At 67.6% G+C, this 56,335-nt stretch carries 54 protein-coding genes and 2 pseudogenes (1 of these 56 cut by a window edge); 28 read left to right on the top strand and 28 right to left on the bottom strand.

The annotated features are described in order from the left end of the window. From TY25_RS42620 to TY25_RS14170, 4 genes and pseudogenes are all read left to right on the top strand, one after another. Nucleotides 1-239, top strand: the 3' portion of a protein-coding gene (locus TY25_RS42620; RefSeq protein ID WP_146153979.1) for a hypothetical protein. Its footprint begins 40 nt before the window's first position; the window shows 239 of its 279 coding nt (coding positions 41-279); its start codon lies beyond the left edge, outside the window; its stop codon occupies nt 237-239. Between the two features lie 6 nt (nt 240-245). Further along, nucleotides 246-587: pseudogene (locus tag TY25_RS44025) on the top strand (ArsR/SmtB family transcription factor); the annotation flags it as partial. Nucleotides 588-590: 3 nt separating this feature from the next. Further along, the gene (locus TY25_RS44020; protein WP_042256507.1) at nt 591-1,073 is read left to right on the top strand and encodes an SRPBCC family protein; all 483 of its coding nucleotides are present in this window, start codon (nt 591-593) and stop codon (nt 1,071-1,073) included. 448 nt (nt 1,074-1,521) lie between these two features. Next, on the top strand, nt 1,522-2,130 hold the full coding sequence (locus TY25_RS14170) for an amidohydrolase family protein (protein WP_226887348.1): 609 nt from the start codon (nt 1,522-1,524) through the stop codon (nt 2,128-2,130). 501 nt (nt 2,131-2,631) lie between these two features. On the opposite strand, the gene TY25_RS44865 is transcribed toward TY25_RS14170, so the two are convergent. Further along, nucleotides 2,632-2,928, bottom strand: coding sequence for a DUF4158 domain-containing protein (locus tag TY25_RS44865; RefSeq protein ID WP_081868860.1), 297 nt, complete (start codon nt 2,926-2,928; stop codon nt 2,632-2,634). A 117-nt stretch (nt 2,929-3,045) separates the two neighbouring features. Here TY25_RS44865 and TY25_RS14155 point away from each other — a divergent pair, with 117 nt between their 5' ends. Next, a complete protein-coding gene (locus tag TY25_RS14155) occupies nt 3,046-3,381 on the top strand; it encodes a hypothetical protein (RefSeq protein WP_081868859.1) in 336 nt (111 codons plus the stop codon). 97 nt (nt 3,382-3,478) lie between these two features. Here TY25_RS14155 and TY25_RS14150 read toward each other — a convergent pair whose 3' ends face one another. Both TY25_RS14150 and ligD read right to left on the bottom strand, forming a co-directional pair. Further along, complete coding sequence (locus TY25_RS14150; protein WP_042256463.1) at nt 3,479-3,793, bottom strand: hypothetical protein; 315 nt, start codon at nt 3,791-3,793, stop codon at nt 3,479-3,481. Nucleotides 3,794-3,976: 183 nt separating this feature from the next. Then, entirely contained in the window at nt 3,977-4,921 is a 945-nt protein-coding gene (gene ligD, locus TY25_RS14145) for a non-homologous end-joining DNA ligase (RefSeq protein WP_042256506.1), read from the bottom strand. 188 nt (nt 4,922-5,109) lie between these two features. On the opposite strand from ligD, the gene TY25_RS14140 reads away from it, so the two are divergent. From TY25_RS14140 to infA, 3 genes are all read left to right on the top strand, one after another. Then, entirely contained in the window at nt 5,110-5,529 is a 420-nt protein-coding gene (locus tag TY25_RS14140; protein WP_042256462.1) for a VOC family protein, read from the top strand. Between the two features lie 208 nt (nt 5,530-5,737). After that, a complete protein-coding gene (locus TY25_RS14135; RefSeq protein WP_042256461.1) occupies nt 5,738-6,499 on the top strand; it encodes a GNAT family N-acetyltransferase in 762 nt (253 codons plus the stop codon). After that, the gene (gene infA, locus TY25_RS14130; RefSeq protein ID WP_042256459.1) at nt 6,496-6,729 is read left to right on the top strand and encodes a translation initiation factor IF-1; all 234 of its coding nucleotides are present in this window, start codon (nt 6,496-6,498) and stop codon (nt 6,727-6,729) included. Before TY25_RS14135 ends, infA begins: the two co-directional genes overlap by 4 nt. 183 nt (nt 6,730-6,912) lie before the next feature. Here the strand turns inward: infA and TY25_RS14125 are convergent, their stop codons facing one another. Next, on the bottom strand, nt 6,913-8,121 hold the full coding sequence (locus TY25_RS14125; protein ID WP_042256458.1) for a site-specific integrase: 1,209 nt from the start codon (nt 8,119-8,121) through the stop codon (nt 6,913-6,915). Between the two features lie 317 nt (nt 8,122-8,438). Between TY25_RS14125 and TY25_RS14120 the strand changes: the two genes are divergently transcribed. After that, a complete protein-coding gene (locus tag TY25_RS14120) occupies nt 8,439-9,485 on the top strand; it encodes a hypothetical protein (RefSeq protein WP_146153977.1) in 1,047 nt (348 codons plus the stop codon). A gap of 644 nt (nt 9,486-10,129) precedes the next feature. Here the strand turns inward: TY25_RS14120 and TY25_RS14115 are convergent. Continuing rightward, the gene (locus tag TY25_RS14115; protein WP_042256456.1) at nt 10,130-10,954 is read right to left on the bottom strand and encodes an aminoglycoside adenylyltransferase domain-containing protein; all 825 of its coding nucleotides are present in this window, start codon (nt 10,952-10,954) and stop codon (nt 10,130-10,132) included. Nucleotides 10,955-11,019: 65 nt separating this feature from the next. Between TY25_RS14115 and TY25_RS40525 the strand changes: the two genes are divergently transcribed. Next, the gene (locus tag TY25_RS40525) at nt 11,020-11,514 is read left to right on the top strand and encodes a GNAT family N-acetyltransferase (protein ID WP_029900208.1); all 495 of its coding nucleotides are present in this window, start codon (nt 11,020-11,022) and stop codon (nt 11,512-11,514) included. Here the strand turns inward: TY25_RS40525 and TY25_RS14105 are convergent. Beyond that, nucleotides 11,481-12,701, bottom strand: coding sequence for a citrate synthase (locus TY25_RS14105; protein WP_088607212.1), 1,221 nt, complete (start codon nt 12,699-12,701; stop codon nt 11,481-11,483). The genes TY25_RS40525 and TY25_RS14105 overlap by 34 nt on opposite strands. Nucleotides 12,702-12,789: 88 nt before the next feature. Between TY25_RS14105 and TY25_RS14100 the strand changes: the two genes are divergently transcribed. From TY25_RS14100 to TY25_RS40520, 3 genes are all read left to right on the top strand, one after another. After that, nucleotides 12,790-13,986, top strand: a complete 1,197-nt coding sequence (locus TY25_RS14100) for a citrate/2-methylcitrate synthase (protein WP_042256451.1) — start codon at nt 12,790-12,792, stop codon at nt 13,984-13,986. A 189-nt stretch (nt 13,987-14,175) separates the two neighbouring features. Further along, nucleotides 14,176-14,505, top strand: coding sequence for a hypothetical protein (locus tag TY25_RS14095; protein WP_042256450.1), 330 nt, complete (start codon nt 14,176-14,178; stop codon nt 14,503-14,505). Further along, entirely contained in the window at nt 14,487-15,986 is a 1,500-nt protein-coding gene (locus TY25_RS40520; RefSeq protein ID WP_052382963.1) for a hypothetical protein, read from the top strand. Before TY25_RS14095 ends, TY25_RS40520 begins: the two co-directional genes overlap by 19 nt. Nucleotides 15,987-15,994: 8 nt before the next feature. Here TY25_RS40520 and TY25_RS14085 read toward each other — a convergent pair whose 3' ends face one another. Both TY25_RS14085 and TY25_RS14080 read right to left on the bottom strand, forming a co-directional pair. Continuing rightward, complete coding sequence (locus TY25_RS14085; protein ID WP_042256449.1) at nt 15,995-17,467, bottom strand: carboxylesterase/lipase family protein; 1,473 nt, start codon at nt 17,465-17,467, stop codon at nt 15,995-15,997. Nucleotides 17,468-17,625: 158 nt separating this feature from the next. Then, nucleotides 17,626-18,066 carry a MarR family winged helix-turn-helix transcriptional regulator gene (locus TY25_RS14080; RefSeq protein WP_042256448.1) on the bottom strand — a complete coding sequence of 147 codons (441 nt, stop codon included), beginning with the start codon at nt 18,064-18,066 and terminating at the stop codon, nt 17,626-17,628. A 94-nt stretch (nt 18,067-18,160) separates the two neighbouring features. Here TY25_RS14080 and TY25_RS14075 point away from each other — a divergent pair, with 94 nt between their 5' ends. The 3 genes from TY25_RS14075 to TY25_RS14065 all read left to right on the top strand — a co-directional run bounded on the left by TY25_RS14075 (nt 18,161) and on the right by TY25_RS14065 (nt 21,211). Further along, nucleotides 18,161-19,417, top strand: a complete 1,257-nt coding sequence (locus TY25_RS14075) for an alpha/beta hydrolase (protein WP_042256445.1) — start codon at nt 18,161-18,163, stop codon at nt 19,415-19,417. Between the two features lie 306 nt (nt 19,418-19,723). Continuing rightward, nucleotides 19,724-20,233, top strand: a complete 510-nt coding sequence (locus TY25_RS14070; protein ID WP_042256444.1) for a DinB family protein — start codon at nt 19,724-19,726, stop codon at nt 20,231-20,233. Nucleotides 20,234-20,290: 57 nt separating this feature from the next. Beyond that, nucleotides 20,291-21,211 (top strand): LysR family transcriptional regulator, encoded by a 921-nt coding sequence (locus tag TY25_RS14065; RefSeq protein WP_042256504.1) that lies wholly within the window; start codon nt 20,291-20,293, stop codon nt 21,209-21,211. Here TY25_RS14065 and TY25_RS14060 read toward each other — a convergent pair. Further along, nucleotides 21,198-21,935: an SDR family oxidoreductase gene (locus tag TY25_RS14060; RefSeq protein ID WP_042256443.1), complete on the bottom strand. Its 738-nt coding sequence runs from the start codon at nt 21,933-21,935 to the stop codon at nt 21,198-21,200. The genes TY25_RS14065 and TY25_RS14060 overlap by 14 nt on opposite strands. Before the next feature lie 280 nt (nt 21,936-22,215). Here TY25_RS14060 and TY25_RS14055 point away from each other — a divergent pair, with 280 nt between their 5' ends. Then, a complete protein-coding gene (locus tag TY25_RS14055; protein ID WP_042256442.1) occupies nt 22,216-23,061 on the top strand; it encodes an LLM class flavin-dependent oxidoreductase in 846 nt (281 codons plus the stop codon). A gap of 38 nt (nt 23,062-23,099) precedes the next feature. Here TY25_RS14055 and TY25_RS14050 read toward each other — a convergent pair whose 3' ends face one another. From TY25_RS14050 to TY25_RS14040, 3 genes are all read right to left on the bottom strand, one after another. Then, nucleotides 23,100-23,993 (bottom strand): helix-turn-helix transcriptional regulator, encoded by an 894-nt coding sequence (locus tag TY25_RS14050; RefSeq protein WP_042256440.1) that lies wholly within the window; start codon nt 23,991-23,993, stop codon nt 23,100-23,102. 396 nt (nt 23,994-24,389) lie between these two features. Beyond that, complete coding sequence (locus TY25_RS14045; protein ID WP_042256438.1) at nt 24,390-25,193, bottom strand: SDR family oxidoreductase; 804 nt, start codon at nt 25,191-25,193, stop codon at nt 24,390-24,392. Nucleotides 25,194-25,455: 262 nt separating this feature from the next. Then, nucleotides 25,456-26,061, bottom strand: a complete 606-nt coding sequence (locus TY25_RS14040) for a TetR/AcrR family transcriptional regulator (protein WP_042256437.1) — start codon at nt 26,059-26,061, stop codon at nt 25,456-25,458. A gap of 155 nt (nt 26,062-26,216) precedes the next feature. On the opposite strand from TY25_RS14040, the gene TY25_RS14035 reads away from it, so the two are divergent. Continuing rightward, on the top strand, nt 26,217-27,413 hold the full coding sequence (locus TY25_RS14035; protein WP_042256436.1) for an FAD-dependent oxidoreductase: 1,197 nt from the start codon (nt 26,217-26,219) through the stop codon (nt 27,411-27,413). Nucleotides 27,414-27,451: 38 nt separating this feature from the next. Here TY25_RS14035 and TY25_RS14030 read toward each other — a convergent pair whose 3' ends face one another. Continuing rightward, a complete protein-coding gene (locus TY25_RS14030) occupies nt 27,452-28,315 on the bottom strand; it encodes a hypothetical protein (protein ID WP_042256435.1) in 864 nt (287 codons plus the stop codon). 94 nt (nt 28,316-28,409) lie between these two features. Next, entirely contained in the window at nt 28,410-28,907 is a 498-nt protein-coding gene (locus tag TY25_RS14025; RefSeq protein WP_042256434.1) for a GNAT family N-acetyltransferase, read from the bottom strand. Between the two features lie 515 nt (nt 28,908-29,422). Here TY25_RS14025 and TY25_RS14020 point away from each other — a divergent pair. Then, a complete protein-coding gene (locus TY25_RS14020) occupies nt 29,423-30,373 on the top strand; it encodes a coiled-coil domain-containing protein (RefSeq protein WP_042256432.1) in 951 nt (316 codons plus the stop codon). Nucleotides 30,374-30,390: 17 nt separating this feature from the next. Here TY25_RS14020 and TY25_RS14015 read toward each other — a convergent pair whose 3' ends face one another. Together TY25_RS14015 and TY25_RS14010 are read right to left on the bottom strand one after the other, a co-directional pair. After that, the gene (locus tag TY25_RS14015) at nt 30,391-31,281 is read right to left on the bottom strand and encodes an LLM class flavin-dependent oxidoreductase (RefSeq protein ID WP_042256430.1); all 891 of its coding nucleotides are present in this window, start codon (nt 31,279-31,281) and stop codon (nt 30,391-30,393) included. Nucleotides 31,282-31,365: 84 nt separating this feature from the next. Beyond that, nucleotides 31,366-32,811: an amidase gene (locus TY25_RS14010; RefSeq protein WP_042256429.1), complete on the bottom strand. Its 1,446-nt coding sequence runs from the start codon at nt 32,809-32,811 to the stop codon at nt 31,366-31,368. A 140-nt stretch (nt 32,812-32,951) separates the two neighbouring features. Here TY25_RS14010 and TY25_RS14005 point away from each other — a divergent pair, with 140 nt between their 5' ends. After that, nucleotides 32,952-33,386, top strand: a complete 435-nt coding sequence (locus TY25_RS14005; RefSeq protein WP_042256502.1) for a VOC family protein — start codon at nt 32,952-32,954, stop codon at nt 33,384-33,386. A gap of 9 nt (nt 33,387-33,395) precedes the next feature. Here the strand turns inward: TY25_RS14005 and TY25_RS14000 are convergent, their stop codons facing one another. Then, nucleotides 33,396-34,877, bottom strand: a complete 1,482-nt coding sequence (locus TY25_RS14000) for a dolichyl-phosphate-mannose--protein mannosyltransferase (RefSeq protein ID WP_042256500.1) — start codon at nt 34,875-34,877, stop codon at nt 33,396-33,398. A gap of 169 nt (nt 34,878-35,046) precedes the next feature. On the opposite strand from TY25_RS14000, the gene TY25_RS13995 reads away from it, so the two are divergent. From TY25_RS13995 to TY25_RS13975, 5 genes are all read left to right on the top strand, one after another. After that, on the top strand, nt 35,047-35,649 hold the full coding sequence (locus TY25_RS13995; RefSeq protein ID WP_042256428.1) for a maltokinase N-terminal cap-like domain-containing protein: 603 nt from the start codon (nt 35,047-35,049) through the stop codon (nt 35,647-35,649). 90 nt (nt 35,650-35,739) lie between these two features. After that, nucleotides 35,740-36,342: a DUF308 domain-containing protein gene (locus tag TY25_RS13990; RefSeq protein WP_042256427.1), complete on the top strand. Its 603-nt coding sequence runs from the start codon at nt 35,740-35,742 to the stop codon at nt 36,340-36,342. Nucleotides 36,343-36,513: 171 nt separating this feature from the next. Beyond that, nucleotides 36,514-37,257 carry a hypothetical protein gene (locus TY25_RS40515; RefSeq protein ID WP_088606834.1) on the top strand — a complete coding sequence of 248 codons (744 nt, stop codon included), beginning with the start codon at nt 36,514-36,516 and terminating at the stop codon, nt 37,255-37,257. Between the two features lie 116 nt (nt 37,258-37,373). Beyond that, a complete protein-coding gene (locus TY25_RS13980; RefSeq protein WP_042256497.1) occupies nt 37,374-38,627 on the top strand; it encodes a DUF418 domain-containing protein in 1,254 nt (417 codons plus the stop codon). 64 nt (nt 38,628-38,691) lie between these two features. Beyond that, nucleotides 38,692-38,994, top strand: a complete 303-nt coding sequence (locus TY25_RS13975) for a hypothetical protein (protein ID WP_042256426.1) — start codon at nt 38,692-38,694, stop codon at nt 38,992-38,994. Nucleotides 38,995-39,003: 9 nt separating this feature from the next. On the opposite strand, the gene TY25_RS13970 is transcribed toward TY25_RS13975, so the two are convergent. Continuing rightward, nucleotides 39,004-39,231, bottom strand: coding sequence for a hypothetical protein (locus tag TY25_RS13970; RefSeq protein ID WP_146153976.1), 228 nt, complete (start codon nt 39,229-39,231; stop codon nt 39,004-39,006). Between TY25_RS13970 and TY25_RS13965 the strand changes: the two genes are divergently transcribed. Continuing rightward, entirely contained in the window at nt 39,226-39,546 is a 321-nt protein-coding gene (locus TY25_RS13965) for an LmrA/YxaF family transcription factor (protein WP_052382961.1), read from the top strand. The genes TY25_RS13970 and TY25_RS13965 overlap by 6 nt on opposite strands. Nucleotides 39,547-40,073: 527 nt before the next feature. Here TY25_RS13965 and TY25_RS13960 read toward each other — a convergent pair. The 4 genes from TY25_RS13960 to TY25_RS13945 all read right to left on the bottom strand — a co-directional run bounded on the left by TY25_RS13960 (nt 40,074) and on the right by TY25_RS13945 (nt 43,870). After that, entirely contained in the window at nt 40,074-40,718 is a 645-nt protein-coding gene (locus tag TY25_RS13960) for a class I SAM-dependent DNA methyltransferase (RefSeq protein ID WP_042256424.1), read from the bottom strand. A 584-nt stretch (nt 40,719-41,302) separates the two neighbouring features. Beyond that, complete coding sequence (locus TY25_RS13955) at nt 41,303-42,295, bottom strand: aldo/keto reductase (RefSeq protein ID WP_042256422.1); 993 nt, start codon at nt 42,293-42,295, stop codon at nt 41,303-41,305. 139 nt (nt 42,296-42,434) lie between these two features. Further along, nucleotides 42,435-43,286: an alpha/beta fold hydrolase gene (locus tag TY25_RS13950; protein ID WP_042256420.1), complete on the bottom strand. Its 852-nt coding sequence runs from the start codon at nt 43,284-43,286 to the stop codon at nt 42,435-42,437. After that, nucleotides 43,283-43,870, bottom strand: coding sequence for a TetR/AcrR family transcriptional regulator (locus TY25_RS13945; RefSeq protein ID WP_042256419.1), 588 nt, complete (start codon nt 43,868-43,870; stop codon nt 43,283-43,285). The genes TY25_RS13950 and TY25_RS13945 overlap by 4 nt, the downstream gene beginning before the upstream one ends. 266 nt (nt 43,871-44,136) lie before the next feature. Between TY25_RS13945 and TY25_RS13940 the strand changes: the two genes are divergently transcribed. Beyond that, entirely contained in the window at nt 44,137-44,949 is an 813-nt protein-coding gene (locus tag TY25_RS13940) for an alpha/beta fold hydrolase (protein WP_042256417.1), read from the top strand. 119 nt (nt 44,950-45,068) lie between these two features. Here the strand turns inward: TY25_RS13940 and TY25_RS13935 are convergent, their stop codons facing one another. Beyond that, on the bottom strand, nt 45,069-46,883 hold the full coding sequence (locus TY25_RS13935) for a hypothetical protein (protein WP_226887347.1): 1,815 nt from the start codon (nt 46,881-46,883) through the stop codon (nt 45,069-45,071). Nucleotides 46,884-47,096: 213 nt separating this feature from the next. Between TY25_RS13935 and TY25_RS13930 the strand changes: the two genes are divergently transcribed. Beyond that, nucleotides 47,097-48,791: an SMI1/KNR4 family protein gene (locus tag TY25_RS13930; protein WP_042256414.1), complete on the top strand. Its 1,695-nt coding sequence runs from the start codon at nt 47,097-47,099 to the stop codon at nt 48,789-48,791. 220 nt (nt 48,792-49,011) lie between these two features. Here the strand turns inward: TY25_RS13930 and TY25_RS13925 are convergent, their stop codons facing one another. The 5 genes and pseudogenes from TY25_RS13925 to TY25_RS43205 form a co-directional block, all read right to left on the bottom strand. Next, entirely contained in the window at nt 49,012-49,554 is a 543-nt protein-coding gene (locus TY25_RS13925; protein ID WP_042256413.1) for a hypothetical protein, read from the bottom strand. 21 nt (nt 49,555-49,575) lie between these two features. Continuing rightward, on the bottom strand, nt 49,576-51,681 hold the full coding sequence (locus TY25_RS40510) for a hypothetical protein (RefSeq protein ID WP_052382960.1): 2,106 nt from the start codon (nt 51,679-51,681) through the stop codon (nt 49,576-49,578). 776 nt (nt 51,682-52,457) lie between these two features. Then, nucleotides 52,458-54,089: an NADH-quinone oxidoreductase subunit NuoN gene (nuoN, locus tag TY25_RS13915; protein WP_042256412.1), complete on the bottom strand. Its 1,632-nt coding sequence runs from the start codon at nt 54,087-54,089 to the stop codon at nt 52,458-52,460. After that, nucleotides 54,086-55,702 (bottom strand): NADH-quinone oxidoreductase subunit M, encoded by a 1,617-nt coding sequence (locus TY25_RS13910; RefSeq protein ID WP_172595852.1) that lies wholly within the window; start codon nt 55,700-55,702, stop codon nt 54,086-54,088. Before TY25_RS13910 ends, nuoN begins: the two co-directional genes overlap by 4 nt. After that, nucleotides 55,699-56,335, bottom strand: a pseudogene (locus tag TY25_RS43205) (NADH-quinone oxidoreductase subunit L); the annotation flags it as partial. The pseudogene TY25_RS43205 and the gene TY25_RS13910, both read right to left, overlap by 4 nt.

Raw genomic sequence — 56,335 nt, 5'->3', positions numbered from 1 at the left:
TCAGGGGAGGTGGCCGCACCGAGGCCGACGATCGCGGTCACGATCGGCACGAAGGCGGCGACGATCGCGCCGAAGAGTACGACGGCGGCGCGCTCCATGGTTGTCGGAGTGAGGCCCAGCCGCATGACCCGTCGGCGCACTCAGTCGAGCCGGCCGACCAGGTTGACGCTATGCCAGCCGTTGAGCGCAGTTGCTGGTCTGCGGGTGCTGGTCTCGATTTCGGCGAAGTACGGCATTGACACCACCTGTCGGTAAGTGGAAACTTACGGTTCGTAGATACTTACCGAGCAGGAGATGAGTGGGGTGCGCTGGCCGACCGGATGCGGCGCACGATTGTAGAGCGCCTGGCGGAGAAACCGCAGGCGGTCGGTGAACTCGCGCAAGCGTTGCCGATCAGCCGACCGGCAGTGTCGCAACACCTGAAGGTGCTCAAGGAGGCGGGGCTGGTGCTGGACCGCGCCGTCGGGACACGCCGGATCTACCAGTTGAATCCGGACGGGATGGGTGCGCTGCGCGCCCAGCTCGACCGGTTCTGGGGACGCGCCCTCGCCACGTATCAGGAGCTGGTCGAACAAGATTCAGGAGAAGTCATGACCCAGACCCGAACCGAACCCGTGCGGTTGCAGATCGTGGTCGACGCGCCGCTCGAGCGCGCGTTCACGCTGTTCACCACACGATTCGATGTGATCAAACCGCGCGAACACAACCTGCTGGCGGTGCCGATCGCCGAGACCGTCTTCGAACCGCGGGTCGGCGGGCACATCTACGACCGTGGCGAAGACGGCAGCGAATGCCGGTGGGCGCGGGTGCTCGCGTACGAACCGCCGAATCGGGTGGTGTTCAGCTGGGATATCAACGGCCGCTGGGAAATCGAGAACGACCCGGACAAGACCTCCGAAGTGGAGGTCCGCTTCACCGCCGAAACCCCCGACCGCACCCGCGTCGATCTCGAACACCGGAATCTCGACCGCCACGGCGACACCGGTGACGCGGTACGCGCGGGCGTCGGCAACGATGCGGGCTGGCCGCTGTACCTGCAGCGCTATGTCGATGTCGTCGGACGTGAGGCTTGACCACGTCGCCTCGAGCCGTCGCGGGTCAGACCGAATCCCGCGCCCGGCCGAGAAGGGGATAGTGGTGTAACCGGTCAGGATCCGGCGCTAACGGCGTTCCGGACTGGCAGAGGCCGGTATTCGGGTAGGCCGGTATTCAGGTCGACCGAGCGGGTAGCGGTCAACGGGCCCGCGCCCCAGGCGTCGCCCATCGTCCCTGGCCGAGCGGGTGGCGATCCGGTCGGGGAACATTTCCTGGTCCCCGAGATCGCGAAGGCGAGTGCGCCGGAAGCCCACCGGCTCAGTCCTCATTTCGGCGCGGCCTACGATCCCCGCGCCGGGCTGTCCTATTCACCCGCGTTCGAAGTTCTGACCGACCTGGGTGAGAACCGTCTCGCCGATATGGACCAGCACGGCATTTCCATGCAGGTGCTGTCGTGTCTGTCGACCCAGCAACTCCCGCCCACCGATGCGCAGGAGCTCGTCCGCGCAGCAAACGACACCTTGGCCCGCGCACCCCGACCGATTCGCGGGTTTCGACCCGGTGCTGCATCGCGCCCACGACCTCGACGTGCCGATCTACCTGCATCCCGGTGTTCCTCCGACCGAGGTCACCGAAGCCAATTACGCGGGACTGGACCCGCTGGTCGTCGCGCGGTTTCAGACCAGCGCGTGGGGATGGCACCAGGAAACGGCGGTGCACTTCCTGCACATGGTGCTGGCGGGAGTCTTCGATCGATACCCCCGCCTGCAGATCATCCTCGGCCACTGGGGCGAGATGATCCCGTTCTACCTCGACCGTTTGGACGAGGCGCTGCAGCGCGAGGTCACCGAACTCGATCGCACGATCGGAGAGTACGTTCGCCAGAACACCTACATCACTCCGAGCGGAATGTTCAGCCACGCCCAGTTGAAGTTCTGCCTGGAAACCGTCGGCGTGGACCGGATACTCTTCTCGGTGGACTACCCGTTCGCCGGAAACGACGGCGCGGCTGCGTTTCTCGCGGACGCGGAGCTGCCGGACGAAGACAAGGACAAGATCGCGCACGGCAACACCGAGAGGCTGCTGCGGCTTTGACCCGTGGTCCCACCCGCGGGTGGGAAAGGGGCACCGGCCCCGGACACAGGCGTCCTGCGGTCCGGCTCCTCATTCGCCCTTGACGGGCTCGAATACCACACGTCGCCGCGACGCCGACCGGCCCGAGCCCGGTCGGCAGTGGGACCGGATCCACCGATCGGGCAAAACTCACGTGCCAGAGACGACCAGCAGAATTGGCGTCGGGTGAACATCCGCGCGGGATCCGGCGCTGACAAGTTACCGCATATAGCCACGCACTATGTGCGGTAGCGTAGGTGCCGCCCTGGCTCGATGCACTGCGCAGGGATCGGGTCGCCGAGATCCTGGGATCGGATGCGCCGCAGGCGTTCCAGGTCGATCACCTTGCGCCGGCCCTCCTCGCGCGCAATCAGCCTCCCCAGCAGAGAGCGGGCAGTAAGCGGGTCCAGTTGGTTCGCCAGTTGCGCCCACAATCGCTCGTCAGCGGCCTGACGGTCTTGCGCGACAAGACGTTCCAGGTCGTCACACCCTGCGGCAACAGCGCGCGGCGGTTCCGCAGCCAAGCCACCGCACCGTCGAAATCGCTTTCGGGCCATCGCCGGTCATCCATGCCTGGTCCGAGATCCACGCCGCGAGTTCACCTTCGACCTCGCCGAAGGCGACCAGCCCGCACTCACGCTGAATCTCCCAGGCATGCTCGAGGCGGGTCTTGTCCCGGTCGGTGTAGGACTTCACGCACGCCGGATCGGCGATATCGAGCTGCTCAGCCAGATACGCCACCAACTCGGCGGGCACCCCCAGCGGATTCGGCAGAAACATGCCGAGAGACGGACCGTGACCAGCTGCAGGGCGAACCCCCAACGGTCCGAATCGCGCCGACGGGCCGCGAGCAGCCGCCGATCCTCATCGTCAAGATGGATAAAACCGCTCCAATTCGTGGAAGCGCAGAGCTGGCAGCTGATCGTGCAACTCCCCAGAACGGGAGCCGTGGACGACATCGACGTCTTGCAGGAGTTGGAAGTCGCGCTCGAAACAGCCTTTCCGCGTGCGGATATCGGCGTGATCGACGGCAACGATTTCGGGTACGAGACGATGAATGTGTTCGGTCTCGTCCGGCCGAGTCAGTGGGTCATGGTCGTCGAAGAAGCCGAAAAGCTTCTCCGAGAACGCAATCTGCTGGAGAAAGCGGTGATCGCGCGCCGCGACATGGATGCCGAGGGCGGGCCGCACGTCGTCCGGCCCGATGACTACACCGGTGAATTCCGTTACTGAGTCGACCGCCGGTGTCCGGAATTCGCCGACGGGGCAGGCGTCCACGAAGCGGGCGACGGCCGCAGAGCGGAACTGTTTCCCGCTCTGCGGCGACCGGTCAGCTCGCGCAGACGGCGTTGAACGCGTCGGTGGCAGCGTCCATGTCGGCGCCGTCGTCGAGCAGGGCGGCCGCGTACGCCTCGATCGCCGCCTTCTCCTCGCCCACGGCCGGAAGCCCGGACAGCCGCGCGGACAGCGACTGCAGGGTGGCCGCATCGAGATTGCCGTCCGGGGACATGTCGATTGCCGCGTTGATCCAGGCGATGGCGGTGTCGCAGACCGGCGACTTGGCGTGTGCGGTCGCGGCGGGCACGAGAACCAGCGAGCCGACGGCCGCGGCGGTCAGCAGAGCGGCAGAAAAGATCTTGTACAACGTTCCCTCACGGTGTCAGCAGGAAGATCCGCGACCACGCTGGTCGCGACCCCTAAGCGGACACCTTATGCAGAACGGACGAAAGCCACCAAAACCGGCGGCACCCGCAAACGCCCACCTCGCTGCGGGGCCTTCAGCTGGGACGGCAATCTTCAACCGAGTGCCCACCCCAGCCGGTACGGGTCAGTCCGGCGCAGGCACCTTGGCTTCGCGTGGGTTCCGGTCGGGGCGCAGTCCACGCCAGCTCGGATGGCGCAACCCATCGGAGCTGACCTCCCGGAACTCGATGTCGGCGACGAGTTCCGGCTCGACCCAGTGCGCCGCGTTCGCCACCTGTCGCGGTGGCGGGACGTCGAAAGGCGTGTCCGGGCGCGCGATTTCGGTCAGCCGGGCCTGCAGGGCACGGCGGTCGCGCATGGTCCAGCCCGTGCCGACGTTGCCGACGTGGACGAGGCGGTTCGCGTCGTCGTAGGCGCCCATCACGATCGAACCGAAGATTCCGGTGAAGCGTCCGCTGCCGGGCAGCCACCCCGCCACGACGATCTCGGTGGTGCGTCGCAGCGGGGTTTTGATCCACACCGGCGCCCGTCGGCCGGGCTGGTAGGTGGAGTCGAGGCGTTTGGCGACGATGCCTTCGAGGCCGTGTTCGCGCGCGATACCGAGCATGGTGTCGGCGTCGACATCGGTGTAATAGGGCGGCGTGCGGATCAATTTCGCGTCGAGTGCCAAATCGTCGAGGCGCGCGCGACGCTCGGTATACGGCAGCGACGTGATCGCGGTCCCGTCGTCGAGCAGATCGAATATCAGATACTGCACCGGAACCTCGCGTAGCAATTCGGCCCCGGGGTTGAGCACGTGCATGCGTCGCTGCAACCGACGGAACGAGGGTGCCCCGGTACTCGGTTCCGGCGCGACGATCTCGCCGTCGAGGACGAGTTCGCGGTCGCCGAGCAGTTCAATGAACGCGGCGGTCAGTTCCGGGAAAGACGCGCTGATATCGCGATTGTTGCGACTGTAGAAACGGCATTGGCGGTCCCGCGTGACGGTGACCGCGCGGATCCCGTCCCATTTCATTTCGATCGCCCAGCGGCCGATATCCACCGGTGGCCGTCCGGAGACGGCCAGCATCGGCGCCGGCGCAGACTGCACAAGATCAGCATATCCGCAGCATCGGGATCGAAACGGATCTGACGTGCATCAATTGCAAAATATTCCGCTGGTACGTGGTGATTGCGGCCAGAGTAGTGATCTGTCAGTTATCGATGGTGGCTCGAATGTCCGGCGGCTTGTCGTACCCCGTGGCTAGGGTCCTGGGCATGGGATACGAATTTCAGGTCGTCGTCGACAGTGCCGACCCGCATACGCTCGCGGACTGGTGGGCCGAGGCGTTGCGGTGGGAGGTCGAGCCGCAGGACGAGGACTTCATCCGCAGCATGATCGCCCAGGGCCACGCCACCGACGAGGACACCACGACCCATCACGGCAAACTGAAATGGAAGATCGGCGCCGCCATCCGCCACGCCGACCGCCCGCGCGTGCTGTTCCAGTTGGTGCCCGAGGCCAAAACGGTGAAGAACCGGATGCACCTCGATATCCGCGTCGATTCCGCGCAACGCGCCGCCGAGGTCGAACGGCTGACCGGAATGGGTGCAAAGGTCCTGTACGAAGGCAAGGAAGGTCCCTCCCAGTGGGTGACCATGGCCGACCCCGAAGGCAACGAATTCTGTGTCGCTTGAAGGTTGCGCGATGTGATCACGAAAAAGGGTTGGGCGCGAGCAGGTTCGAACTGTTAGTCTCGCGCAGACCGTGACACAAGCCGAGGAGGTGAGACCCGTGAACACTGTATCGACGTGGGGCCTCCCTATCGCCGTCATGGTTTGGCGAACACTGTAGCCGTCGCCGGGAGTGCCTGTGTCACAAGGCAATTCCGAAAGGCGACGTACAATGAGTGCAATACATCCGGGTGACCCCGAGATCACGCGGCTTTCCCCCATCCGATGGCAGGCGGTCGCGGACGGCCGAGTGCTCGGCCGCGCCGACGCCGCACAGCGCCCCGACGGCCGGACCTTCGTGAGCATCGACTCCTGGGACGACACGGTCTTCGACCGCCTCGCCACGGCCATGGTGAACGAGCTCGCGGCACCACTGCACACCGTGGTCGACGAGCTCGAGACGGACCTGCGGTCGCGCTGGGCACATGCTGGTTTCATCACTCGCCGCCGCAAGTGGGAATATTTGATACCCGCGAATCCACAGCACGCCGGGTCGGCACCGGTCCCCGCAGACGTGACATTGCTGCCGATCGGTGCGGCACAACAGGTTCCGTTGCTGGCAGCCTATGCCGCTATGCGCGCAGAGATCGAGGCCACCGCCGGGTGGGACACCATGCCCGCCGAGATCATCGCCCGCCCGCTCGACTGCGGGCACTTCGCCGTCGCCGTCTCCGACCAGGAATATGTGGGTTTGCTGCGAACGGCAACGCGCCGCAGCCACGCACGCATCGAACTGCTCGCCGTGCGCGCCGAGCACCGCAGGCGCGGGATCGCCCGTGCACTGCTCGCCCAGGTGCTCGACGCGCTGCACCGGTCCGGAGTCGACTCGGTCTCCGCGTGCGTCGACGAAACCGCCACTGCGGCAGTCACATTGTTCGACAGTCTCGGCGGGGCGCGTCGCGCGGGCAGCACCCTGGAGTTGGTGCTGCGATGACCAACACCCGAAAGCTCGGCAAGGGCATCGAGATCGAGGGCACGGTGGTGGAATGCTTGCGCAACGCCACCTTCAAGGTGGAGCTTCCGAACGGGCACACCGTCCTCGCGCACATCAGCGGGAAGATCCGCAAGAACTACATCAAGATCCTGCCGCAGGACCGAGTGCTGGTCGAGCTCAGTCCATATGACCTCACCCGCGGTCGAATCCTGTTCCGGTACAGAACCTAACCTTCGATGCCGCGGCGGATCGGCACCACCCGGCCGATCCGCCGCGCCCCGACTGAGGGTTCCGTGCCACCCCGGCGGTGGTCGCGCCTCGACCATAGGCACCGCATCATCGCGAAGGCATCGCGAGCAACGGGCTCTCGAGAAGGCACGCGTCGGCGATGGGCACGCTCGGGACAGTTGCGTTCAGAGCCCGAGTTTGGTTACGGCGTTGTCCTCCAACGGGTTCGCGGTGCGGATGTAGCCGTGCACGGTGCGCGGGTTGGACCAGCGGCCCTGGCGCATGATCTCGCGGTCGCTGGCGCCGCCGAGGGCGGCCTGGGTGGCGAAGCCGGCGCGTAAGGAGTGTCCGGAGAAGAGGTCGGGGTCCAGTCCCGCGCGGGCCGCGTACCGTTTGACGAGTTCGGCGACGGCCCGGCCGGACATCGGGTCGGTGCCGACCGTGCCGTGCCGATTGATGGTGGGGCACAACGGAAGATCCGGGTCAGCGGCGAGTGCGGTACCGGTGAAACCGTGACAGCGGTGGATGGCCGGATCGGTGTCGCCGCCGTCGGCGAGCCACGCCCGCAAGCCCGAGGTGCCTTCGGCGGCGAGTATTTCGAGCAGTCGCACCCAGTCGGCGAACGCGCACACCGGGCAGGTATGCGGGCGTTGACCCCGCGGCAGCGCGACGCGCTGTTCGGCGACGCCGGTGGGGTCGGTCTTCGTCGACGGCAACCGCACCAGCAGCACCGGTTCGCCCGTGGCGTGATCGACGCGCACCTCCACATCGGCGATCCGCAAGCCCGCCAACTCGCTACGCCGCAACGCTCCCGCGAAACCGACCAACAGCATGAGCGCGTCACGGCGGCGCGCAGGTTCGTTCGGCCAACCGGGTTCGGGCAACCCGGCCAGCAACTGGTCGAGGGTGTGCAGCAGGACCGGACGTTTGCGGGTCGGCTGAGTGCGCCGGGTGCGCCGGATACCGCGCAGGGTCAGGCGGACGACATCGGAACGGGTCGGCGAAGGCAGTCCATTGGCCGCGTGCACCGCGGCGATCGCGGCCGACTTCCGTTCGAGGGTGGCCGCGCTGAACGCCCATCCGCCCGTGTCGCGACGGGCGTCGGCCGCGGCCGCGAGATACACGGCGACATCCAGCGGATCGGCGGGCATCGCCTGCCTGCTCTCGGCCACGCACCACGCCGACCACGCGATCCAGTCGGTTCGATAGGCGCGCAACGTATTAGCCGACTGCGAGGCCTCCAGATACCGGCGCAGCGACCCCGCCTGCACCTCATCGAACCGTTCCCGCACCAACCGCAACGCCGCCGCGTCCACCAGGACACTGCGCACGCCACGACGCAATTCGTTGCGCACCGACTCCGGCACGGCGACCACGGCAGACCGCTCTTCCATCGATCAACTCCCTGTTCGTCGACCACTCCCATTCTGCCGCCGCCCCAGTCGAATTCGCGGCAGCCGAGCCCCGCGCGTCGGGCAGTGCCGCACGGCCGTAATACCCGGGTGCAACCCGCAGCTTCGAGGCGCACAGAAACGGCGGAGGAACGGGCCGTGTCGGTGAGGACCGTCGTGCGCGGTCCCGCATCGTCACCGGGCTGTCCGGGTACTGCGATCGCCGGGCGGACAAGGGCTTTTGCCGGCGGGACCGCGGCGGGTTCATCGGCCGGATACGGTGTCGGGGTTCGCGGCGATCGGGATCGCGAGGAGCAGAGGTGGGTATGGACAACGCGGGTGTGGTCGCGGCGGTGCTGGGTTATCCGAGTGCGGCGGTACTGGGTGAGCAGGAAGCGGCGGCTCGGGCGTATCGGTTGGCGTATGTGCTGGACATCCCGATCCAGGGTGCCGAGGGACTGATGATCCTCGACCGCGTGCTGGAACTGTTTCTCGCCCAGACGCAGGTGCCCGACAGTGGTGACGCGCGGGCATTGCAGGACCAGACCCATGAGATCGCCGCACGCTGCGTACCGATCGAGGACGAGCTGTGCCAGGCGATCGCCGAAACCTTCGGCCGCGGCGACGATCCCGACCCGGCGCAGGCGGTGTATCAGGTCAGCTCCCGCGCGGCTCGATTCCTGGCGAAGTCGGTGATGATCGCGCGCGGCGACACCGACCGGCTCTTCGAGGAGCCCGCCGACGCACCGGATTCCCTCATCGGCGTGAGCGATATGCAGCGGCTGGTCGAGCGGGAGGTCGCGAAGGGTGTTCCGGTCGAGGCGGTGCTGTCCACCATCAACGACATGCACCACTACGAATTCACCTTTCCCGGCGACACCTACGTCGAGGATGTCGCGCAGGCGTGCGCGGAACTGACCGGGCAAGGTCATGTGCTGATCGCCGTCGGGGTGGCGGACCTGCACGAGGACCCGTCCGGTGCGGGACTGAACGTTTGCTGGTCGGTCCCCGAGGGCGGGCGCGGTCTGGAGGTCCGCTTCCGCGTGCGTGACGACGGCGGACGCGCTGCCCGCCAGTTGTCCGAGGGCTGGGTTCCGGCGCCCGCGCCGGCTCCCGGCACCGAACTGTACGTCGACTCCCACCTGTTCGTCCTGCGCGGACACGCCAACCTGCGCGGCGGCCGCACCACGGTCCGCGCCGCGCAAACCCACCCGGCCTTCGGTAACGCGGTCCTGCTCGAGGTGGCCGACCACCCCGGCTACTTGCACAACTGGCATGCCCTGGAGCCCGAACAAGCACGGCTCGCAACACAATTCGGCACTCAGGCCGCCCGCCCGGACCCGGAGGAAGCGCCGATCGCCCCCTGAGATCCGCTCGTTTCTGGCACGAGCGTCCGCCCGCGCAAGTCGCCAGCCGCACCGGCGACCCGCACCCGAAACCCCGCGCAGGGTGCGCCATGGGCCACCTCCACCAGCAGTTCCCGCCCAACGAGCCCGCCCCCGACGGCCTGAGCGCTGCTGGTCGATTGGTCACCAGGTAATGGTGGCGGGGGGCTCTCGGGCGATGCCGCCACCATTACCTGGTGATCAAATGGCCAGTTCCCACCGCGGCCCCCCCACGTCGTGCGATGCGGGGGTCACCGGCGGTGGGCGCGTCAGCGATCATCGTGCGCCGAGGGCAAAGGCGTCGCAGCGGCGGCCGAGTGGACTCCAGCAGCACGGTGCACGAGAGTCCGAGAGTCGTTGCGGCGCAAGTACAGCGGCCGTCCAGGTGGAGGAGCGGTCCGGTCCCGTGATCATCCGCTCAGGCCCACCGCCGCCCATACGTGGCGTGCGCGCTGGCGATCGTCCCCCGCCGATACGTGGCCTGCGCGCTGGCGATCGTCGCGCGCTCGACGTCGAGGACGTCACGGCGGCAGGCGAACGAAATTCGATCGGGTGACACATGAGAGTTGTTGCGGCGCACGTACAGTGCGTCGTCTACGAGAGTGGGAGCAGCCCGGTCCCCTTGATCATCCGCCCAGGCCCCACCGCCGCCTGTATACATCATGCGCGTCGGCGATCATCGTGTGCCCGAAGTCGAGGATGTCGCGGCGGCGGGCGAACGGGCTCCGGTAGATCGACGTTCGAGAGTCGTTGCGGCGCAAGCGTAGTGCTTCGTCGATGAGGCGGTGCCAACGGTCCGGGAAGTACTGGCGGGCATGTCGGCCCGCGCCGTCCTTGGAGGTGATGTCGCCGGTGACGATCGTGTAGTGCAGGCGGGCGATACCGGTGACGGTCCAGACGGTGCCGTAATCGGTCAGCAGGCCGAGGCCGTGCTTGCTCGCCAGACGGGCACCCGCGGCCAATCCGCGTGCCCAGTAGTCGTCGAGGTTGGTGTTCTGCCAGGCGGCCAGCGCCGCGGCGTCGGTCCAGATGTCGAGTTCGGTGATGTCCGGCCCGCGCAGGGTGACGCCGTGCCCGGCGAGCGTGTGCCAGGTGACCGGGGTCTGGTGCGCGCCGCGTGGCTGGAATTTTCCTTGGAGGCTGATCGGTCGCCCGGCCGCGGCGTCCGGACCTGCGGCGAGGTCTGCCCAGGTGAGATAGCTGCCGTCGAAGAACGGACGACGTTGCTGGTACCCGAGCCGGGCGTGGACCCGTTCGAGCGCGGCCACCGTGGCGCGGTCGGGCGGCGCGGCGGTGACGGCGACGAAATCGATATCGCTCGCGCCGGGACGGTAATCGTCCAGTGCGACAGAGCCTTCCAAGTACAGGCCCTCGATCAGCCCCGGCGCTTCGGCATCCGCTAACGCCAGGTACGAGTCGATGGTGTGCGCGACGAGTGGGGGAACCGGCATGGGTCGAGTCTGCCGGAAAACGAAAACGCGTCGAATACGCCGCAGGTTTGCGAGACGATCGTCGAATGAGTGATGGATGGTCCGATCACCTCGTGGTGCGTCCCTTGACCGTCGACGATGCCCGCCAGGTGGTCGGGTGGCAGTACGGCGGTCCGTGGCAGATCTACAACCTGACCGCAGACGAGGAGCTACCCAGCGCCGCCGACGGATATATGGCGGTGGCCGATGCGGGCAGCGGTCGCCTCGTCGGCTTCTTCTGCACCGGTCCCGAAGCGCGGGTGCCCGGTATCGCCGCGGATCCGGGCATCCTCGACCTCGGTGTCGGCATGGACCCGCACTGGGTCGGCAAGGGGCACGGCAAGCAGTTCGGCAGCGCGGTGCTGACCGAACTCCGCCGCGACCACCCGTCGACGCCCGTACGCGCGGTTATTCAGGCGTGGAATGCCCGCAGTCGACAGCTGGTCCGCCAGTTGGGGTTCGCCGAGTGTGCCGAACACTCCTGCATCCAGGACGGCCGCCCCGTCGCCTACGTGGTGGCGATGCTGCCGGTCTCGTCGTAGTTCCGGGCCGACGGCGGGGGAGTTCGGGTGGGGCGGAAGCGCATCGGGGGTTCGGTGTATTCCTCCAGCGTGTGCGCGATCCAGCCGATGGTGCGGGCGAGGGCGAACAGGGCCTCGCCCGCGTCGGGACGCATCCGGTAGGCGTGCATGAGGACGGCCAGCGCCAGGTCGATGTTCGCGACGGTGGTGTGCGGTGTGCCGAGCTGCTCGGTGATGGTGTCGACGGCGGCCAGGGCCGGGGCCGCCGCCGGTATCGCGCGGAGCCGGTCCAGCAAGATTTCGGCGCGCGGATCGGTGGCGCGGTAGACGAGGTGCCCGAAACCGGGCAGCCCGGCACCGAGGCGGAGCCGTTCGGACGCCGCGCCCAGCGGGTCGGTGATCGCTTCGGCCAGGAACCGATAGGCGAGAGTGCTTGCGGTGCCGTGGTATTGGCTGTCGAGGGCGCCGAGGCCCGCTGAGACCACGGCGTACGGGTGCACGCGCGCGCTCGCCGCGACCCGCGCCGCCACCGTGGAGACCGCGAGCCCGTGATCGGCCAGCAAGGTCAGCGTCGCGTCGAGCAACTCGGGCGGCACGGCGGCGTCGGTCAGGCTCGGCGCGAGCCGTTCGACGAGCGTTGCCGAATCATGCTGGGCCGCACCGAGCCCCGCTGCCTCGACGGCGAGAAGTATGCGCGCCGTGCGCAGTACGCCGGGTGTGGACAGATCGAAGCGCAGCGGGTCGCTCGCGCCGGCCACCGTCACCGCGACCCGCAGGCGATCGGTCAGCCGCACCGTGGGGTCGAGCGCGGCCACTGCGGCGCGCGTGGTCGCGAGAAGCGTTGCGGGCGCGTGGAACTCCTGCGCTACCGCCTCGCCAGTCCACAACAGCCCGGCGACGGATTCGACCGGATGCGCGGCCACCAGCTCGGCGACATCGCGGCCCCGATAGTGGAGCCGGTCCTCGTCGATGGCCGAGATCGCGGTGGTGACATCGTCGATGGTGCTGCGGTGACCGGTGCCGCGGCGGCGGCCGCGGGCGAGGCGGGCTACCTCGTCCTCGCGGAACAGGCTGCCGCGCCGGTCCGCCGCCGCGACCTTGGTCAGCAGGCCGCGGCTCACGTAGGCGTAGACCGTCGCTGGCTTGATCTCGAGCCGGTCCGCCACCTCGGCGGTGCTCAGGTAACGTGCGTCACTTTTCCCGGTCACGACCTGCCCCTCCGTGCTCATGTTGACTTGATCAATATTGACTCTAGTCGAGCGTGCTCGCACAGTTCAGTCAAGAGGAGGTCTGCAGATGACGAGCAACGCTGCTGAACTGAACGACATCGACGAGCTGATCGAGGTACCTGCCGGTTTGCGGCACGTGGTCGCGGCCGAGACCCGGCTCGGCGACGTGCGCGGACGCGAGGGCTTCTACCACTATCGCCAGTACTCCGCGATCGACCTGGCGACCACGTGCACCTTCGAAGAGGTGTGGTTTCTGCTGTTCGAGGGCCGGCTACCCGATGCGGCGGAGCTCGCCGCGTTCACCGCCGAGACCGCGCGGCTGCGCACCCTGCCCCCGGACCTGTTGCCGCTGTTGGCGCCGATCGCGGCGGCCGGGGAACGGTTGCGGCCCATGGCCGGGTTGCGTACGGCGTTGTCCTTGCTGGCCGGTCTCCGCGATCTGCCGCCGCTGTGGGACAGCATGCCCGCCCAGCGTAAAAACGACGCGCTGCTGATCTGCGCGGTGACGCCGACCATTCTGGCGGCCCTGCACCGGCTGCACCGCGGGCTCGCGCCGCTCAAACCGCGCACGGACCTGTCCACGGCCGCGAATTGGCTGTATCTGCTGACCGGCGAGGTGCCGGAGGCGCGAGCGGCGCGGGCGATCGAACAGTATTTGATCGCCACCATCGACCACGGCTTCAACGCCTCGACCTTCGCGGGACGGGTCGTGGCCGCGACCGGGGCCGACCTCTCCTCGGCCGTCCTCGCCGCCATCGGGGCGTTCTGCGGACCGCTGCACGGCGGGGCGCCCGATCGAGCCCTCGACGGATTGGACGAGATCGGCAGTGTCGAGCGCATCGACAGTTGGGTGCGCGGCAAGATCGCCACGGGTGATCGCATCATGGGCTTCGGGCACGCCGTCTATCGCACCGAAGATCCACGCTCGGTGCTCCTTCGGTCGATCGCCACCGAAATGGGCGGGGAACTCGTCGAATTCGCGACCGCCGTGGAACGGCGGGTGACCGAACTGCTCGCCGAACTCAAACCCGGCCGGCACCTGTACGCCAACGTCGAGTTCTATGCCGGAGTAGTGATGGAACTGTGCGGTATTCCGCGCACCATGTTCACGCCCACTTTCGCGACGAGCCGAGTGATCGGCTGGACGGCGAACATGCTCGAACAAGCCGAAACCGGGAAGATCATCCGGCCGTCCGCACGGTATGTGGGACCGGCTGCGCCGCAACCTGTCCCGTCGAGACCACGACCCACTCCTGCACAGTGAAACAAGACCGCAGAATTCGGGGGTCCGAGCGCCGAATTTGACATATCCGCACAACATTTCGGCAAAATGTCCTGCAGGTGGCTAGCATTGCGGCCAAGCTGAACGCCGTCGTGAATACTGTTCGGCTCGTTCACTATTCAGCTGGGGGCAGCTGAGCGTCACGTCCCCGAGGGCGAAACGGGGTTGTCGATGACGTTACAGGCCGATCTGGAAAAGCTGGGCGTCAAGTCCAATCAGATGTACGGGTTGGGGGACGAGGCCGCGCGACTGGAAGTAGCAGACGGAATGCTTCCGCTGCTTTCCTGGGGCGAGAAATTGCGCGCGGTCGACGAGGCGAAGGGTCTGGCCGGCGACGTCGAAGACCGTTTGATCACCGCGGTGACAGGGCGCTTACGGGAGATCGGCGGACTCATGCATCAGGCCACGATCAAATTCCGGGAAGCCGAGGCGGACAACGCGGCGGAAATCTTGGCGGCGACCTATACCAAGGACTCCGGCGAATGGGGGGCGCCGAGGTGACCGGAACACCGTCCAGGCGCCAGCTCGACGACTACGACCCGCAGCCCCTGCTCACCATCGCGGGCGGGCTGCGGGATTGCGGCACGAAAATAGAGGGCCTGTTCGAACGCTACGTCACCGTCGTCACCGATAACGAGTGGCGGGGTAAGGCCGCCGAAGCGGCGCACGATCGCGCCGTGAGCGACCGTAAGAAAGCCTTCGCGCTGGTGGATGCCCTGGAAGGGGCGGCAGGGCGACTCGAGCAGGGCTACTGGGACATTCATGCGCCGTTGAACTCCGCGCGCAGCCTCATCGCGTCCGCCGAGCGCGACGGTTTCGTGGTGCCGGGCGGTTTCACCGGTATGTTCGTCGCCGAACCCGTCTCCGTGACCCATCCGCCGGGTACCGTTCCGACGCTCGAACGCGAGGGCGCCCGCGGCGTGTGGGAGCGCCGGATCGTCGAAGCCGCCGATGCCGTCGCGGCCGCGGATACGCGGATCCAGCAAGAACTCTCGGGTATCCGCGCCGCGCTGAATACCGAGTTCGCCGGCGTCGCCCCGATACAGAGCACAGCCGATCAGAAACGTGCCAACCAGATCGCCGCGTTTCGCGCCGTGTATCACCGTGATCCGGTGTCCGAGAACGACTGGCGGATGGCCGAAGCGCTCGACCCGCACACCTACGACCCCAAATATCAAGGCGTCAACGCCAATATCGTGGCGGTACGGTTCGACCCGGTCACCGGCGCGGGGCTGTACCGGCAGAACATGTACATTCCGGTGGACCAGGTCAACAACATCGCGCTCAATATCAACGACTGGCTCGAGGGCCGGCTCGTGTATCCGATGCGCGGAGACAATCGTGGTCCGTCCGCCGACGCTTCGGCGGAAGCCTCACGGGTTTCGCTCTACGTCGACATGGAGAACGGCATCCTGATCGCCCGGCAGAATCCCACGGTGTCGGTCGACGGCAGGCAAGCCGGTGCCGGCGTTCCCGACGTCCGGGTGGCGCAGGGCTCCGACGGCTCACTGAAGGTGCACTATTCCGCGGTGGACCCCTTCGCCCCGGAAATCGCCAAACCCGTTGCGACAGTGAACGGTGACATGACGATCACGCGTCACGGCGGCGATGTCGTCGCCGGTGGACAGGTCACCCAGTACCCCAGCACCGAGGCGTACCAGTACCGGTCCGACGGGTCGACGACCCAGCTGGTCGACCGGCGCGCGTCCACCGACGAATGGGCGGCGGCCACGGATCTGCCCGCGCCGACGGTCAAGGTCGGCACCGTAGAACCCACCCCGATGTCGTCGTATCCGGCCCAGCCGACCGACAGCAGCCCGAAACATCTGCCACCGTACTATCCGACGGTCGCCGGCCCGGTCGACAACCCGCCGAAAGTCGTAGTGGTGGAACCCTATTCGCCACCGCCCGAGCCGGAGGAGAAGGAGCCCGTCCCGGCGCCGCCGGGCCGCACCCCGGAACCGCCGCCACCACCTCGTTAGCGGATCGGCTACTCGCCCAACAGGTTCAGCGGCACGAATCGGTGCGTAGACCAGAGGTGCCAGGAAGTCTCTTCGGGATAGCACTGCGTGCCGGGCCTCGTCGCGTAGACGCGGGTCGGCCGGGTGCGCGGATCGTAAGGGGGCCAACCGGGGTCGCCGGTGGTGGCGAAGCGCAGCCAGTCGGTGCGCATGGCGTGACCGACGCCGGACACTTCTGCGGCGGCGTTCGGGCGCGCGGCGGGGTGCTCGCGCACCTCGTTCGCGCCGAGGGTGCCGAAGACGAGCAGGACGTCGAGACTGTGCGAGGCGCCCTCGTCCCGGTGGAAACTCCAAGCAAGTTCGTAGAGCCAGGCGCGGCCGCGACCGGCGCGCTGGGCGGCGGCGAGATGCAGGCTCGGCATACGGAAAAGCCAGTCCGCGTTGACTGTTTCGTACAGCTCGGCGTTCGTGGCGTCGGGATAGGCGGTGCGGTAGTCGATTCCGGGTGCGAGGCGGTGCAGCGTCGCCGTCAGTTCCGCATCGGTCACCGTGCCGCCACGGTGCGGATTGAACAGCCGGAACTCGTCTCGGGTATGGCCGACCAGCACGTCGACACCGCTGGCCGCCCCGTCGGCGAGGGCCTGCCACGGCGCACAAGGCAGCACGTCACCGTCGACGACCGGAGAGAACGGGGTCGGGGTGAGCGCCATCGGGCCCCACGATTCCACCGCGTCCGGCATTTTCGCGATCACCGTGCCCGTCGCGTCGATCAACGCGCGCGGGCTGATGGTGGACAGCTCGTCGATGTCGGCGCCCGCTCCGACTTCCGCCGCGATGGACGCGGAGATCGCCGCGGCCAGCCGCGGTGCGAAATAGGTGCCGGGAACGCTCTGGGCGATGGCGCGCTGAAACAGTCCGGCCGCGCTCGGCATAACCAGAAGTGCCGCAACCGAACCCGCGCCCGCGGACTGCCCGAACACCGTCACCCTGTCCGGGTCGCCGCCGAACGCGGCCACACTGTCCTGCACCCACCGCAGCGCGGCCGTCTGGTCGAGCAGTCCGCGGTTGTCCGGTGCGCCGGTGATGTGCGCGAAACCCTCCACTCCCGTGCGGTAGTTCATGCTCACCACCACCGCGCCCGCCGCCGCGGGCAGTGCGCCGTCGTGGTGCGGGTTGCTGGATTCGCCCTCCAGATACGCGCCCCCGTGAATCCACACCAGCACCGGTAGCCGTGCGGCACCGAGGTCCGGTGACCACACGTTCAACGTCAGACAGTCACCGGAATCCGCACCCGCCCAACCCCTTTGCGGCACTGGCGGACCGAACTCCGACGCGTCGCGGACCCCGTCCCACGGCAGCACCGGCACCGGCGCGGCGAAACGTCGCGCCCCGACCGGCGGTCGGGCATATGGAATGCCCCGGAACACCGCAACGCCGCGCACCCACTCGCCCCGCACCACTCCCGAAGCCGTGCGAACCTTTACCCGCTCACCCACAGTCATTCGGCGAAGTTGTCGTATGCGCTCGCGCGAGCGGGAGTTGCACGATCGTGCGGAACCGAAGCCATAGGCCCCATCCTGGCATGTGCGACTGGGAATCCCGTGCGATGCTTCGGTGCTGTCGGCCGCTTCGGGGCGATGGCCAATGGCCGTAAGTAGGGTCAGAGCCGGTCGTAGATCGCGACCAATCGGTGCAGTATTTCGGTCGCGGAAAGTAGGGCGGCGGTGTCTTGATCGGCCAGTTCCTCCTGCAGGGCCGCGTGCATGGTGGCCATGCGTTCGCGGCAGCGGGTCCGGCCCGCGTCGGTGAGAGTGACCAGTACCGAGCGTTTGTCTCGGGGTGAGCGCTGTTTGGTGACGTAGCCCGCGGCGACGAGGCCGTCGACGAGCTGGGTCGTTGCGGCGCCGGTGGTTTCGGTGCCGGCCGCCAGTTGGCCGATGGTGAGCGGGCCTTGATCGGCGAGTACGCGCAGCGCGCGAGCGTGGGTGAGGGAGAGGGCGTCCGGGCTGCGGGTGGCGCGGCCACGTAGCCGGGAGTCCGCGGCGCTGAGGCGATAAGCGGCGCGAGCGAGCTGGTCGAGGGCTGTATCGCGGGTCGGCAAGGTCGTCTCCTTCGCTGGGCTCGAGGGCTTGACGCCAGCTTAACCTAAGTACTTAAATGATAAGTACTTAGCTAAATGAGAGGATGGCAAGGACATGAGCGCACGTTCGATCGGACAGAGTTGGGCACTCGACCTCGCCCTGGCCCAGGGCGGCTTCGACGCGCTGCACCCGGCGGCCAAGGGCACCATGGAACAACTCGGCCACGACCACACCGATTTCGACAAGGTCTTCGACCTGGTGCAGAGCGCGGCGATGCTGCCGAAAGCGTGGGCGACCGTCGCCGCACAGGCCGAGGAGCGCGCCGCCCACCACGAGCGGCACGGTTTCGCGCGCACCGCCGCCGACCTCTACAACCGTGCGGCGGTGATGTGGGGCCGGGCGCAGTACTCGATCTTCGAGGCCGCCGATCCGCGCAAATGTGCCTTCCGCACGCGTGCCGATCACTGTGTCGAGCGGCTCGGCGCCCTGCGCGGCGGGTTGGTGCGGCGGGTGGTCCTCGACTTCGAGGGCAAGCAGATCTATGCGCTGCTGCACCTGCCCGAAGGGGTGGTGCGCGCGGCGCCCGCGGTGATCCTCGGACCCGGCATGGACATGATCAAAGAGGATTACATCTACGCGGCCGAGCGCTACTACACCGCACGCGGAATCGTCGCGCTGTCCATCGAGGGGCCTGGGCAGGGGGAGTCCCGGGCCAACGGCCTGACCGTCGACCTCACCAATTACGAACGCGCCGTTGGCCGTTACCTCGACTACCTGACCGAGCTGCCCGAGGTGGATCCGCAGCGGATCGGCATGTTCGGGATCAGCATGAGCGGCTACTGGGGTTCGCGTTCGGCCGCGGCGGACCGGCGGCTGGCCGCGCTCGCCGCATTCGAGGCGCCCACCGGCGATTTCCGCACCATCTTCGAGCGCGCCCAGCCGACCTTCAAGAACAACTTCATGTACATGGCCGGCTACCAGGACGAGGAGGCGTTCGACCGTGAACTGGCCTCCCGCATGCCGCTCGGCGAATTGGTCGGCGACATCACCTGCCCGGTGCTGTTCGGCATCGGCGAATTCGACGAGCTGACCCCGCTGGAGCAGGCGCTGGCCAACTACGAACTGGTCAAGGCGCCCAAGGAGATTCGCGTCTACGAGGGCGAATTCCACCCCCTCGGCGGCGTCGCGGCCGAGGTGTTCCGTTTCGGCGCCGAGTGGCTCGAACGCGCCCTCTCCGGCGAACTCGCCGAAACCGGCCGCGACGTCCGCCACTACGTCCACCGCGACGGCCGCACCGCCGACAGCACCGCCGACCCCCAATGGTGGTCCGGTGCAGTCCCTTCCACGCTCGAACACCTGCGTACCAGCTGAGTAGTGGTCGTCGGCGAAACACTACTCAATGGTTTTCGCGGGGCACAGCGCGACGGTCGATCCGCCGGAACCGCACATTGTCGAGACGGACCGCTCGGCATCGAGTACTGTTATCGGCAGCAGGTCTTTGATGAATCTGCGGTGCGGTAGGCCCGCACCACGCTCGGTCCGCATTCTTCGCGGCGAGAGCTTCTCTTTTCCCGGTTCGTCTCCCGACACCGGACGTTTCGCGTACCCCCAACTCGCGGCCGTGCGCCGCGCCCATCCCACGTGCCTCGAGCACACCCAGCGAAGGAGTGAAAACCTATGAGTATCAACCGGATAACCGATGGTGGCGAGCGCGCGATCATCGAGAACATGCTCGACCGCAACCGCGAGGCACTGATCGATACCGTGCGCGGTCTGTCGGAGGCAGACGCGCGCCGCAAACTCGTCCCGTCGTTGACGACACCGATCTCGTTGCTCAAGCACGCCGCCGGCGCGGAACGGATCTGGTTCCAACGGTTCTGGGCGGGCCTCGACGAAGCCGACTGCGACGGTTACTCGCGCCGCGACGAAGGCACCTTCGCCGTCGCCGACGACGAGTCACTGGCCGACGTCATCGCCGAATTCGAGCGGGCCAGCCGGCGCTCCCGCGAGATCGCCGCCCGTTTCGACCTCGACGACACCAAGGACAATCCCCGCGAAGGCAAGGTGAGCATGCGCTGGACCCTGCTCGCGATGATCGAGGAATTCGCCAGGCACGCAGGTCACGGTGACATCCTGCGCGAACAGATCGACCAGGCGCGCGAACCGGCCCGCGGCGCACGAGCCTAGGATCGACACGAGCACCGCGATGTGGACCGCGGTCCACGGCAGGAAGGACGGGCGTCGATGACGTTACGGCAATACGAGTACGCCCTGGCCGTCGCCGAGGTGGGCTCGGTGACCGCGGCGGCGGAACTGCTGCACGTGGCGCAGCCCTCGATGTCCCAGCAGATTCGTGCCCTGGAACGCGAACTCGGCGTCACGCTGTTCGCCCGCACACCGACCGGGCTGGTACCCACCGTCGTCGGTCGCGCATTCCTGCGGGACGCCCAGGTGGCGGTGAACGCGTCGCGCCGGGCGCGGGCGACCGCCCGGGCCGGGGCCGAGGAACTCGAGGGCGAACTGCTGGTGGCGGCGCAGCTGGGTCTGGGCACGCGGCAGTTGCCGAGTGCCCTGGCCGCACTGCGCCGCCGCTACCCGCGGCTCGAGGTCACCGTCTTCGAAGAGCCGAATCCGGCCGAGCTGGAACGGATGGGCCGGCGCGGCGTGCTGGACCTCGTCCTGGTGACCGCGCCGTGCGAGGAGACCTCGGCCGACGCCCATCACCTCGGCGACGAGGAATTCGTCGTGGTGCTGGCCGCCGGACACCGGCTGCTCGGGGCGGACCGGGTCGAGTTGCCCGAACTGGCGGACGAGCCGTGGGTGCGTTTCGACCGGGACAGCGCCCTGGACGCGGTGCTCCGAGATGTGCTGCGGGACAACGGACTCACCCCCAGCACGGCCGCGCGGGTAACCCAGGCGGCGACGGCGGTGCGCTGGGCTTCGCATGGACTCGGGGTGACGCTCGTCCCGGCCTCCGCGGTGCCGCAGGGCTACGAGCACCTGGCCCGGCCGGTATTCCCCGTCGTGTCGCAGCCTATTCTCGCCGCTGTCCGGCACAACGCCGGCCCGGCCGAAACGGCCCTGCTCGAGCTGCTGCGTCGGGAAACGTGGCACAAGTCCGCATCGTTCGCGCCGGTGCGAACGGACGAACTCAGAGCTGGGTAGCACCGCCGTCCACGACCAGCTCGGCGCCCGTGGTGTAGGTGGCTTCGAAAGCCAGAAACACTGCGGCCCTGGCGATCTCGTCCGGAGTGCCGAAACGGCGCATCGGATTCTCGGCGATCCGCGCTGCCTTGAATTCGGCGGCGGCCTCGGCGGTCATCGCGCTGCCCAGGATTCCGGTATCGATCGGGCCGGGGCTGACCGCGTTCACCCGGATCCCGCGGGGAAGCAGCTCACCGGCCAAGCTGCGGGCCATCGAACGTACTGCCGCTTTGCCCGCCGAGTAGACGCCGGCCGTGGGCATGCCCATGACGTTCGCGTTCGAGGTGGTGAGCACGACGCCCGCCGTCGGGCTCAGCAGCGGAGACAGCTTCTGCACGGTGAAGAAGACACCTTTGACGTTGATCGCGAACAACTCGTCGTAGAACTCCTCGGTCGTCGACTCGAACGGCATGGCTTTCGCGATGCCCGCGTTGACGAAAAGCGCGTCGAGCGTCCCGAATTCGCTTCGCACGCGATCGGCGAGCGCGTCCAGATCGGTCAGTGCGGCGACATCGCCGCGCACGGCGATCGCATTCTCGCCGAGCTGCTGCTGCGCGGTGTCGAGGCTCGCCTGCGAACGTCCCGTGATCACCACTCGCGCACCGCCGTCCACCAGCAGCTTCGCCATCGCGAACCCCATACCGGTGCTGCCGCCGGTGATCACCGCAGTCTTACCTTGGTACATATCGGTTCTCCTTCAAATCGTCATCGGACCGGCGTCGAAAACTTCGGCTCCGTGGCAGGAGTCATCTCGCCACTTGCCCTTTCGGCCACAGGGGTATTCACTCGGCGAACAAGAATCGGAGCGCATTCACGAAGGCTTTCGGAGCGCACCGCGTCGAGCTGTTTCACCGTATGTCGCCGAAACAGCCACCGGCAAAGACGAATAAGCAGCAGAAGCCATAGGTAGTTCCTATACAGCCCTAAGATCACTGGCGCGACGATCGACCAGTCAGGGGAATTCGTTGAACCACAACCACGTTCGCACCGGTGTGTACTTACCGCCCTTCGGCCCCTTCGGCGACCCGGCAGTGCTGGTCGACTTGGCGATTCGGGCCGAGCAGGCCGGATGGGACGGCGTCTTTCTCTGGGACCACGTGGTCCGCGAGACCATGCCGATCGCCGACCCGTGGACGACCCTCGGCGCCGTCGCCCACGCCACCGACCGAATCCTGTTCGGCACGACAGTGACGCCGCTTGCGCGCCGACGCCCCTGGATCGTCGCCCGCCACGCCGCCACACTGAGCGAGCTGTCGAACGGACGCTTCGTGCTCGGCACCGGCCTGGGTTCCGACGAGTCCGGCGACTTCAGCCGCTTCGGCGAAGGCGACGACCTGCGCGCGCGGTCCGCCAGGTACGACGAAGGACTCGAGATCGTCCGGGCGGTGTGGGCCGGGCGGGCGTACCGGCACAGGGGGACGCATTACACGGTGGACCTCCCGGAAGCAGTCCCGCAGCCGCACCGCATCCCGATCTGGGTGGGCTGTTCGACCAACAGCCCCAAAGTTATTCGCCGAGCCGCCGGCTGCGACGGAATCTTCCCGCTCGCCGACGGCCGTACGCCCACCCCGAAGCAACTGAGGACTGTGGTCACCGCGGTGGAGAGCACGAGGCGTGGTCCCGATCGCCGGTTCGCGATCGTCGTCGCGGGCAATGCGAGTCCTGCGTGGAACGAACCGGCATCGGTGGATCTCGACGGGCTCGTCGATGCGGGCATGACCTGGTGGATGGAATCACTCATGCACTTCGACCCGTTGGAGCTGTCACTCGAAATCGTTGATGCGGGGCCGCCATCGATAGGGCTCGGGTAGCCGGGGCGCGAGACCCGATGACCAGTACTGATGAGGGGCTAGCCGTTGTGTTCTTCGAGTTCAGTGGCCGGGGTCTGCTGGGTGGCCGCCCACGATGCCAGGAGCGCCAGATTGTCGGCGGTGGGCGTGCCCGAGGGGGCGGTGTAGATGGTGAGGTGCAGGCCGGGTTCGGCGGGGAGTTCCAGGGATTCGACGTCCAAGTCGAGGCGGCCCACGATCGGATGGTGCAGCCGTTTGCGTCCGGATCGGCGCAGCCGCACGTCCCGCGAAGCCCACCGTTGCCGGAACAGCTCACTGCACGTCGACAATTCACCGACCAGGGCGATCAGGTCCTCGTCGTGCGGGTCGCGGCCGGCTTCCATCCGTAGCTTCGCGGCGACGTCAGCGGCGATTCGGTCGTAGTCGACAAAGAAGTCCCTGGCCGCCCCGGGAGCCAGATAGACGAATCGCGCGGTGTTCGCGGGCCGTCGCGGATCGGCCAGCACCGGTGAAAACAGCGCTCGGGCAAGATGATTCGTGGCGAGCACGTCATAGCGGCCGTTACAGATCCAGGCCGGGGCAGCGGAGACGGCGTCGAGCACCTGCTGCAACGCCGAGCGCACCGGCACGGCAGGCTTGCGCCGGCGGGGACCGTTGGACGTCCCGGATCGGCGCGCGAGGTGGAACAGATGGTCGCGTTCGGCTTCGTCGAGTTGCAAAGCAGCGGCCACCGCACCGAGCACGCCGTCGGAGGCGCCGGCGAGACTCCCGCGTTCCATGCGCACGTAGTAGTCGATCGAAACTCCCGCCAGCAGCGCCACCTCCTCGCGACGCAGACCTTTGACCCGACGATTGCCGCCGTAAGCGGGCAGGCCCGCCTGCTCGGGTGTGATGCGGGCGCGACGCGAGCGGAGAAACTCCCGGATGTCGGTGCGTAGATCCGTGGTGGCCATGCTCCCACCGTAGGCCCGTCCCGCAGTCCGAGGGAGGCACTGCGGGGACCCCCGACGGCTGGCGTCGAGGCCGGGATTCGGGCAGCCACGGCTACGCTACGACATCCTGCGACACGTGCCGGCCCGGCTCGACCTCGGGGAATCGATTGCCGGTTCGACTCGGAGGGGACGTCGGCGAGTCGTCCGCGCCGCGGGCAGAGCCGTCCCAGTGCCGGGGCGTCATCCGCTGGACTGCCGCATTCCACCTCCGTCGCCGAGCCGGCCCCTGTGCAACACCGCCACGCCACCTGCCCCACCGCGACCCGAGATCCCGAAGTCGGCACCTGCCGCACCGCCCTGGATAGAACGTCGGCGGCATTCGCAACGCGGATTGAACGGAAGGCCCCGCGTCAACGCCTACGTACCCGTTGCGGTCGTCGCGATGCCGCCGTCCACCGGGATGATGGCACCCGTGAGGTAGGCCCCGGCCCGGCTGGCGAGGAACACGGCGACGCCCGCCATGTCGTCGTCGCGGCCGAGCCGGCGCAGCGGGGCCTTCGCCGCGATCGTGTCGCCGACGGCATCGAGCGTGGACGCCATCATCTGCGACGGGAACGGACCCGGCGCGACCGCGTTCACCGTGACGTGCTCGGGGCCCAGCTCTCTGGCAAGCACCCTCGTGAGCTGATGCAGTGCCGCTTTGCTGCTGGCGTAGGAGTAGTTGGGCGATTCGGCGACGTGGATGGCGGCGATACTGCCGATGTTGATGACCCGCGCGGGATCGTCGGCGACGCCCGCCTTGCGAAGCGCGGGGAGCAGCGCCTGCACCAGCCAGAACGGCGTCTTGAGGTTGAGGTCGAGCACGGTGTCCCAGGCCTCGTCCGGGAACGTCGCCAGCGGCTCGCGCCACATCGCGCCCGCGTTGTTGACGAGGATGTCCAGGCGTGGGGAGTCGGCCTCGACCAGATCGGCGAGGCGACGGCATTCGTCGTGCCTGGACAGATCGGCGGGGATGGCCCGAACGTCGCCGAATTCGGACAGTAGACGCTGTGCCTGTGCGCACGTCTCTGGCTTGCGCGAGCTGACTACGACGCGTGCGCCTGCCTGGAGCAGACCGCGCGCTATCATCAGCCCGATGCCGCCGGTGCCGCCAGTGACCAGAGCGTACTTCCCGCTCAGATCGAAAAGTTCTGCGTGCGTGGCGAATTGGTTGCCCGTCATGGGTCTCCGTCCTTGCTGCCGTGGCAGAATGCGCGGACACGATCGCGCATCGGGGCAGCTGCAATGTGTGTCCAGGGAATGTCGTCGGCGGCTTGTCGATGGAGCCGGAGCCGACTGGACAAGGCTGACAGGCATTTCGGATCTCCGGGAGACCCTGGCGATACAGGTACTGGGCGTGCCCCCTTGCCCTGCACTGTCACAACGGTTCCTGCACAGTCACTTTCGTGATTGCCGCGACCTTCAGCGCAGCTCTGCCGTGCGGTCAGTCGCTGTCGCGCCTTGCGGACTTTTGCGCCGTGGCTGTCCATCCGTCGTCGAGGAGAGTGAAGATCCGGTCGAGCGCTCGCTCGGAGTCGTCTCGTCCGTGGACGAGACTGACGGCTTCGAGAGCGAAGTGGGCCAGCGCCTGCGCGGCGGGGTCGCCGTCGGGTAGCCCGGAGTCGGCCACAATCGCTGCGGCCAAGGCGTTCTCGTGACGCAACCACATGCGCCGCGCATGCTCGCGCAGTGCCGGCGTGGTGTCGATCAGGTGCAGGAAATCGGGGAAGCGCGGGTCGGTGCGGACCTGTCGGGAGCGCTCGTCGCGTAGCAGTGTGCGCAGCGCCTGGGGGATGGACTGGCCGGACGGGCGCTCGCGGACGGCGGCGACGAGCGCTGCCTCGCGGTCGGCGTCCTGGTCGAAGACCAGTGCTTCCTTGCCGCCGGGGAAGTGCTTGAACAGCGTGGCCACCGAGACGTCGGCGGCGTCGGCGATCTCCCGCACGCCGACCGCGTCGTAGCCGCGCTCCAGGAACAGCCTCAGCGCCGCGTCCGCTAAGGCTTGGCGGTTGGCGGCCTTCTTGCGCTCGCGGCGTCCCGGTTCGGTCATGTGCCCACCCTAGCGCATAGGTAGAACCAATCGATAAGTAGAACGGATATACTTTTCGAACGATATCAGTTATGTTGGTTCGGGCCAGACCGTCCGGCCTGCGTCCAGCGGCGACAACCACACCGCCGCAACACGTTCGGAAAGGATCCACCCGCATGACCACACCCCGTATCGCCATCGTCGGCGGCGGCCCCGCAGGCTTGATGTGCGCCCGTGTGCTGCAGAGCTACGACATCCAGCCCACGGTGTACGACGCGGACGCCGCCGTGGACGCCCGCGACCCGGGCGGGACGCTCGACCTGCACGCCGACAGCGGCCAGATCGCGTTGGAGGACGCCGGGCTGATGGACGCCTTCCGGGCGTTGGCCCGGGTCGAAGGCCAGGCCAAAAGCCGCCGAGACCAGCACGGCACCGTCCTGGCCGAGTTCACTCCCGCCGCGGGCGACGACGCGGCGCCCGAGATCGACCGCGGCCAACTGCGGACCATGCTCTATGCGCACCTGCGTCCCGGCACGGTCGCCTGGGGACACAAGCTCCTGCGCGCGACCCCGCTCGAAAGTGGCACGCACCGACTGGAATTCGCCAACGGCGTCAGCGCCGAAGCCGACCTCGTCATCGGCGCCGACGGCGCATGGTCGCCGGTGCGCCGACTGCTCACCGACGCGGTCCCGCAGTACCTCGGAGTCAGTTTTCTCGACGCCCGATTCGACGACGTGGACACCAGACATCCCGAGATCGCCGCGATCGTCGGGGACGGCCACATGTTCTCCACCGACGGCGACGGCCGCGCGGTGATCGTCCAGCGCAACAGCAACGGTGTGGTCCGCGGTTACGTCGCCTTCCGCGCCGAACTCGACTGGCACGTCACCGCCGGCGTGGACGTCACCGACCGCGCGGCCGTCCGAGCCTTCCTGCTACGGGAATTCAGCCAATGGTCCGCGCTCATGCGACCACTGATCACCGACAACGACGGCGACTACATTCCACGCAGCTTCTGGGCCCTGCCCGCTCCGCTGACCTGGAACCACGTTCCCGGCGTCACCCTGATCGGCGACGCGGCGCACCTGATGGCACCCTTCGGCGGCCACGGCACGAACCTCGCGTTACTCGATGGCGCGGAACTCGCGCACGCCATCGCAAAACAGAACGATCTCGACGACGCGATCGCACACTACGAGACGACGATGTTCCCCCGATCCGGGGAACTCGCCGTGAGCTCGAACACCGCGCTCACCCGGTTCTTCGCCACGACATCGCCCGATACGCCGCACCTGCCCCCGGACCACGCCCAGGAACACAAGAACTACCAGGCCCGGGCGGCCGAATATCGACGCAGGCAACCGAATTCATAGTCTCCCCGCAGCGAGAGACCAGGCTTTGGTGCTCCAGTTCAGATCTGGCCGCGCGGCGTGCTCGAGTTGCTCGCCCTCAGCAGATCTCGTGACGATCCAGCAATCGCTGCTGGTTCACGCTGCGGGTCCGGGTCGGCGAGGTGCAGCGGCTGATGGTCTCGCCGAGCGGGCCGGCGCCGGGGGGAGGCGAAGTAGAAAGTCCAGGTCTGGGTGGTCCACCGCACCTGGTCCGCGGGAAATGCGCGACTCAGCTCGAGCCAGCGTGCCGCGTGCTCGGGCGCATCACCGAAACCCTTGTGACCGGATTTGAAGGAGCTGTCGCTGTCCGGCCGGCGAACTTCTATGTCCACCTCCCACTCGCGGAAGTCCGGCCCCTCGGCCACCTGCTCGCGGAATGAGCGGACCACCTGCGCGACCTGCTCGGCCGAAGCATCCGCGGTCAGCACGACGACCGCGGAGAACGTGTTACCGGAGTGGGTGGTGACCTGGTGGACGCCCGGCAGCCGGTCGAGCATCGTTCGTGTTTCGGCCGCCTCCCGGACCAAGGATGCCCGCTCGCCGGGAACGGCGAAATTCACTACGCCATAACCGGTGCAGGACGAGGCGAGGACCCCGACCACGGCGATCACCACCCCAGCCAACCGATTACTGTTCCGCCGGTCCGAGCGGAGCACCCATCCCGCCACCAGCACAGTGACGGCGACGCCGACGAAGATCACGGGCACAGCGAACGATCGCGTCTCCTCGCTGCACTCCAGGTAGAAGCAAACATCGGTGAACAACAGCACGAGCGGAACGAGTACACCGAAGCAGGCTGCGCCACAGTAGGCGAACCAGTACCAATCGAACGTGGCACGACGCTTGCGATCGTTCGATTCTTCGGCGAGCACGACGATCCCCACTCGATTCTCGGTGTCACTGTGACGGACGGTCAGCGACAACGGATAATGCCGCGGTAGGTAACGTCGTGAACCTTTGCACGGGCGATCGCGGCGTTCAACACCCCGGTTTCAGGGGCGGGGTGGGCAGCGGATGTTGTTCGGCCAGTGACAGTTTGAAACCCACGTGGCTGGCTTCGAAACCGAGCTTGCCGTAGAAGCGGTGTGCGGCCGTGCGGCTACCGTGCGAGGTCAATTGCACCAGGGCGCAACCCTGCGCCCGCGCGCGCCGCACACACTCCTCGATGAGCTGAGCGCCCAGGCCGTTGCCACGCAGCGGTCGATCCACGCGCACCGCTTCGATCTGCGCCCGTACTGCCCCCTTGTGGCCAAGACCCGGCAGGAAGCTGAGTTGCGCGGTGCCGACTACGGCACCGCGGTGTTCGGCTACCAGCAGTTCCTGGCGCGGATCGGCATCGATGACAGCGAAGGCCGCGCGATACGGGCCCAGATCGTCCACCGACTCGCGGGTACTACCCAACGTGTCATCAGCGAGCATCCGCACCAGCGCCGGAAGGTCCTCGATCGTGGCGGACCGAAAGTTGATCTCGTCCATGCACCGATTCCATCATGCGCCGGGGGAGGACTACCGCCCGCTTCCCACACAGGCAGGGCTCGTCGCGTCGCTCGGACACTTCGGAAGGGGACACCGAATTGGTACCGGCGTACAGGGGTGCACAGTTTTCGATGGGTTTAGTAGCAGTTTCGTTTCGTGTGCGCAAACCAAACGGAAACGTAATAGCGACACGGGAGTTGAGCGACCGACCAAAGTTCTGACCCCCGATAATGTTCACTTATCGGAGGTCAGAACCGATGGCTGGCCCATGAGTCTTCCTGCGACACGACAGATTTCGTTTCGTGTTAATACGTCACTATTGACGAAACCAACGCTACGATTTTCGAGTGTCCAACGTCTGCAACTACCCGGGCTGTGCTCGACCCATCACGCGCGGCGGGGGGCCCGGCCGCCCTTCGGAATACTGTGATCACCCGGATCACACGAGATGGCGCGCGTGGCGGGAACGCCAACGGCTACAACAGGAGTCGGAGGTAACCGAGGCTTCCGTCACAGTGACGCAGCAGGGTCCGGTGACCGTGGCTCGGTTACGGGCGGATGAGCTGCTCACTCAATTCCGGGGTCTCGCAGATCAACTGGGTAATACGCTGAACGCCGCCGTCGCGGAACTGTCCACGCTCGGCGATCCCTCGGTGGCCGAGGCGCAGGTCCAGGCGGTGCAGGCCGATGCGGCGCGCCGGATCGCGGAGGCCGAAATGGCCACTGTCGCGGCCGAACAGGCGCGCCGCGAAGCCGAGGAAGCGCGAGCGCTGGCCGAGGCGGCAGCCGATGACGCCGCCGGTGCGGCCGAACGGGCGGAAGCCGCGATCGCCGACGCGCACAGCACCCGCGACGACGCGCTGCGCGAGGTCGAACGCGCCACCCGTCAGGCTGCCGACGACGTGTTCGCCGCGCGCAGCGAGGCCGAGGCCGAGGTCCGCACCGCGCGCCGCGAAGCCGCCGAAGAGATCGCGCGCGTCCGGCAGGAAGCGGCCGAACAGATCGAGCGTGCCGAGCGGCGGGCCGCCACCGATATCGCGCACGCGGAACGCGAAGCGGCGGCCAAGGTCGCCGCCGCGCACTCCGAACGCGACCTCGCCGTGCAGCGGGCCGCCGACGCCGAACGAGCGACCGAACGCGCCGAGCAGGCGGCGATGGAACGGATCGAAGCCGCCAACGAGGCGCGCGAAGAATGGCGCCGGGTTCGTGTCGAACTCGACAGCACCCGCACCGAACTCGCCGAAACCCGCCGGACCGCTGCCGCTGATATCGCGGCGGCCCGCGCCGAAGTCATTGCCGCAGTGGAGAAGGCGCGCGCTGAAGCCGCCCAGCGGATCGACGCACTCGACGAGGCGCGGGCGCAAACACTCGCTCGCGCCGAACGCGCCGAGGCGCAACTGGACGAACTACTCGCCGAAGCCCGTCGCCCGGCCACCGACCGCCCAGCGCGAGCGGGCGCCTCGTAGCCGCGGTGCCGGTCCACCTACTCGCCACACAAGGCCCGGACAGCAGGGACGACGTCACCGATCCAGCGACGGAGTTGGGTTTCGTCCTCGGACTCCGGCCAGTACACGAAGGTGTCGAAGCCGGTTTCGGTGGCGAGATCGGCCAGGATGCGGGCCCAGCCGGCGGCGTCGGTGCGGATCTTTTCCTCACCGCGCAGGGTGACCGGGCCGGGTGCATCGGTGATGGTGCCGACGAGTTGCGCCATCCGGGTGATGTCGGTCGGCGCGCGTCCCGCGTCGACGGCGGCGGCCGAGATGATGTCTTGCGTCGCTTGCCATTTCTCGTAGGGCAGATAGTGCGGAATGGGTGCGGCCCAACCGTCGGCGATGCGCCCGGTGAGCGCGTTCGCCTTCGGGCCGACGCTGCCGAACCAGATCCCGACCGGATGGGCGGGCGCGGGGCCGGATTGCACACAGTGCACGGTATAGTGCGTGCCGTCGACTTTCGCTTTCGTCCCGGGCTGCCACATGGCGCGGATGACGGCGGTCGCTTCTTCGAGCGCTTGCAACGCTTCGGGATTCGATCGTGTCGGGCCGCCCATGGCGCGGATGGCGGGCCAGAACGCGCCGGCACCCAACGCGAGCTCGAAGCGTCCGCCGCTGAGCAGGTCCAGGGTCGCCGCCTGCTTGCCGAGCATGGCGGGCCCGCGTAGCGGCAGGCTCGCCACGTCCGGAAACACCCGCAGCCGTTCGGTTTCCGCCAGCACGGTGGCGATCACGGCGAAGGTGTCGGCCAACCCGCCGGAGTACGGGTGGTCCTGGATGCCGAGCAGATCGAGACCCTCCCGATCTGCCACCTTCGCCAGCGCACGCAGCCGCGGCAGTTCGGCCGCCGTCGGCGCCCACTGAATACCGAATCGTAAACTCACCTCGCGATCATGCCATTCACCGGCACAACGGATGATCTTGATGCGGCCGACGTCCGCCCCGGCGGCGAAACCCGCGCTCGCCCGTCACGGTGCCTGGAAACCGCCGATCTCCCGCTCGAGCAACTCGGCCAGGCGCAGCGGGGTGCGGTCTTCGAACATCGGGCCGATGAGCTGCACGCCGACCGGCAGTCCGTCGGCGGTGCGGTCCGCGGGGATGGCGGTGGCGGGCAGACCCGGCATAGTGGCCAGGCCCGCCCAGACGAACTGGTCGTTGAACGGATAGTCGACGCCGTCGATAGCGATGCGCCGCGCACCGAGACTCGTATGGTCGTGCGGGAACGCGGGTGTCGGCGTGATCGGGCACACGACCGCGTCGAACTCGGCGAACAATTGCCGCCACCCTTGGCGATGTAGTTCACGGCGGTTGTTCGCTTCGATCCACTCGCGGTGGCTGAACACCGCACTGCGCTGCCACACGGCTTGATAGCTGTCGTCCTGCGGATCCAGTCCGGCCGCGGCGGCGCGCAGCAATTCGTATCTGTCCGCGGGGAAACGCGCGGCGAGATCGGACACCAGCAGCTGGGTGTAGAGCGTCGCAGCCTCGGCGAGGTCGGGCAGTAAAGGACTTTGCCGCGCCACGTGCACACCGGCGGCGACCAACGCGTCGGCGACCCGGTGCAGCCCGGCGCGCACCGCGGACCCGGTCGGAATGTTCGGATGTTCGTCGAGGATCAGCACCCGGAAGTCGGCGAGCCGCTCGTGGCGGGCGGGCGGCAGCGCCAGCCGATAGGCGATGCCGTGCGTGAGCGGATCGGGCCCGGCCATCACGTCCAGCAGCAGGGCCAGGTCGCGGGCGGTGCGGGCCATCGGGCCGACCACCGGGAGATCACGCTCGGCGGGCAGCGCGGGCCCTGGTGGCGCGACCATGCCGCGACTGGCCACCAGCCCGAGGGTCGGCTTGTGGGCGTAGACACCACAGAAATGCGCGGGAGTGCGCAGCGATCCGGCGATATCGGAACCGAGCGAGAGCGCACCGAAGCCGGCGGCCAAGGCGGCGGCCGACCCGCCGGAGGATCCGCCCGGTGTGCGACCGTGATCCCACGGATTGCTGGTGGTGCCGTAGATGTCGTTGTAGCTCTGGATGTCCTGCAACATGAACGGCACGTTGGTCTTTCCGAGGATCACCGCACCGGCCGCTTCGATCCGCGACACCTGCACCGCGTTCTCGGCGGGCACGTAGTCGCGGTACGCGGGCACACCCCAGGTCGTGGGCAGGCCCGCGATGTCGTAGGACTCCTTGACCGTCACCGGGACACCGAGCAGCGGGAGGTCCTCGCCGCGTTTCCGCGCCTCGTCGGCTCGGATCGCGGCCGCCCGCGCCCGGTCGAAGTCCGGCACACAGATGGCATTGATCGCTTTGTCGTCCCGCTCGATCCGGGCGATCGCTTCCTCGGTCAGCTCGACCGAGGTCACCTCACCCCCACGCAGGGCAGCCAGAAGTTGTTCCGCCGAATGAAAACTCCGCTCCATGCTCGTGACCCTACCGACGCCGCCGGGGTACTCGATCCCGCGAGCGGGTCCCGTCCCTGCGCCCCGAATGCCCAGACATACGTCCAGTTCTCACCGAAAACGACGTGCGCGACGACCGGCCGCGCCTCTATGGTGAGCCGATGGCATCGGTGCGAACGGTTCAAGTCACCTTCGACTGCGCGGATCCCGAGCGCGTCGCCCGGTTCTGGTGCGAGGTGCTGGGGTACGTCTTGCCGCCGGCGCCGGAGGGCTTCGCCGACTGGGACGAGTACAACAGCACGTTGCCGCCGGAACGCCGGAACGCGGGGGCCGCGGCCATGGATCCCAAGGGTGTGGGACCGCGTCTGTACTTCCAGCGCGTGCCCGAGGGCAAGGTCGTGAAGAACCGCGTGCACCTCGATGTGCGGGTCGGCACGGGACTGGCGGGCGAGGAACGGGTGGCCGCGCTCGAAGCCGAATGCGCCCGGCTGCTCCCGCTCGGCGCGACCCGGCTGGAACTGCTGCTCGCCGACGACGAGAACGAATCCTGTCTGGTGATGCAGGACATCGAGGGCAACGAATTCTGCCTCGACTGAACTACTCGCTCACCGCCAACTCGGCAGCCAGAGATGGTGCTGCCAGCTCGCCGGTGTGATCGGCAGGCCGGTCAGAATCGGATAGAGCCAGATGAAGTTGGCCACCACCAAGCCGAGATACAGGCATACCGCGAGCAGTCCGGTGCCGCGCCGTTCCCTGGATTCCGCTGCGCGCCCGAGGATCTGGCCGAGCGCCAGCGCCAGCAGCATGACCAGGAACGGCGCCATGACGGTCGCGTAGAAGAAGTACATCTGCCGGTCCAGCGCACCGAACCACGGCAGCCACGCGGCGCCGTACGCGGTGAGCACGGCGATGTAGCGCCAGTCGCGCCGCGTCGCGGTCTGCCACAGCGCCCAGCCCAGCACCGGGAACGCCAACCACCAGACGGCCGGGGTGCCGATCAGCATGATCGCCCGCACGCACTCGGATTCCCCGCAGCCGTGGGCGTTTTCGGGGTAGTAGTACAGCATCGGACGCAAGCCCATCGGCCACGTCCACGGCTTGGATTCCCAGGCGTGGTGGTTGCCCGCCGAGTTGGTGAGGTGGGTGTGGAAGTCCAGCACTCGGGAATGGTTGAACCACAACGCGCGCAACGCATCCGGCACGAACGAGAAGTAGCCGCCCGGCCCCACCTGGATGCCGACCGCGTGCCGGTTCACCCCGGACTCGCTGGCGAACCAACCCGCGTACGACCCCAGATAGACCCCGAGCGCCACGAACGGCAGCGCGAACGCGGCCGGTAACGCGTCCCGGACCAGCGTGCCGACGAACGGCCGGGGCACGCCGTACGCGCGGCGCGCGGTGACATCGAAACCGAGCGACAGAATCGCGAAGGCCACCACGAAATACAACCCGGACCACTTCGTGGCGCAGGCCAGTCCGAGCAGGACGCCCGCCCCGAACCGCCACCACCGCACGCCCAGCCGCGGGCCCCACGGCGTGCCGGTCGCCGCGGCGCGCGCCAGCCGGGCCCGTACCTCGTCACGGTCGACGATCAAACAGCCGAACGCGCCGGTGACCAGCACGGTCAGGAAGATGTCGAGCATGCCGATCCGGGACGAGACGAAGGTGACGCCGTCGGCGATCAGCAGGATCCCGGCGATCGCGCCGATCAGCGTCGAGCGTGCCAGCCTGCGCACGATCCGCACGACCAGCAACACCAGTACGGTGCCCGCCAGCGCCGCGGCGAACCGCCACCCGAGCGGGGTGAAGCCGAACAGCGCCTCACCCATCGCGATCAGCATCTTGCCGAACGGCGGATGCACGATCACGGGGAAGCCGGGATTGTCCTCGATGCCCATCCCGTTGTTCAGCAGCTCCCACGCCTGCACGGCGTAGTACTTCTCGTCGAAGACGGGTGTGCCGCCCTCGGTCGCCGTGCCGAGACCGGCGAACCGCAGCACCGCGGCCACCAGCGTGAGAAAGATCGTGACCCACCAGCCGCGCGCGGTGTCGCGCGGCCCCTCGTCGACACTTCGCTGCGCGGTCATCCCGGCGACCACCGGCCGTGACAACACTCCACTCCCCGAACCCAGCACGTCACGACCTTACGGGAGAAGCGGAAAGGCAATGGGCGCACGATAGTTCATCGAGTGTGCTCGCTTATGCTCGAGCGGAGCGTCCGGCGGTTCGAGCGGGGCGGCGAAGGAGGGCGCACGGATGGCTGTCATCCACGAGACGACGATGGTGCCGACGAAACTGGAATTGCTGACCGCCTGGTTGCCCACCCGCGCGTGGTATCGAGGCACGGGGCGGCCGGTGCTGCGGCGCGCGGGCGGGTTCCGCCTGGACGACCCGGCCGGTGCGGTCGGGATCGAGTTCATGGTGCTCGTGGACAGTTCCGCCGAGCCCATCGCTTATCTGGTGCCGTTCGCCTACCGCGGGGCACCGCTCGACGGCGCCGAAGAGGCGCTCGTCGGTACGTCGATGCACGGCGTCCTCGGTGAGCGCTGGCTCTACGACGGCACCCGCGACCCGGTGGTCGTAGCGCAACTCGTGGCGTTGCTGGCCGGTACCGCCGAGCCCCAGGCGCAGCACGCAAGCGGCACACCCGATCCGTCGATCCAGGTCACGCCCGCCGAACTCGCACTGCCCGCGGCGGCGACGGCGACGGACGCGAACACGCACACCGAGATCGGGGGAGTGCTGCGGGTGCATCGCGTGCTGGAGCCGGCGGGCACGCCGAGCGCCGGACAGGTCAGCGCACCATGGCAATCCGCGGACGGGACGTCGGATCGTAGCGTGGTGCTGTCCGCGGTGTAGACGGCAACTGCCGTTCGGCCATGCCTGCTCGCCGCACCGAGTGAAAGCAAACACGCGGCTAACCGCGGTGTGCGCTCATATCATGGAGCTATGCCCGAAGACGAGCTCGAAGGGCGTGCGGACCCACTGGCCGGGACAGCCCGGCAGGCGATCCTGGTGTCCGGTGCCTGCTCGATGATCTTGGGTGTGGTCATAGCGGTATGGCCACACAAGACGCTGCCGACCGCGGAACTGCTGCTCGGCGCGTATTTGCTGGTCAATGCCGGGTTGCAGGTGATCATCGCGTTCAGCGCGCGGATGGCGCCCGCCCTGCGGGTGCTCGTTTTCGTCAGCGGTCTGATCTCGACATTGCTCGCGGTGCTGTGTTTCAGCGGCGGCAATTCGGCACTGCTGCTGTCGTTCTGGGTCGGCCTGGCCTGGTCGGTACGCGGCATCTGTCACGCGACCGTCGCGGTGTGGACACCCGAGTTGCGTGGCAGCGGTCGGCAGGAGGTGTTCGGCCTGGTCACCCTGCTGCTCGGCCTCGTGGTGGGCGTGCTGCCGTTCGACTCGCTGGATGTGCTCGGCCTGGTGCTCGGCCTGCTGCTGATCGTGATCGCGACAATGGAGGTGCTCAGCGTCGCCGCCGTCCGGCAGGGTGTGCTCGACCTGTCCGGGCTGGCGCGGCCGCGCGCGGTACGCCTCGACCCCTGAGCCACGCCGAGAAAGATCGAGTAGCCGGTCCGGCGGGATTCGAGTAGCCGGGCACTCGTGGCATCGGGCGCCGTGCTGGTCACTGTAGGCAGTGGCGAGAAAGGAGCCCGAGATGTTCGAGCGAACCTACGACACGGCCGAGACCGGACCGCGCACGCGTGAGGTGGCGTCGTGAAGATCGCACACCTGCGTGCGCCGGGACCACACCATCGGCCCGAATTGGCAGGCGGCGCAGGCATGCACGGCATGGTGGTTTTCGGCACCGGACTCGACTGCTACCTCTCCTACCGGCCCACGTTCGATGCCCCCTACAACTTCCAGGTGCTGCTCGCGATCGAATTCGACGAGCGGGGCCGCCGCGCGCTCGGAGCGGACCGGCGGGTCGGGTACACCGACATCCACACCTTCGACCCGGAGGATTTTGAGATCGCCGAGCTCGATCCGGACCGCGCCGACCCGCGCAGGTCCTTCCGCGGCACGCTGATCCGGGGACGCGGTGAACGCGGCGGCATCGCGATCGCCGACGACGTGCGGGTCACCGTCGGCCGGGTCCTGCACTTCGCGGCGCTCGAACGGGACGACTGCGGTACCTTGACGCACCTGTGCTTCGGGCGGCCGGACCGGATGTATCTGGCGCACCGCATCATCCGGCGCCCCAGCTTCGATCAGATCGTCGCGGCCGAACTGATGCCCGGCACCGTGACGGACATGCTCGGCGTCCCGCTCTCCGACGACGTCGCACGCCGCGGCTTCGAGCACGCTCAGCCGATCCTGCTCGGCCGGCGCGAGTTCACCGGCGCGCGGCTGCGGGCGGGCGAACTGGCCGTCGCGGCGTTCCCCGGTGGCGCACAAGGCTTCCTGGCCGAGATCACGGTCCGTCGCCAGATCTATCTGGAGGTCGGCGACCTGGTGTGACCGACCAATGGCGGATGTCAATACGCCAGAAGTCGCGGAGGCGGTATGTCCGGTTCAGCACCCCGGTCGATCCGGCGGCGGACGCGCGGACCGGTACGGACGTCTACTTTCACAGTATGTCCGAATCCGTTGCCCCTGCCGGGACCTCGAATCGACGGATCGCCGAGGTCGATATCCTGCGCGGCTTCGCGCTGTTCGGCATCCTCATCACCAACGTGATCGTCGCGACCACGCTGTGGTCGTTCACCGGGCCCGCCGACGATCCGCAGGCGGGCTGGGACGGGCCGATCGACCACGTTGTGAGCGGTCTGGTCGACGCTTTCTTCACCGGCCGGTTCTATCTGCTGTTCGCGTTCCTGTTCGGCTACTCGTTCACCTTGCAGATCGCGGCGGCACAGCGCGCCGGGGTGTCGGCCAACGCGCGACTGCTGCGGCGCTGCGCGGCACTGCTGATCGTCGGGCTCGCGCACGTGTTCCTGCTGTGGATCGGCGACATCCTCACCCTGTACGCGTTCCTGTGCCTGATCCTGATCACGTTGAAGAAGCTGAAGCCACGCACGGCGGTGATCACCGGCGCGGTGCTCTACATCCTGTGGTGCGGGTGGATGTTCATCCCGGGCAGCGAGGGCGACGACCTGTCCGCGCTCGACATCTTCTTCGACCTGCAGCGGATGCACGACGGATACACCGGATCGTTCGGCGACACCTTCGCCAACCAGATGTGGATCGCGCCGATCTTCATCGGCCTGATCTGGTTCACCCAGGGCGCGACCAGTCTCGGCATGTTCCTGATCGGCATGGCGGCGGGCAAACGGCAACTGTTCGACGATCCGGATACCTTGCGGCGCTGGGCGCCTCGCGTGCTGATCGGCGGATTCGCGGTCGGCCTGCCGGTCTCGGCGGTGACCTTCGCCGCGGCGCAGAACTGGTTCGTGCCGCCTTTCTACTGGGCCGGGATCCAGGAACTGGTCAATCCGTTGATGACCTTCGCCTACGTCGCGGGCATCATCTGCCTGACCCGTTGGGCGCGCAGCGCGCCGTGGATCGGGTGGCTCGCGCCGGCCGGGCGCATGGCGGCCTCGAACTACATCTTCCAGTCGATCGTGCTCATGGTCGTCTACACCGGCTACGGGTTCGCGCTCGTCGACAAGGTGCCGCCCGCCGGTGTCATCGGCATCGCGCTGCTCACCTACGTCGTGCAGTTGCTACTGAGTCATTGGTGGTTGCGGGGTCACCGCTACGGCCCGGTGGAATGGTTGCTCCGAGCCGCCACCTACCTGTCGATCCCGGCGTGGCGGCGGGCCCCGGAATCCTTTCCGGCACACCAGGAAAGACTCGCACGACAGCCGGACGATACCGGGCGGCGCTAGCGTTCACGATCAGCCACCGGATAGCGTGGCCGCGGTACCGGTCCATCGGAAGGACGAGCGAAGCATGTCTGTAGCAGGGATCTGGGACCTGACCATCGCCACCCGCCTCGGTGACATCAAAGTCGTCTTGGAACTCCAGCAGGACAACGGTGTGCTCACCGGTACCGCGCGCGCCTCCGGAAAGAAACGGCCGCTCGACGACCTCGAGTTCGACGGTGAACTGCTGAGCTGGCGGCAAACCCTCACCCGCCGCCTGATGCGCCTCGACCTCGCCTTCGCCATGACCACCGTGGGGGACAGCATGAGTGGAACGTGCGTCACCGGGCGGTTCCCGGCCGTCCACGTCACCGGCGCGCGGCGCGCTTGAAGTTCGGTCTCAGCGCACCGCCGCCGTGGCGGGCCGGGTGCGCAGTTGCGTGCCGAACGCGATGAGCGCGGCGATCGTCAGCGCCAAGCCGCCCTCGACCGCGTGCACGTAGTTGCCGAAAGTGTCGACGGCCATGAAGCGCAGGACGTTGTCCCCGCCGAAGAACCCGAAACCGGCGAGGTGACGCAGCAGGGCGCCGCGGTCTGCGCCGAACAGCAACCCGTACCGGCCATGCACGCGATCCTGGCCGGGGCCAAGATGGTGATGGCGGGCGGCGATCAACCGCCCGGCTGTGCGGTCGCCGCCGTCACCCTGGGTGCCGGACCCGACGACCACACCCTGCACGAAGCCACCCGCGCCATCTTTCGGCGCTGGCAGCAGCCATTCCAGGAATGCTTGCAGCGCAACGGTTTCGACGAAGGCGATGCGAAGAATCTCGCGACCCTCTTGATCGCGGGCATGGAAGGCGCACTGGTGCTCTGCCGTGCCGAGGGGACTACCGAGCCGATCGACCGTGTGGCCGCTGCGCTCGAATACGCGTTGGCGCGCTGAGATTTCGCACCGGTCCTGCGGTGGCAACTGCCAACGGGTCGGTCTGGTTGACCACGATCGCTCGGGCCCAGGAGTCGAGCGTCCTCGATGCCCGGCACGACGCTCGACCGGCTTGGTTCTGTCTCGGAGTGGTGAGGTGGGCCTGCGGCCTGGTACCGGAAGTGCCGGTTTCAACCCCGCCCATTTGCAGCTGTACCGCTTCTCGGGATTTACACCTTTTCTGGGCGGCCAGAAGGGGTGTGAATCCCGAGAAGTGTTGCAGGTGCGCGGGGCTGGGGGTTCCGGCGTGGTCGTCTGGCTGTGGTGTTGTTTGGGATCGCCGTAGTATCGGCCGAATTTCGGGCGGATATGGCGTAACCCGCTGGTAGTGGTGAGGTTTGGGGTTGTCGTGCTGCGGGTTTGGGTTGTTGGTGCTTTGCTGGCTGGCGTCGTGGTCACGACGGTCGCGCCGAGGGGATAGCGCAGTGTCGGCGTCCATCTCGGGCATCGGCTCCGGATCCGACTGGCGAGCCCGACATATGCAGAAGTCAGGACTTACTGCGTGCGAAAAGAATCGCTTGCTGAGCTTTCGCGTCCGGGTCGAGCAGCATCTGAGCCTCGACCACGAATCCGGCATCGCGCAGCCAGGATGCCACCCGGTCAGGCTGACGGCGGTGGACATGGACCTTCATCGGGTGACCGCCATAGCCGTCGGTCTTCAACCGCGACTCGTCGCCGACGTGAAACAGCAGCTGCAGCGGTCCGCCGGGACGCAATGCTCGGTGGAAGTGCCCGAACACGGTCGGCACCTCGTCGTCAGGGATATGGATCAACGACTGCCAGGCGAGCAGGCCGGCCATCGAAGCGACGGGCAGGTCCAGGTCCGTCATCGAGCCCACCTCGAACCGCAGGCCGGGGTGGTCGCGCCGGGCCACGTCGATCATCGCCGGGGAGAGGTCGACACCGAAGGCGTCGACCCCGAGCTCATGCAGGTGGGCGGTGACTTCACCGGGGCCGCAGCCGACGTCCGCGACCGGCCCGCCGCCAGCGACCCGCACGCTGTCGGCGAACAACGCCAGAGCCGCGCGAAGGTACTGGTGTCCGGCGAGGGCGCCGCGCACTTGGTCGGCATAGCTGACCGCGACCGTGTCATAAGAGGTTCGGGTGTCGGCCAACCAGTCATTCGTGGTCATGACCGGCACGATATTCCATGATCACGACCTCGTGGACGGCCGACGCAGAGAGAACCGATCATCGCCCTGAACTCCGCCGCGTTTCCGCGGACCGCAATAATGACCCTTTGACGACAGCCGCCGGGGACGACACCCGGCCGCGCGGATCGTGCGGAAACGCCACACCCGATCCATTGCCGTCCGTTCCGTACGCACGCAGCACCGCGACCGCCGACCGCCGACCGCCGACCGCAAGGCATACCGGATCTACCGCGACCGCATCACCCAACAACCCCCGGCCTGACCAGCACCCAGCGCGCAGAACCCGCCCTCTACCAGCGGGTTACGCCATATCCGCCCGAAATTCGGCCGATGCTACGGCGACCCCTGTTTCCGAGAGTTCCTTGACGAGGTGTCAGCGGTTTCGGGTGGGTGACGTTGTGGCTCGGCGTGTTTCGCTGGGCGAGTCGCGGGGTCACAGACCTTCCATACCCTTCACAGCAGCTACAGCCCCTGTGAACCGTAGGAAACCTCTGTGACCCCCAACCACTCCCGCGGCGGGTACACCGAACTAGGCAGGCGCGGACGGGACTTCGAGACAGAACCTAACTCCGAGCGACCTCGGCGGTGTGCGCGGGGACGTAGCGCTCGCCTGTCACCTGGTCGCTCAGCGGGTCCAGCGTGGCCAGCGCCTCGGCGTCCAGGGTGAGTTCCAGCGCGGCTGCGTTCTGCTCCAGCCGGGCCGGGCTGCGGGTGCCCGGAATGGCTGCCACCGCCACCCCGAGCCGCTCGGCTTGGGCGTACACCCAGGCCAGCGCCACCTGGGCCGGGGTGGCGCCCAGCCGGTCGGCCACTTCGCGCACGGTCTGCGCGATCTTCTCGTTGGCATCGCCCGCCGCGCCGGCGAAACGGGGATTGCTCCGCCGAAAGTCCTTCTCGCCCAAGGTGGAGCGGTCCAGGGCGCCGGTCAGGAACCCCCGCCCCAGCGGCGAGTACGGCACCAACCCGACCCCCAGCTCGGCCATCACCGGGGTGAGGTCCTCGACATCGCGGGTCCACAGCGAGTATTCGCTCTGCACCGCGCTGATCGGGTGCACCGCGTGCGCCCGGCGCAGCAGCGCGCCGTCGACCTCGGACAGGCCCAGATGGCGGACCTTGCCCGCCTCGACCAGCTCGGCCATCGCCCCGACGGTCTCCTCGATCTCCACATCCTGGGGCGGGCGGTGAGCGTAGTACAGGTCGATCACCTCGACGCCCAAACGCAGCAGCGAGGCGTCACAGGAACGCAGCACGAAGTCCCGGGCACCACGGATGCGGCGGGCCCGGTCACCGGCGCTGCGGTCGATGCCGAACTTGGTGGCCAGCTGCACCTGGTCCCGGCGGCCGTGAATGGCCCGGCCCACCAGCACCTCGTTGTGCCCGGTGCCGTAAGCGTCGGCGGTGTCCAGGAAAGTGATGCCCAGCTCCAGTGCCCCGCCGATGGTGGCCATTCCGCCGTCCCAGTCGGCGGCGCCGTAGCTTTCGCTCATCCCCATGCACCCCAGTCCCATCGCACTGACGGTGAGACCTGTTGAGCCGAGCGGGGTTCGAGTGATCATGCGCGGATACTCCTTCTGCCCGACGCCTCGGGCGGTACCTCGAAAGCTGACGAACGCCCCGACACTAGGACTTGGAGTGCACTCCAAGTCAAGCCGTCGGATCGACCTGTATCCGCCGAGCAGTGCGCTGGGGTGGGCGTCAGTTGACGGTGCTGGAATTTGTCCGGGCGGACTGCAGGACGTCGAGGAGCTTGTGGCCGAAGGCTTCCGGGTGCTGGTTGAGTCCGCCGTGGCCGCCGGGGAATTCGACCAGCGGGGTGCCGAGGCGGCCGGCCAGGGTTGCGGCCGGGCGGTACGGCAGCGTGCCGGGGGATTCGGCGCCGACGGCGAGGACGAGGCGGTCGGCGACGGCGGCCAGGGCCGCTTCGTCGGGCAGATGCGAAGTGATCTGGCGCAGTTCGTGTTCCAGCATGATCGGCAGGTTCGCCATGACGCGGGCGACCATGTCGGCGGCGCGCGGCGGCAGCGTCGCCGGGTCCGGCAGGCCGCGCAGCTGTGCGCCGACACCGGCGGCGAAGCGCGCACCGGCGACCGCCGCGCCTTCGCGATGGAACAGCTCGTAGACCTCGTCGACGAACGCGCGATGGTCGGCCGCGTCGGGCAGCAGGCCGAAGGAGGGCGGTTCGTGGGCGACGACGAGCGCGAGCCGATCGGGGTGCCGGGCGAGCAGGTCGAGTGCGACCACCGCACCGCCGCTGGCGCCGAAGACGTACACCGATTCGCCTGCGGGAGCGCGATCTTCGATGAGTCGGTGGATGTCCTCGCTCATCACCTCGACCTGTTGATCCACCGGCGGGCCGTCGAGCGGGCTACGGGAATAGCCGCGGGGATCGGCGGCCAGCACCGTGAAATGCGGCACCAGCAGTTCCGCGAGGTGATCGAACATCGCCGCGTCCGCGCCGCTGCCGGGCAGCAGCACGAGCAGCGGCCCGCTGCCGCGCTCTTCGTAGAACAGCGTCGCGCCGGGGACTTTCAAGGTGCCGGACTTCATGATTCATCCTTCTTCTCGGGTGACGGCCACTGCTCGAGCGCGACGTGCAGGGCATCGATGATGCGTTCCCAGGAGGCGGCGGTATCGCGGGAGTGCTGGAAACCGCCGACGGCCTCCAACGTGGCGTAGCCGTGAAAGGTGCTGCGCAGCAAGCGGACCGCGTCGGTGAGGTCCGGTTCGGCCAACCCGTAGGCGCGCAACATCCCGTAGGTGAGTTCGACGGCCCGCGCCGCCCCGGGACCGGTGTCGACCAGACCGGGCGGCACCGGTGATTGGGTCGCGGCGTAGCGGCCCGGGTGGCGCAGGGCGTAGTCGCGCCAGGTGTGCGCGTATGCCGCGAGGGCGTCGCGGCCCGCGCGGCCCGCGACGGCGGCCGCGATCAGCTCGGCCTTCTCCGCCGCCGCCAGCACGCTCACCCGCGCCCGCAGTTCCTGCAGGTTCTTGACGTGCGAATAGAGACTGGCGTCCTTGACGCCGAACTGCTTGGCCAGCGCCGACATGGTGACACCGTCGAAACCGATCGCGTCCGCGAGATCGGCGGCCGCACGCGTGATCCGATCCGCGCTCAAACCCGCTCGTGCCATCACGGCACACCTCCTCTGAGCTAGTACATCTAGGTTATAACCTAATGTCATTAGGTTCTGCAATGCGCGCGATCAGGAGCCGTAGTGCGGATGGGCTTGCGCTGCAGACCTGGGCGCAGCCACCGTCCACGGCGAGTTCACTAGCTGGACGCGTCGGGACAAGCCCAGGCTCGTGCAACGATGAGTGGCAAAGTGCCGCACCTCGATTAGTCGGTGGCGCGGATCCCGTCGATAGTCGTGAGCAACGAACTCGCAGAGGAGAACTCATGACCCGATCCAGCGCGCACACCCTGCCCGTTCCCGGCGCCGAGCTGCATTACGAAGTGCGCGGCAGCGGTCCGCTGATCGTGCTCGTCGGCGCACCGATGGACGCCGCCGCGTTCGCGCCGCTGGCCGAGCGGCTCGCCGCCGACCACACCGTGCTCACCACCGATCCCCGCGGCCACAAGGGCAGCGTGCTCGACGACCCCGCCCAGGACTCCACGCCGGATCTGCGGGCCGACGATCTGGCCCGGCTGATCACCCACCTCGATGCCGGTCCCGCGACGGTCCTGGGCTCCAGCGGCGGTGCGGTGACCACCCTCGCCCTGGTGCAGACCCGGCCCGACCTGGTCGACACCGCGATCGCGCACGAACCGCCGCTGCGGACCCTGCTCGGCGACAACGACGAACTGGCCGCGCGCAACGCCGACATGATCGCCACGTACCGCGACGGCGACCCGATCGGCGCGTGGCGAAAGTTCTTCGCCATGGCCGGTTTCGCGATACCTGAGGCTGCGCTGCAAGCGATGTTCGGTGGCGAACGCGATCCCGCGCAGGTGGCGAGCGAGCACTACTGGTTCCTGCACGAACTCATCGGCACCACCTCGTGGGAACCCGACCTGCCGGTGTTGCGGGCGACGCCGGTGCGGTTGATCCTGGGTATCGGGTCCGATTCCACGGGCCAGTTCTGCGACCGGACGACCCGGGCACTGGGTGAAGGACTCGACCTGTGCCCCACCATGTTTCCGGGCGGGCATATCGGATTCGTCGACGATCCGGCGGGTTTCGAGACCGGACTGCGCGCCGCACTCGGCTGAGCCCGGCACCTGGGCGGCGGCGCTGCCCTCGCCGCCGCCCAGGACGAGCACCGGGCGGCCCGAGACGAAGGCGCCCGGCGTCGGTGACCGGCGCGGTCCGGCGCCCCGGTCACCAACGACTACGGGGTCAAGCCCCGGATGAACTCGGCGAGATACTGCCCGCTGTAGTCCGGCTTTCCGTTGTTCTGCACCGCGGCCGCCCCGATCGTGTCCACGTGGGTGTAGCCCGGCAGCTGCTCCACCTGTGCGGTCGGCGGCGCGGGAAGCCAAGTGCCGACGCCGTATTGGACGACGCTGTCCCCGGCGTACGCGATGAAATTCGGTTTCGTGCGACTCATGTTGTGGTAGCGCAGGTTCACCATGTCGCCGGTGCGCGCGCCGCCGAAACCGGCGCCGATATCGATGATCATCCGCAGCGGGAAATAGGTCTCCCAGTACGCCGTCGGCCAGCCGGTGCCCAATTGCCGTGCCACCTCGTGGATATCGGCGGTCTCCCGGTTCGGCGCCGTCCACGGGACGCCGACGACGTCGTTGTAGTTGCGCCACGAATACAGCGCCGTGCGGTCGGTGGGGCCCACCCGGGTCTGCGGTCCGGCGCTCATCCGCATATAGTTGCCCAGCACCGGGACCTGGGTCAGCCCACCGTGATTCGGGAACGTCTTCTCTGCCACCGGGCCGCCCGCCAACGCGCCGACACCCTGCTGGAGCAGCGCGAAATTGCCGGAGTTGTTGTCGATGAACGTGCCGAGCAACGCGGCATTGGTGAACCGGTAGTCGCGGATGGTGCCCTCGCCGTTCGCGCCGCCCGTGACCGCGGCCGCCCAGCTCGGGCTGAACACGGTGGTGAGCGTCGCCTCGATATCGGGATCGTGGATGTGCGCGAGCAGTTGGCTTTCCGCGTCCGGCGCCAGATGCGCGGCGAGCCCGGCCAAGCGGTAGAGCATCATCGCCTTGGTGCCGATCACAGGCATCGGGCCGAGCGTGCGCATCGGCAGCACACCGCTGTCGAATCCGGCCTTGAGCACCCCGTTGGTGGGCCCGGTGATGGCTTCGGTGACGTCGCGGAAGAACGGCGTGTTCTGGATCGCGGCCGGGTCCGAGGAGACCATGGAGTCCTGCGCGGCGAAGGCGGCGCACTGGTTGTAGCCGGCGTCGGCCTGGGTGCCCGGGTTGCCGTCGAAATCCCAGTCCGAGAAGAACCCGGTGACCAGCCCGCCCATCGAGATACCGGTGCAGACGTATTTCCGTTGCCGCTCAGCCTGATCCGGGAGCTCGTGCAGCATGATCTCGTACTGGTCGCGCACCACTCGCTCCAGGCCGAAAGCATCCAAGATGGGCAGGTCCGCCGAGGCCTTGAACCCGGCGAAGGTGCGGCCCTCGAGCGGCTTGCCGTTGAAGTAGTAGTCGACCGCGTCGAGATAGTCGCCCGACTGCAGTGCGTAGTCGAAGCCGACTGTCTCATCCAAACAGGAGCCGCGCCGGGCCAGCGCCCAGAATTCGACGTTGCGACCGAGCGACTTCGCCGAACGCACCGTGTTCGCCGCGACGCCGTCGGAATTGATTGCGCCGCCGATCATTCCGCCCTGCTGCACCACCACGGCGTCCGCGTCCCGCGCGTCCTGCGGACTGCCCACCGCGCGGTAACGCAGATATCCGGTACGCTCGCACGACCCCGGATGCGGTGCGGCGCTTGCCGGTAGCGGGAGCAGGAAACTCACGTAGGAGACCGCGATGCCGTCGCGGGTCGCGATCTGCTGCTCCTGCCGGTCCGTGGCCGCCGAGACGGGCGGAACCTCCGCTGCCGCCGAGCCCGGTGGTAGCAGACCGGCGGCGACCACCGTCAGCGCTACCGTTGCCGCCCAACCGTTTCGGAGCCCGCCGCGCGCCCACCCCTGCTGTTTCGGCCGTCCGAGACGCCGTGTCGCTCTTGCCACGGTTAGTCACGTTGCCACCCACCGTGTCCCACGTCACTGGTGCATTTGTCAGGAGATCCCCGCTCACCTAGTGCATTCCAACAACTTTCGTGCCCGCACACCTCGTGTGACTCAGACGGCGGAAGCGAAGCGGCGGGTCAGGCTTTGCGCGCGCTCGGACGAGGCTTTCCCAACGCCGGGAACTCGTCCGGCGCATCGCATAGTGTCGAGGACATGACGGAGCTGGCCGATAGGGTCGAACGCCTCGCGCAAGAGTTCGCGGAATCCGGAGCGACCAGTGGGACATTGCGCATGCACCACAGCCAGTGGAGCAACGGAATCGATCCGTCGTACGTGGTCGGCACCGATCGGGTGCACCAGGTGAGCGGCCGACGCGAACTGGCCCACGCTGTGCGCTCCGAACTCGGTGTTGATATGGACGGCGTAGTAGAAATGCGGCTCCGCCTGTCCGGCGACAGTTACGAGTTCCAATACCAGTGCACCCCCGGCTCCAGCGAGCGCTATTGGGACGCTGCGCGACGGCTGGTCCTCGACCACGACTATCGATATCCGGGGCGTCAGCAACCGGTCGCAGCGGTCGACACGGTGCCCGACAACCGGCCTACCGACCCGGCGGTCCTGGCGACAGTGCGTGAGCTGGTACGCGGATACATCGATGTCTACACCGCGGCCCACTCGCGGGCACCCGAACTGGCCGCAGGTGCGGCCGAGGGCGACATCGCCGCGGCAGAGGCGCGGATCGGCCTGCGGTTGCCGGAAGACCTGCGGGCCCTGTACCGGCTGGTCGGCTACGACCACGACGACCGCGGCGTGCTCGGTATCACCCGGCTGTCGCCGCTCAGCGATGTCGCCGCGACTCATCTGTCCGACAGTCCGACGGTGATGGGGTTGTCGGCGGACAGTCGATCCGTGGGGGACGACTCGCTGTTCACTGACGATCAGGTGGTGTCGGAAGGCTGGCCGCACGGCACGATCCAACGCGTCTCGCGTAGTGCGGGTTGGGTGTTCATCGGCACCAGCGACCGCAACGCACACGGGGTCGACCTGGATCCCGGTCCGACCGGTCGCCGCGGGCAGCTGATCGAGATCGGCCTCGGGTACGATTCGGCCACGCGCTGGGCCGTATCCGTAACCGAGGCACTGCAGAAGTCGATCGAGTCGCAGCGGGCCCGGGAGAACTTCGGGAGTCTGTACGACACAGCGCAACCCGCCCACGCTCGTCGACTGCACGACCCTGGCGAGACGATCGATGATCTGCCCGACAAGTTTGCCGTGCAGAAACTCGATCTCCGCAGCAGCGACTCGTTCGACGCCGCCGAACTCTCCGCACTGCCGATGCTGCGCCAGCTGCGGGTCGATGGCATTCGAACCTTGAATCTTGCAGTGCCGCAGGATATTCCTCTCGAATCACTGTGGGTGAGCGGCCCGCATTTCGACCTGGAGCCGCTGTCGGGCCACCCCGTGCTGTGGGACGTACACCTGGCCGGAGCGCAGCATCCGGTACGCCTCGCGCCGCTCGCTGCGCTGAAAAACCTCCAGCGACTGGACATCTCCGAGATCGACGCCGCCGATCCAGAGATCGTCGCCGAACTGGCGAATCTGCGCGTCCTCGTGGCGAACCGCCAGCAGTGGCGCCGACTGCGCGAACTCGACGCCGTACCCGCACATCTCGCCGCAGCGGAGTTGGCCGGCGACGCCTCGTTCGCCGAGGAAGCGGCCTGGGCCGACACCTTCGGCCGCGGTGCCGAATTCGCCGAATTGCCCGTCATCCGCGGCGCCCTCGGCGAGGTTCGTGTCCGGCCACAACCCGAGTCCGAAGACTCGGCAGCGCGAATAGCCGACGTCATGGCAGACGTCCCCTGGAACCTACTGCTCCAACTGCGCCGAGAGCCGGAGTCCGGCGCGTAGCAGCCTTACCTGCCGCAGCGCGGGCATCCCGGCGCGAATACGTTGCGCGAGAATCAGAACCGCGATCGAGAGCCTCATCCAAGGCACCGCCGAAGGACTGGTACACGTGGAGGCACTAATACACCCCGACCGCCGTATGCACCACTACGCGGTGGCGGGATCGCGAAGGCCGTCCGCGACGAGTTCAGCACGTAGTGTGGCCGCGCCTGACCACAGTGGGTCAGCTCCCCGGTGGGCTATCAGCGGCGATGATGCCGCGTAGTTGTGTGCGAGTGCTCCGTGTTTGGTTGCCGACGAGAGGTTCGTTCCAGATATGCAGCAGCACGTGCTCGTCGATGTCGATGAGACGGTCTGCGTGTCCCGGTGCGGTCGCCCGGTAGGGTTCGTGCGGTCCGGGGACCTCGTAGAGGCGCACGTGCACTCGTGCCGGGCCCGAGCCGGTGAGCGGGTCGGCGAGCTGTCCTTGGCAGTGCTCGTAGTAGCACGAGCCGACATACTGACGACCCCGCTCGGTCCTGTAGGTGGCTTCCTCGAGGAACTGCGCGTCGACCGGTTCGGGAGGGTACAGGTCGGCACCCATCTCCACGCTGACGCGGGCGAGATTGCCCTGACGTTGCCGAGTGCGGATGGCAAGGGCGCCGATCCCCGGAAGCAGGCGGGGCCCGGCAGTCATCCTGATCGTTGCCGTCTGCTGGTCGAGGTCGTGGTCGAGTAGATAGATCATCCCGCCGTCGTAATCGACCACGTCGGAAAGTCTCACCATCGGCTATACCTCTCGCTCGAGTCACATCGATGAATCCGCTCGAACGTAGAACTCGTCGCGGTCCATGACCCGGTTCTCATAGTAGAACTGGGCGATGACATTGGATTGCTTGTTGTTGGCATCGACAGGTGTTGTCGGAACCATACACACGCTGTAGCCGTCGCGGCCTGTGCGCGCAGGGTCGACGCGGGGCGGGTCAATGATCTGGCAACCGGGGAAGGTCCTGCCGTTGGCGGGCAACAAAACGTTGGGCGGTTGAGCTGCACCCTGATAGGTAGAGCGAAAAGGGTACTCGTCGCAGCTGAACCCCGGTGTCGAGTAACGATTCGACGGGCATGCTCTGTTGCCGTTGCGTTCACGTTGATCGAGATCGGTCATTCGGCTCAGTGGCCCATTGGAATACAGTCTGGGCGCACCTGGCAGGCCCGACTGCTGCGCCTTGCGTACATGGTCGGCGATTGATATCAGCTCGGGGTCGGAGGCGAAGTCCATCACTGGGGCACGGTCAGGATAGATGCATCCTTGCGATGGCAGACCCGCAGAGATACCCGGCCGACCGGAATCGTTGTCGCAACGAATCTCGGGCGAATTGTTGCGCAGTTCGAGGCTGCCCGGGGATTCTTCGGTGGCCCCGGGGAAGTTGAAACGCATATTCAACCCCATGATCAAGGTCATCACCTGGTTGGGGCCCAGCGAATCGGGACCGAATTCATAGAACCCGAACACCTTCGCGCCCGGAGTCAGCGGCTCGTTCACGAGTTCATCACGGGTGGTAACTGGGCAGCCGGCCACGGGTGCGGTGCACGGGGCTTGCGCGGTGACGGTCCAGCCAGCACCGGTGATCTGTTCGACACCGAACCGGACCCGGTACTCACTCTTGGTCCGTTTGTAATTGGTGATGAGTTCTTGTTCGAGCTTGCCGGCCACGACGGCGACCGTTTTGCCCCGGTCATCGTGGATCACGGCGTTGACCGGGTTCACCGCGCAAGCATAGAGGCGATCGTATTGCCAGTACGGGCCGTCGGGTTCTCGTCCAGCCAAGGCGTCGGCCTTCTTCTTTGCATAATCCCGGTCGCATCCAGGCTTGAGGGCGATCGGATCAGCGAACGATTCGATACCGGGCCCAACTGTGCTGGGGTCGGTTGTATCGGTGTAGCCCAGACCCGCACATCCGTAGAGGCTGCCGTTCGACGTCGGGTATGTCGGCCGCTGCGCACACCGGTTCCATCCGGTACCGCCTGGCTGATTAGCCGCACCGGAACGGTGGTCGGCATCCGGTGCGTAGTCCCCACCGCCGAGCCCCTGTTGCCGCACTGCGTCCTCATCGGCGTCACTACCACCACTGACCGGTGTAGGAACCCGGATTTTGCCGTTCTGAAAGTCCTGCTCTCGGCGGCTGCCAGCAAGGGCGCGTTCGTCGCCGACGGGGTAGCCGTACAACCCTGCTTCGTATTGTTCGCTGCCCCACTCGATCAGGATCGCGCCCGCGACAGGGTGTGCTCCGGTCTGCGGCGACCAGTAGACGACACCTTTCTCGAACCGGTTGAACCGGCCCTGCCCGTCCGCGGTCTTGCTTTCGTCGCTGATCGGGTACCCGAGCCAGCCACCCTCCCAGCCGGTATTGCCCCACTTGTCACGAATCGCGCCGGCGACGTAGTAAGCCTCGTTGAGCTTCCAGTAGATCGTGCCGCCCTGGAAGTACTGCCGCCGTCCGACGTTGTCGGGGTTGACGACCTCATCTGAGGTCGGGTATCCGAGGACCCCGGTCTCCCAGCCGTTGCGCTGCCACGCGGCGAAGAAGTGGTTGACCACCGGATGGGCGCCACCGGCCGGGGACCAGTAGATCGGCCCGTTCTGGAAGGTGGAGCGTTTCCCCACGCCGTCGGGATTGGTGAGTTCGTTCGAGGTGGGGAACAACAGGAAGCTGTTCGGGCCACCGAGTTCGTTGTATTTGTCGCGGATCGCGCCACAGACCTCATACGGTGCCGGCCAATACACCTGACAGCCTTCGGCGGCCAGCGCCGACCGCTGCCGGGACCGCACAGCGAGTGCGGCTTCCATCGTCTCGGCTTTGTCGGCCTGTTCCTTGCTGAACCCGCCCGGGATGTCTTGGCAGTCCGAACGCATCCGTCCCGGCGTCACACTCGACTGGGGGTCGGCGGTGGGTTCCCACTTTTCCGGTGCCCGCGTTCGTGATCCGGGAACGCAGGAGCCACCGGAGGGTGCGCTCGTGCGCGGTGACGTAGGCGCTGTCGTCGTGGTCGGCGACGATGACTGGGTAGCAGGCGTCGTCGGCCCCGGTGTGGTCGTCTGAGTGGGCGGAGCAGCAGTCGTGGGGGCCGGACTCGGAGCCGACGGCTGGGCACTACTGGGCGGTGTTGGTGCGGTGGTCGATATCGGTGGCGGGCTCGTGGTCGGGTCCGCGGCGGCAGGTTGTGTACCGGCCACCAGTAGGAACGTCAGCCCGGTTGCCGCTACCCCCACCAAGCCCCGACGGATCGCCCGAGACCGCTGAAGCGTCGATGCCGATGAATGTCTCACCTGAAACCCCCTCCACCCCGGATTGCCAGCCCATAGCTGACACGCGAATCAGGGTGTCACACACAACCGTTCCTGTCACGCACCACGAACAACTGGGGAACACAGATCCCGCAGGCCCACCGTGGACGATCTCACCCAGATCGGTGGCCCGCCGAGTCCCGAGTCGAATCGCTCGATCCGTCACAGGCTGCACCCTGAACACGAAAACCGTTCCTTACCAGCCCACTACGCCATATCCAGTCGAAATTCGGCCGATACTACGGCGTCCCAGCGACGGCCGTTGAGCGCGACCCCGCGACAGTCGGCTCGGCACAGACGACCGAGCCGCGCACCTGGTGCAGGTGCGCGGCTCGGGTAGGGGATCAGCGGGCGAAGGTGGCGGCTCGGTCGGCGAGGTCCAGGAGTAGCTGGGGGAAGACGCCGAGGATGATGGTGGCGCCGGCGCCGAAGGTGACTACAGCGGTGGTCAGGAACGGCGTCACCACTACGGGGGCGTCGGTGGGCGGGTCGGTGAAGAACATCAGGACGATCACGCGCACGTAGAAGAACGCGGCGATCGCACTGCAGATGACACCGACGATCACCAGCGGGGTCGAATCGCCGGCGGCCGCGGCTTCGAACACCGCGAACTTGCTGACGAATCCACTGGTGAGGGGCAGCCCCGCGAAGGAGAGCAGGAACAGCGCGAACACGCTGGCCAGCCAGGGGGAGTGTCGCCCGAGCCCGGCCCACTGACTGAGCGCGGTGGCTTCTTCGCCCGCGGCATCGCGCACCAGGCTGACGAGCGCGAACGCACCGAGCGTGCCGAGACCGTAGGCCACCAGATAGAACAGCACCGCGGCGACGCCCTTGGTGTTGGCCGCGACCAACCCGGTGAGGATGAAACCGGCATGGGCGACAGCCGAATACGCGAGCATCCGTTTCACGTCGGTCTGGGTGATGGCCATGACCGCACCGACTGCCATGGTGGCGATGGCGATGGCGCCGAGCACCGGCCGCCAATCGTCGCGCAGCCCGGGCACCGCGATGTGCAGCACGCGCAACAACGCACCGACTGCGGCGATCTTGGTCGCGGCGGCCATGAACGCGGTCACCGGTGTCGGCGCGCCCTGGTACACGTCGGGCACCCAGGACTGGAACGGCACGGTGCCGATCTTGAACAGCAGCCCGACCGCCAGCAGCGCGACGCCGAGCAGCGCGAGCAGCGCGTTGTCCGGGTGCGCCGCGATGGCATCGGCGATCCCGGCCAGTTTCACGGTCCCGGCCTGCCCGTACAGCAGCGCGACACCGTAGAGGAAGAACGCCGAGGAGAACGCGCCGAGCAGGAAGTACTTCAGCGCCGCTTCCTGGGAGAGCAACCGCTTGCGCCGGGCGAGCCCGCAGAGCAGATACAGCGGCAGCGAGAGCACCTCGAGCGCGACGAACATGGTGAGCAGGTCGTTGGCGGCCGGGAACAACAGCAGGCCGCCGACCGCGAGCAGGGTCAGCGGGAACACCTCGGTGGTCGCGATACCCGCTCGCAGTGCGACCTTTTCGCTCGCACTGCCCGGCACCGACGAAGCCTGCGGCGTGAACGCGTCCACGCCCCGCCCGAGGGTGGCCGCGGCCGCACTCCACGTGCCCGGCCCGCTGCGCACCGGGGCCGCCGGTCGGTCGGCACCGCGCTCGGCCATGAACAGCACGCCGAGGATCGCGACCACGAGAATGGTGCCCTGCAGGAACAGCGTCACCCCGTCGACCGCGACGGCACCGCCGATGGCGGTGGCGTTCGTGCCGGCCAGCAGGATCACCGCGACCAACGCGACGATCAGCCCGGCCAGGCTCAGCAGCGCCTGTCCGCCGAACCGGAAGCGCCGCCCGGCGAACGCCTCGACCAGCACGCTGAGCAAGGCGGCACCGAAGACGATCAGCATCGGCGACAGGTAGCCGTACTCGATGCTCGGCGCCGGTATGGCGGCGGCGAGCGAGGTTCCGTGGGAGGTCAGCTGACTCATTTGTGGGCACCTCCGGGCTGATCGGCTTTGCCCGCTTCGGGGATGGTCGGCGCGGGGTCGTGTTTGCCGATGGTCGTCAACGTCTGGCTCACCGCGGGATTGATGAAGTTCAGCACCGGTTTCGGATAGACGCCCAGGAACAGCAGCGCCGCGATGAGCGGCACCACCACGGCGAGTTCGCGCGGCACCAGGTCGTAGAGACGCTCGTTGCCCTCCTTGACCGGCCCGGTCATCATCCGCTGGTAGAGCCAGAGCACGTACACCGCGGCCAGCACCAGCGCCCCGGTCGCGACGACGGCCGCGAACTGGTAGCGGCTGAAGGTGCCGACCAGAACCAGGAATTCACTGACGAACGGCGCCAGCCCGGGCAGCGAGAGGGTGGCCAGGCCCGCGATGAGGAACGTGCCCGCCAGCACCGGCGCCACCTTCTGCACGCCGCCGAAGTCGGCGATGAGCCGGGTGCCCTTGCGCGACACCAGGAATCCGGCGATCAGGAACAGCGCCGCGGTGGAGATGCCGTGGTTGACCATGTAGAGCGTCGCCCCGGTCTGGCCCTGGCTGGTCATCGCGAAGATGCCGAGGATGATGAAGCCGAAGTGCGAGATCGAGGTGTAGGCGATCAACCGCATCACGTCGGTCTGGCCGATCGCGAGCAGCGCACCGTAGATGATGCCGATCACCGCGAGCGTGATCACCAGTGGCGCATAGGTGTCCGAGGCGCCGGGGAACAGCATCAGGCAGTAGCGCAGCATGCCGAAGGTGCCGACCTTGTCGACCACCGCCATCATCAGCACCGCACTCGACGGTGTCGCGGCGACCGCGGCGTCGGGCAGCCAGGTGTGCAGCGGCCACAGCGGCGCCTTCACCGCGAACGCGAACATGAACCCGAGGAACAGCGCGTTGAGCACCGCCGGCGCCGCGCCGAGCTGTCCGGAGTTCGCGGCGGCCACCACGACGCGGAAGTCGAAGGTGCCCGAGCCGCCCTCGCCGAGCCCGTCCCGCGCGGTGACCACGTACAACCCGATCACCGCGGCCAGCATGATCAGGCCGCCGAACAGGTTGTACAGCAGGAACTTCACCGCGGCGCGCGAGCGCTGCTGCCGCAGCTGCGCGTCCGCCGACCGGGGCCCGAAGCCGCCGATCAGGAAGTACATCGGGATGAGCATCGCCTCGAAGAACACGTAGAACAGCAGAATGTCCAGCGAGACAAAGGAAATCAGCACCATCGCCTCGACCAGCAGGGTGAGCGCGACGTAGGTGTGCGCGACCCGGCGGCCGCTGCCGACCTCGCGGTCGTCGCGCCAGCCCGCCAGGATCAGCAGCGGCACCAGGGCCGTGGTGAGCAGTACGAGCACCAGTGCGATCCCGTCGAGCCCGACGGTGTAGCCCGCGCCGAATGCCGGGATCCACTCGTGGTCCTCGACGAACTGATATTGCGCCCCACCGGGATCGAAGCGCACGGCGAGCACCACCGCGAGGATCAGCACCGCTATCGACACACTCAACGCGAGGATCCGCGCGAGCAGCCGTTGCCCGGCGGGCAGCACCAGCACCACCACCGCGCCGAGTACGGGCGCCAACCACAGGAGGGTCAACCAGGGAAAGTTCGTCACCACAACCTCACCGCCAGCAGGGCGGCAGCCACCAGGGCCGCGCCGGTGAACATGGAAAGCGCATAGGAGCGCACGAACCCGGACTGCACCCGGCGGATACGTGCGGACAGTCCGCCGATCAAAGCCGCTGTGCCGTTGACGATTCCGTCGATGCCCCGGTTGTCGAGGAAGACCAGCGCGCGGGTCAGGTAGCCGCCCGGGCGCATGAAAGCGGCCTCGTTGAGCGCGTCACCGTAGAGGTCCTTGCGGGCCGCGACGGTCAGCGCGGACACGGCCTGCGGTGCGGTCTCGGGAATCCTGCGCTGCGCGTACTGGTAGTAGGCGAAGCCCACGCCGGCCGCGACCACGACGAGCGCGAGTGCGGTGACGACGGCCGCCGGGACGGTCGCCTCGCCGTGATGCGCGCCCACCACCGGTTCCAGCCAGTTCTGCAGCGCGGAACCGAAGACGAACAGTGCGCCGGCGGCGACCGAGCCGAAGGCCAGCAGCACCATCGGTCCCGTCATGACCGCGGGGGATTCGTGCGGATGGGTGTCGGGTTTCCAGCGCCGTTCGCCGAAGAACGTCATCAGCATCACCCGCGTCATGTAGAACGCGGTGAGGCCCGCACCGAGCAGGGTCACCGTGCCGAGC

Origin of the sequence: Nocardia brasiliensis NBRC 14402 (assembly GCF_000308475.2) — a bacterium.
Classification (GTDB): domain Bacteria; phylum Actinomycetota; class Actinomycetes; order Mycobacteriales; family Mycobacteriaceae; genus Nocardia; species Nocardia brasiliensis.
Note: the sequence above shows the minus strand (reverse complement) of the source record. Positions and strands in the feature narration are given on the sequence as shown.

Excerpts from the sequence above, each read along its gene's own strand:
- TY25_RS44020 (WP_042256507.1), top strand. The coding sequence starts at position 591 with ATGACCCAGACCCGAACCGAACCCGTGCGGTTGCAGATCGTGGTCGAC.
- TY25_RS14170 (WP_226887348.1), top strand. The coding sequence starts at position 1,522 with ATGCGCAGGAGCTCGTCCGCGCAGCAAACGACACCTTGGCCCGCGCAC.
- TY25_RS44865 (WP_081868860.1), bottom strand. The coding sequence starts at position 2,928 with ATGTTTCTGCCGAATCCGCTGGGGGTGCCCGCCGAGTTGGTGGCGTAT.
- ligD (WP_042256506.1), bottom strand. The coding sequence starts at position 4,921 with ATGCTGGCCGTCTCCGGACGGCCACCGGTGGATATCGGCCGCTGGGCG.
- TY25_RS14140 (WP_042256462.1), top strand. The coding sequence starts at position 5,110 with ATGGGATACGAATTTCAGGTCGTCGTCGACAGTGCCGACCCGCATACG.
- TY25_RS14135 (WP_042256461.1), top strand. The coding sequence starts at position 5,738 with ATGAGTGCAATACATCCGGGTGACCCCGAGATCACGCGGCTTTCCCCC.
- infA (WP_042256459.1), top strand. The coding sequence starts at position 6,496 with ATGACCAACACCCGAAAGCTCGGCAAGGGCATCGAGATCGAGGGCACG.
- TY25_RS14125 (WP_042256458.1), bottom strand. The coding sequence starts at position 8,121 with ATGGAAGAGCGGTCTGCCGTGGTCGCCGTGCCGGAGTCGGTGCGCAAC.
- TY25_RS14115 (WP_042256456.1), bottom strand. The coding sequence starts at position 10,954 with ATGCCGGTTCCCCCACTCGTCGCGCACACCATCGACTCGTACCTGGCG.
- TY25_RS40525 (WP_029900208.1), top strand. The coding sequence starts at position 11,020 with ATGAGTGATGGATGGTCCGATCACCTCGTGGTGCGTCCCTTGACCGTC.
- TY25_RS14100 (WP_042256451.1), top strand. The coding sequence starts at position 12,790 with ATGACGAGCAACGCTGCTGAACTGAACGACATCGACGAGCTGATCGAG.
- TY25_RS14095 (WP_042256450.1), top strand. The coding sequence starts at position 14,176 with ATGACGTTACAGGCCGATCTGGAAAAGCTGGGCGTCAAGTCCAATCAG.
- TY25_RS40520 (WP_052382963.1), top strand. The coding sequence starts at position 14,487 with ATGGGGGGCGCCGAGGTGACCGGAACACCGTCCAGGCGCCAGCTCGAC.
- TY25_RS14085 (WP_042256449.1), bottom strand. The coding sequence starts at position 17,467 with ATGACTGTGGGTGAGCGGGTAAAGGTTCGCACGGCTTCGGGAGTGGTG.
- TY25_RS14075 (WP_042256445.1), top strand. The coding sequence starts at position 18,161 with ATGAGCGCACGTTCGATCGGACAGAGTTGGGCACTCGACCTCGCCCTG.
- TY25_RS14070 (WP_042256444.1), top strand. The coding sequence starts at position 19,724 with ATGAGTATCAACCGGATAACCGATGGTGGCGAGCGCGCGATCATCGAG.
- TY25_RS14065 (WP_042256504.1), top strand. The coding sequence starts at position 20,291 with ATGACGTTACGGCAATACGAGTACGCCCTGGCCGTCGCCGAGGTGGGC.
- TY25_RS14060 (WP_042256443.1), bottom strand. The coding sequence starts at position 21,935 with ATGTACCAAGGTAAGACTGCGGTGATCACCGGCGGCAGCACCGGTATG.
- TY25_RS14050 (WP_042256440.1), bottom strand. The coding sequence starts at position 23,993 with ATGGCCACCACGGATCTACGCACCGACATCCGGGAGTTTCTCCGCTCG.
- TY25_RS14045 (WP_042256438.1), bottom strand. The coding sequence starts at position 25,193 with ATGACGGGCAACCAATTCGCCACGCACGCAGAACTTTTCGATCTGAGC.
- TY25_RS14040 (WP_042256437.1), bottom strand. The coding sequence starts at position 26,061 with ATGACCGAACCGGGACGCCGCGAGCGCAAGAAGGCCGCCAACCGCCAA.
- TY25_RS14035 (WP_042256436.1), top strand. The coding sequence starts at position 26,217 with ATGACCACACCCCGTATCGCCATCGTCGGCGGCGGCCCCGCAGGCTTG.
- TY25_RS14025 (WP_042256434.1), bottom strand. The coding sequence starts at position 28,907 with ATGGACGAGATCAACTTTCGGTCCGCCACGATCGAGGACCTTCCGGCG.
- TY25_RS14010 (WP_042256429.1), bottom strand. The coding sequence starts at position 32,811 with ATGGAGCGGAGTTTTCATTCGGCGGAACAACTTCTGGCTGCCCTGCGT.
- TY25_RS14005 (WP_042256502.1), top strand. The coding sequence starts at position 32,952 with ATGGCATCGGTGCGAACGGTTCAAGTCACCTTCGACTGCGCGGATCCC.
- TY25_RS14000 (WP_042256500.1), bottom strand. The coding sequence starts at position 34,877 with ATGACCGCGCAGCGAAGTGTCGACGAGGGGCCGCGCGACACCGCGCGC.
- TY25_RS13995 (WP_042256428.1), top strand. The coding sequence starts at position 35,047 with ATGGCTGTCATCCACGAGACGACGATGGTGCCGACGAAACTGGAATTG.
- TY25_RS13990 (WP_042256427.1), top strand. The coding sequence starts at position 35,740 with ATGCCCGAAGACGAGCTCGAAGGGCGTGCGGACCCACTGGCCGGGACA.
- TY25_RS13980 (WP_042256497.1), top strand. The coding sequence starts at position 37,374 with ATGTCCGAATCCGTTGCCCCTGCCGGGACCTCGAATCGACGGATCGCC.
- TY25_RS13975 (WP_042256426.1), top strand. The coding sequence starts at position 38,692 with ATGTCTGTAGCAGGGATCTGGGACCTGACCATCGCCACCCGCCTCGGT.
- TY25_RS13965 (WP_052382961.1), top strand. The coding sequence starts at position 39,226 with ATGCACGCGATCCTGGCCGGGGCCAAGATGGTGATGGCGGGCGGCGAT.
- TY25_RS13960 (WP_042256424.1), bottom strand. The coding sequence starts at position 40,718 with ATGACCACGAATGACTGGTTGGCCGACACCCGAACCTCTTATGACACG.
- TY25_RS13955 (WP_042256422.1), bottom strand. The coding sequence starts at position 42,295 with ATGATCACTCGAACCCCGCTCGGCTCAACAGGTCTCACCGTCAGTGCG.
- TY25_RS13950 (WP_042256420.1), bottom strand. The coding sequence starts at position 43,286 with ATGAAGTCCGGCACCTTGAAAGTCCCCGGCGCGACGCTGTTCTACGAA.
- TY25_RS13945 (WP_042256419.1), bottom strand. The coding sequence starts at position 43,870 with ATGGCACGAGCGGGTTTGAGCGCGGATCGGATCACGCGTGCGGCCGCC.
- TY25_RS13940 (WP_042256417.1), top strand. The coding sequence starts at position 44,137 with ATGACCCGATCCAGCGCGCACACCCTGCCCGTTCCCGGCGCCGAGCTG.
- TY25_RS13930 (WP_042256414.1), top strand. The coding sequence starts at position 47,097 with ATGACGGAGCTGGCCGATAGGGTCGAACGCCTCGCGCAAGAGTTCGCG.
- TY25_RS13925 (WP_042256413.1), bottom strand. The coding sequence starts at position 49,554 with ATGGTGAGACTTTCCGACGTGGTCGATTACGACGGCGGGATGATCTAT.
- TY25_RS40510 (WP_052382960.1), bottom strand. The coding sequence starts at position 51,681 with ATGCGTTCGGACTGCCAAGACATCCCGGGCGGGTTCAGCAAGGAACAG.
- nuoN (WP_042256412.1), bottom strand. The coding sequence starts at position 54,089 with ATGAGTCAGCTGACCTCCCACGGAACCTCGCTCGCCGCCGCCATACCG.